The organism is Rhizobium sp. UBA1881 (assembly GCF_002338015.1).
Lineage (GTDB): Bacteria > Pseudomonadota > Alphaproteobacteria > Rhizobiales > Rhizobiaceae > Rhizobium.
On record NZ_DDHH01000191.1, the window covers coordinates 1 to 57,671 of the forward strand.

The 57,671-nt window shown below is 61.5% G+C and carries 49 protein-coding genes and 1 pseudogene (1 of these 50 running past the window's edge); 14 read left to right on the forward strand and 36 right to left on the reverse strand.

Going from position 1 to position 57,671, the window contains the following annotated elements; genetic code table 11:
• Positions 1-2: 2 nt before the first annotated feature.
• From B3605_RS23380 to B3605_RS23395, 4 genes are read right to left on the reverse strand one after another with little or no spacing between them, the layout of a single operon-like run.
• The gene (locus B3605_RS23380) at positions 3-1,208 is read right to left on the reverse strand and encodes an ABC transporter substrate-binding protein (RefSeq protein WP_162705034.1); all 1,206 of its coding nucleotides are present in this window, start codon (positions 1,206-1,208) and stop codon (positions 3-5) included.
• A 59-nt stretch (positions 1,209-1,267) separates the two neighbouring features.
• Positions 1,268-2,125, reverse strand: coding sequence for a carbohydrate ABC transporter permease (locus tag B3605_RS23385; RefSeq protein ID WP_018896582.1), 858 nt, complete (start codon positions 2,123-2,125; stop codon positions 1,268-1,270).
• Positions 2,122-3,006 carry a carbohydrate ABC transporter permease gene (locus B3605_RS23390; RefSeq protein ID WP_018896583.1) on the reverse strand — a complete coding sequence of 295 codons (885 nt, stop codon included), beginning with the start codon at positions 3,004-3,006 and terminating at the stop codon, positions 2,122-2,124. Before B3605_RS23390 ends, B3605_RS23385 begins: the two co-directional genes overlap by 4 nt.
• A gap of 13 nt (positions 3,007-3,019) precedes the next feature.
• On the reverse strand, positions 3,020-4,177 hold the full coding sequence (locus B3605_RS23395; RefSeq protein WP_112943509.1) for a Gfo/Idh/MocA family protein: 1,158 nt from the start codon (positions 4,175-4,177) through the stop codon (positions 3,020-3,022).
• A 328-nt stretch (positions 4,178-4,505) separates the two neighbouring features.
• Here B3605_RS23395 and B3605_RS23400 point away from each other — a divergent pair, with 328 nt between their 5' ends.
• Entirely contained in the window at positions 4,506-4,988 is a 483-nt protein-coding gene (locus tag B3605_RS23400) for an Lrp/AsnC family transcriptional regulator (protein ID WP_026282647.1), read from the forward strand.
• 75 nt (positions 4,989-5,063) lie between these two features.
• Here B3605_RS23400 and B3605_RS23405 read toward each other — a convergent pair whose 3' ends face one another.
• From B3605_RS23405 to B3605_RS23430, 6 genes are all read right to left on the reverse strand, one after another.
• On the reverse strand, positions 5,064-6,662 hold the full coding sequence (locus B3605_RS23405) for an MFS transporter (protein WP_112943508.1): 1,599 nt from the start codon (positions 6,660-6,662) through the stop codon (positions 5,064-5,066).
• The gene (locus tag B3605_RS23410) at positions 6,659-7,096 is read right to left on the reverse strand and encodes a DoxX family protein (protein WP_296436401.1); all 438 of its coding nucleotides are present in this window, start codon (positions 7,094-7,096) and stop codon (positions 6,659-6,661) included. The genes B3605_RS23405 and B3605_RS23410 overlap by 4 nt, the downstream gene beginning before the upstream one ends.
• A gap of 220 nt (positions 7,097-7,316) precedes the next feature.
• A complete protein-coding gene (locus B3605_RS23415) occupies positions 7,317-9,194 on the reverse strand; it encodes an amidohydrolase (protein WP_296436403.1) in 1,878 nt (625 codons plus the stop codon).
• 99 nt (positions 9,195-9,293) lie between these two features.
• Positions 9,294-9,581 (reverse strand): XapX domain-containing protein, encoded by a 288-nt coding sequence (locus B3605_RS23420; protein WP_112435380.1) that lies wholly within the window; start codon positions 9,579-9,581, stop codon positions 9,294-9,296.
• A gap of 79 nt (positions 9,582-9,660) precedes the next feature.
• On the reverse strand, positions 9,661-10,350 hold the full coding sequence (locus B3605_RS23425; protein ID WP_111560831.1) for a hydrolase: 690 nt from the start codon (positions 10,348-10,350) through the stop codon (positions 9,661-9,663).
• A 142-nt stretch (positions 10,351-10,492) separates the two neighbouring features.
• Positions 10,493-11,425 carry a VOC family protein gene (locus B3605_RS23430; RefSeq protein ID WP_112943505.1) on the reverse strand — a complete coding sequence of 311 codons (933 nt, stop codon included), beginning with the start codon at positions 11,423-11,425 and terminating at the stop codon, positions 10,493-10,495.
• Between the two features lie 119 nt (positions 11,426-11,544).
• Here B3605_RS23430 and B3605_RS23435 point away from each other — a divergent pair, with 119 nt between their 5' ends.
• Both B3605_RS23435 and tehA read left to right on the forward strand, forming a co-directional pair.
• Entirely contained in the window at positions 11,545-12,444 is a 900-nt protein-coding gene (locus B3605_RS23435) for a LysR family transcriptional regulator (RefSeq protein WP_112818828.1), read from the forward strand.
• 189 nt (positions 12,445-12,633) lie between these two features.
• The gene (gene tehA / locus B3605_RS23440) at positions 12,634-13,638 is read left to right on the forward strand and encodes a dicarboxylate transporter/tellurite-resistance protein TehA (RefSeq protein ID WP_112973046.1); all 1,005 of its coding nucleotides are present in this window, start codon (positions 12,634-12,636) and stop codon (positions 13,636-13,638) included.
• On the opposite strand, the gene B3605_RS23445 is transcribed toward tehA, so the two are convergent.
• From B3605_RS23445 to B3605_RS23475, 7 genes are all read right to left on the reverse strand, one after another.
• Positions 13,635-14,711, reverse strand: coding sequence for an ABC transporter ATP-binding protein (locus B3605_RS23445; RefSeq protein WP_162725021.1), 1,077 nt, complete (start codon positions 14,709-14,711; stop codon positions 13,635-13,637). The two genes, tehA and B3605_RS23445, sit on opposite strands and share 4 nt — an antisense overlap.
• Positions 14,712-14,724: 13 nt before the next feature.
• The gene (locus B3605_RS23450; protein WP_296436409.1) at positions 14,725-16,644 is read right to left on the reverse strand and encodes a glycoside hydrolase family 127 protein; all 1,920 of its coding nucleotides are present in this window, start codon (positions 16,642-16,644) and stop codon (positions 14,725-14,727) included.
• A 20-nt stretch (positions 16,645-16,664) separates the two neighbouring features.
• A complete protein-coding gene (locus B3605_RS23455; RefSeq protein WP_112943501.1) occupies positions 16,665-17,528 on the reverse strand; it encodes a carbohydrate ABC transporter permease in 864 nt (287 codons plus the stop codon).
• On the reverse strand, positions 17,525-18,439 hold the full coding sequence (locus tag B3605_RS23460) for a carbohydrate ABC transporter permease (protein WP_112943500.1): 915 nt from the start codon (positions 18,437-18,439) through the stop codon (positions 17,525-17,527). Before B3605_RS23460 ends, B3605_RS23455 begins: the two co-directional genes overlap by 4 nt.
• 87 nt (positions 18,440-18,526) lie before the next feature.
• Complete coding sequence (locus tag B3605_RS23465) at positions 18,527-19,765, reverse strand: ABC transporter substrate-binding protein (protein ID WP_296436413.1); 1,239 nt, start codon at positions 19,763-19,765, stop codon at positions 18,527-18,529.
• Positions 19,766-19,806: 41 nt separating this feature from the next.
• Positions 19,807-20,817: a LacI family DNA-binding transcriptional regulator gene (locus tag B3605_RS23470; protein WP_112973045.1), complete on the reverse strand. Its 1,011-nt coding sequence runs from the start codon at positions 20,815-20,817 to the stop codon at positions 19,807-19,809.
• A 145-nt stretch (positions 20,818-20,962) separates the two neighbouring features.
• Positions 20,963-21,964 (reverse strand): LacI family DNA-binding transcriptional regulator, encoded by a 1,002-nt coding sequence (locus tag B3605_RS23475; protein WP_289727843.1) that lies wholly within the window; start codon positions 21,962-21,964, stop codon positions 20,963-20,965.
• Positions 21,965-22,109: 145 nt separating this feature from the next.
• Here B3605_RS23475 and B3605_RS23480 point away from each other — a divergent pair, with 145 nt between their 5' ends.
• The 5 genes from B3605_RS23480 to B3605_RS23500 all read left to right on the forward strand — a co-directional run bounded on the left by B3605_RS23480 (position 22,110) and on the right by B3605_RS23500 (position 27,810).
• Positions 22,110-22,424, forward strand: a complete 315-nt coding sequence (locus B3605_RS23480) for a MocE family 2Fe-2S type ferredoxin (RefSeq protein ID WP_112943619.1) — start codon at positions 22,110-22,112, stop codon at positions 22,422-22,424.
• Between the two features lie 31 nt (positions 22,425-22,455).
• A complete protein-coding gene (locus B3605_RS23485) occupies positions 22,456-23,682 on the forward strand; it encodes an NAD(P)/FAD-dependent oxidoreductase (RefSeq protein ID WP_296436417.1) in 1,227 nt (408 codons plus the stop codon).
• A 67-nt stretch (positions 23,683-23,749) separates the two neighbouring features.
• Positions 23,750-24,778 carry a sterol desaturase family protein gene (locus B3605_RS23490; RefSeq protein WP_112973043.1) on the forward strand — a complete coding sequence of 343 codons (1,029 nt, stop codon included), beginning with the start codon at positions 23,750-23,752 and terminating at the stop codon, positions 24,776-24,778.
• A complete protein-coding gene (locus tag B3605_RS23495; RefSeq protein ID WP_112973042.1) occupies positions 24,775-25,557 on the forward strand; it encodes a 3-methyl-2-oxobutanoate hydroxymethyltransferase in 783 nt (260 codons plus the stop codon). The genes B3605_RS23490 and B3605_RS23495 overlap by 4 nt, the downstream gene beginning before the upstream one ends.
• Before the next feature lie 171 nt (positions 25,558-25,728).
• Entirely contained in the window at positions 25,729-27,810 is a 2,082-nt protein-coding gene (locus B3605_RS23500; protein WP_112943494.1) for a carboxy terminal-processing peptidase, read from the forward strand.
• An 88-nt stretch (positions 27,811-27,898) separates the two neighbouring features.
• Here B3605_RS23500 and B3605_RS23505 read toward each other — a convergent pair whose 3' ends face one another.
• The 4 genes from B3605_RS23505 to B3605_RS23520 all read right to left on the reverse strand — a co-directional run bounded on the left by B3605_RS23505 (position 27,899) and on the right by B3605_RS23520 (position 31,635).
• On the reverse strand, positions 27,899-28,567 hold the full coding sequence (locus tag B3605_RS23505; protein WP_296436446.1) for an HAD-IA family hydrolase: 669 nt from the start codon (positions 28,565-28,567) through the stop codon (positions 27,899-27,901).
• Positions 28,568-28,642: 75 nt separating this feature from the next.
• Positions 28,643-29,431, reverse strand: a complete 789-nt coding sequence (locus tag B3605_RS23510) for an inositol monophosphatase family protein (RefSeq protein WP_162725015.1) — start codon at positions 29,429-29,431, stop codon at positions 28,643-28,645.
• Between the two features lie 29 nt (positions 29,432-29,460).
• Complete coding sequence (locus B3605_RS23515; RefSeq protein ID WP_296436421.1) at positions 29,461-30,357, reverse strand: ROK family protein; 897 nt, start codon at positions 30,355-30,357, stop codon at positions 29,461-29,463.
• Between the two features lie 51 nt (positions 30,358-30,408).
• A complete protein-coding gene (locus tag B3605_RS23520; RefSeq protein WP_112943491.1) occupies positions 30,409-31,635 on the reverse strand; it encodes an ROK family transcriptional regulator in 1,227 nt (408 codons plus the stop codon).
• A 380-nt stretch (positions 31,636-32,015) separates the two neighbouring features.
• Between B3605_RS23520 and B3605_RS23525 the strand changes: the two genes are divergently transcribed.
• The 4 genes from B3605_RS23525 to B3605_RS23540 all read left to right on the forward strand — a co-directional run bounded on the left by B3605_RS23525 (position 32,016) and on the right by B3605_RS23540 (position 35,892).
• Positions 32,016-33,038: a sugar ABC transporter substrate-binding protein gene (locus B3605_RS23525; RefSeq protein ID WP_296436422.1), complete on the forward strand. Its 1,023-nt coding sequence runs from the start codon at positions 32,016-32,018 to the stop codon at positions 33,036-33,038.
• 138 nt (positions 33,039-33,176) lie between these two features.
• Entirely contained in the window at positions 33,177-34,253 is a 1,077-nt protein-coding gene (locus tag B3605_RS23530) for an ABC transporter permease (protein ID WP_112943489.1), read from the forward strand.
• Positions 34,250-35,029 (forward strand): ATP-binding cassette domain-containing protein, encoded by a 780-nt coding sequence (locus B3605_RS23535; protein WP_296436424.1) that lies wholly within the window; start codon positions 34,250-34,252, stop codon positions 35,027-35,029. The genes B3605_RS23530 and B3605_RS23535 overlap by 4 nt, the downstream gene beginning before the upstream one ends.
• A 23-nt stretch (positions 35,030-35,052) precedes the next feature.
• Positions 35,053-35,892 (forward strand): sugar phosphate isomerase/epimerase family protein, encoded by an 840-nt coding sequence (locus B3605_RS23540; protein WP_162725017.1) that lies wholly within the window; start codon positions 35,053-35,055, stop codon positions 35,890-35,892.
• 64 nt (positions 35,893-35,956) lie between these two features.
• Here B3605_RS23540 and B3605_RS25855 read toward each other — a convergent pair whose 3' ends face one another.
• The 10 genes and pseudogenes from B3605_RS25855 to B3605_RS23585 all read right to left on the reverse strand — a co-directional run bounded on the left by B3605_RS25855 (position 35,957) and on the right by B3605_RS23585 (position 51,646).
• A complete protein-coding gene (locus tag B3605_RS25855) occupies positions 35,957-37,963 on the reverse strand; it encodes a hybrid sensor histidine kinase/response regulator (RefSeq protein WP_414707019.1) in 2,007 nt (668 codons plus the stop codon).
• Positions 37,943-39,955, reverse strand: a pseudogene (locus B3605_RS25860) (PAS domain S-box protein); the annotation flags it as partial. The gene B3605_RS25855 and the pseudogene B3605_RS25860, both read right to left, overlap by 21 nt.
• A gap of 123 nt (positions 39,956-40,078) precedes the next feature.
• Complete coding sequence (gene scpA / locus B3605_RS23550) at positions 40,079-42,232, reverse strand: methylmalonyl-CoA mutase (RefSeq protein WP_112943485.1); 2,154 nt, start codon at positions 42,230-42,232, stop codon at positions 40,079-40,081.
• 110 nt (positions 42,233-42,342) lie between these two features.
• The gene (gene nadC / locus B3605_RS23555; protein WP_112943484.1) at positions 42,343-43,194 is read right to left on the reverse strand and encodes a carboxylating nicotinate-nucleotide diphosphorylase; all 852 of its coding nucleotides are present in this window, start codon (positions 43,192-43,194) and stop codon (positions 42,343-42,345) included.
• Between the two features lies 1 nt (position 43,195).
• A complete protein-coding gene (locus tag B3605_RS23560; protein WP_296436429.1) occupies positions 43,196-44,734 on the reverse strand; it encodes an L-aspartate oxidase in 1,539 nt (512 codons plus the stop codon).
• On the reverse strand, positions 44,731-45,702 hold the full coding sequence (nadA, locus tag B3605_RS23565; RefSeq protein WP_296436431.1) for a quinolinate synthase NadA: 972 nt from the start codon (positions 45,700-45,702) through the stop codon (positions 44,731-44,733). The genes B3605_RS23560 and nadA overlap by 4 nt, the downstream gene beginning before the upstream one ends.
• A 67-nt stretch (positions 45,703-45,769) precedes the next feature.
• Entirely contained in the window at positions 45,770-46,669 is a 900-nt protein-coding gene (locus B3605_RS23570; protein WP_296436433.1) for an NUDIX hydrolase, read from the reverse strand.
• Positions 46,670-46,713: 44 nt separating this feature from the next.
• Positions 46,714-47,739, reverse strand: coding sequence for a type I glyceraldehyde-3-phosphate dehydrogenase (locus B3605_RS23575; RefSeq protein WP_296436436.1), 1,026 nt, complete (start codon positions 47,737-47,739; stop codon positions 46,714-46,716).
• A gap of 202 nt (positions 47,740-47,941) precedes the next feature.
• Positions 47,942-49,447, reverse strand: coding sequence for a L,D-transpeptidase family protein (locus B3605_RS23580; RefSeq protein WP_296436438.1), 1,506 nt, complete (start codon positions 49,445-49,447; stop codon positions 47,942-47,944).
• 252 nt (positions 49,448-49,699) lie between these two features.
• The gene (locus B3605_RS23585) at positions 49,700-51,646 is read right to left on the reverse strand and encodes a methyl-accepting chemotaxis protein (protein ID WP_112943480.1); all 1,947 of its coding nucleotides are present in this window, start codon (positions 51,644-51,646) and stop codon (positions 49,700-49,702) included.
• Between the two features lie 11 nt (positions 51,647-51,657).
• On the opposite strand from B3605_RS23585, the gene B3605_RS23590 reads away from it, so the two are divergent.
• Together B3605_RS23590 and B3605_RS23595 are read left to right on the forward strand one after the other, a co-directional pair.
• Entirely contained in the window at positions 51,658-51,987 is a 330-nt protein-coding gene (locus tag B3605_RS23590) for a hypothetical protein (protein ID WP_162725018.1), read from the forward strand.
• 196 nt (positions 51,988-52,183) lie between these two features.
• On the forward strand, positions 52,184-53,038 hold the full coding sequence (locus B3605_RS23595) for a D-amino-acid transaminase (RefSeq protein WP_162725019.1): 855 nt from the start codon (positions 52,184-52,186) through the stop codon (positions 53,036-53,038).
• 33 nt (positions 53,039-53,071) lie between these two features.
• On the opposite strand, the gene B3605_RS23600 is transcribed toward B3605_RS23595, so the two are convergent.
• The 5 genes in view from B3605_RS23600 to B3605_RS23620 are tightly spaced (at most 24 nt apart) and all read right to left on the reverse strand, a layout consistent with a single transcriptional unit that may run on beyond the window.
• Entirely contained in the window at positions 53,072-53,677 is a 606-nt protein-coding gene (locus B3605_RS23600; protein WP_113168299.1) for an alkylhydroperoxidase domain protein, read from the reverse strand.
• A 9-nt stretch (positions 53,678-53,686) separates the two neighbouring features.
• Positions 53,687-54,319, reverse strand: a complete 633-nt coding sequence (locus B3605_RS23605; protein WP_289727833.1) for a CMD domain protein — start codon at positions 54,317-54,319, stop codon at positions 53,687-53,689.
• Positions 54,320-54,343: 24 nt separating this feature from the next.
• Positions 54,344-55,405 carry a putative FMN-dependent luciferase-like monooxygenase gene (locus B3605_RS23610; protein ID WP_296436440.1) on the reverse strand — a complete coding sequence of 354 codons (1,062 nt, stop codon included), beginning with the start codon at positions 55,403-55,405 and terminating at the stop codon, positions 54,344-54,346.
• Positions 55,405-57,093, reverse strand: a complete 1,689-nt coding sequence (locus B3605_RS23615) for a dipeptide ABC transporter ATP-binding protein (RefSeq protein WP_296436442.1) — start codon at positions 57,091-57,093, stop codon at positions 55,405-55,407. The genes B3605_RS23610 and B3605_RS23615 overlap by 1 nt, the downstream gene beginning before the upstream one ends.
• On the reverse strand, positions 57,090-57,671 hold the 3' portion of the coding sequence (locus B3605_RS23620) for an ABC transporter permease (RefSeq protein WP_112943474.1). The gene runs 303 nt beyond the window's last position; 582 of the gene's 885 nt are visible here — the last part of the coding sequence; the start codon falls outside the window, past its right edge; it ends in the stop codon at positions 57,090-57,092. The genes B3605_RS23615 and B3605_RS23620 overlap by 4 nt, the downstream gene beginning before the upstream one ends.

Consider the following 57,671-nt stretch of genomic DNA (forward strand, 5'->3'; position numbering starts at 1 on the left):
GCTTACTTGAACGCTTCGATCTCGCCAGCGGCCTTCTTGATGGCGTCAGCCGGTTCGGCCTTGCCTGTCACGACGGACTGGACCATTTCGATCATGGAGTTCTGGAAACCCTTGTAATCGGTGAAGAGCGGCTCGGGACCACCATAGGCGATACCGTCGATGAACGGCTTCCAGGAAGCATCGGCCTTGATGAATTCATCGACCTTTGCCGACGGACGCAGAGGTGTAAGGCCAGCGCCGCCCTGGAGTTCGTATTCGCCCTGCGGCTCGGGAGAGGTGATGTACTTGGCGAACTCGATCGCCTTGTCCTCGACACCAGAACCCTTGAAGATCGCCAGGCTGTCGGTGATGAGCAGCGTGCCTGGGCCCTTGGCGTCCGGACCGAGCGGCAGCGTCGTCACACCCCAGTTGATCTTCGTGTCCTTGAGGCGGGCGGCAGCGCCGGAACCCGCCTGGATCATGCCGACCTTGCCGTCGAGGAAGATCGCACGAACTTCGTTCTGCTCGTAAGCGGTCGGGCCTTCTTCGGAGTAAGGCGTGATGTCCTTGTAGGCCTGGAGAGCGGCCAGAACACCGGGGCTATCCAGCGTGATCTTGCCATCGGCGTCGATGACGGTCGCGTTGTTGGTGTAAACCCAGTGCATGAACTGGTGCATAGTGTTGTCGAAGGTCTTGGCGGACAGGCCGTAGCCCGGGATGCCCGTCTTTTCCTTGATGGTCTTTGCAGCAGCGATTTCTTCAGCCCAGGTTGTCGGTGGCTTCTCGGGGTCGAGGCCGGCCTGCTTGAACAGATCCTTGTTCCAGTAGAGCGCCTTGGTGGAGAATGCGATCGGCACGCCCCACTGGTTGCCCTCGAAGGTTACCGTGTCGACGATATGCGGGTAGTAACCCTTCTTCTCGTCGTCGGTCATTGGAACCGGAACGATCAGGTCGTTCTGGGCGAATTCCTTGAGCGTGCGCGAGCCGACGTAAGCCATCGCGACTGGCGTGCCGGCGGCGGCGAGCGTGGTTGCCTTGTCCTGGCACTGTGCCCAGCCAACGACTTCAGGCGCAACCTTCCAGCCGGGATTCTTGCCTTCCCATTCCTTGATGTACTTCTCGTGGATCGGGTCGATCTTGTCGCCGCAATAGATCCAGCTGATTTCCTTGTCGGCAGCTTCGGCCGTCATGGCGCCAAGCGCCGTCGAGCCGAGCAAGGCCAGTGCCATAAGGCTAGTTTTGAAAGCGATGCTCACGTCAATACTCCCGTTAGTTAGCTGTTCACTTGTTATTGTTTTACCGCACCGGCAGTCAGACCGCCGACGAGATATCGTTGCAGGAAGAAGATGATGACCATCGCGGGCAGAATGCCGACGAAGGAGGCTGCCATCAGCTCGTTCCAGATAACCTCCTGCTTACCGAAGTAAGCAAAGAGCCCCACCGGCAACGGCATGTATTCGGTCTTCGAGTTGAAGGTCAGCGCGAAGATGAATTGCTGCGCGTAGGCGCCGATGAAAGTGGTGATGGCGACGACGATGATCCCCGGCATGGCAATCGGCAGGATCACGCGGCGCAACGTATAGAAGTGACTGGCTCCATCCATATAGGCGGCCTCGTTCAGCTCCTGCGGGATGCGGATCATGTAGGTCCGCAGCAGCCAGATCGCCGAAGGAATGAGGAACGCCACGCCAGGCACGATCATCGCGAAATAGGTGTTGAGCACGCCGAGCGTGCGCATCAGTCGGAAAAGCGGAATGAGCAGCACGGCGCCAGAGAACATGTTGACCGTCAGGAACGCGCCAAGCAGCAGGCCCATGCCGCGAAATTCGAACTTCGCGAAGGCGTAGGAGGCCGGGATGACGAGCGCCAGCACGATCACGGTGACGATAATCGAGATGAAGAATGAGTTGAAGATATAGCGCCCGAAGCCCGGAACGCTGATCCACATGGTGCGATAGGCCTCGAACGAGCCGTTCTCCGGCCAAAAGCGGTACGGCGACGAGAATAGCTGGCTGAGCGGCTTCAGCGACACCAGGAAGCCTTCGACGAAGGGCGCCAGCACGAAGGTGAGGAACACCAAGACACCAAGGTAGATCAGCAGGATTTCCCACCAGCTGTAGCGATCGATCATGGCCGCGTTCTTCATGCGCGCTTCTCCGGGTTGAGCCGACGGGTGACACGGAAATAGGCAAAGCAGAATGCCGAGAGGAAGATGCAGATCAGCACCGCGCGGGCCGCACCCTCACCATATTTCTTCGAGCCGATGGCCGTCTGGTAGGTATCGATGATCATCGTCGTGGTCTGTCCGCTGGGGCCGCCCTGCGTCAGGATCCAGATGATATCGAAGGAGTTGAACGTGGCAATGAGCGATAGCATCGACATTGTGATGATCGACGGCACCATCAGCGGCAAGGTGATGCGGCGGAAGCGATAGAAACGCCCCGCGCCATCCGTCCAGGCCGCCTCGTAGAGATCCTTCGGTATCGACTGGATGGCTGCCAGGAAATAGATGGTGACCATCGGCACGCCGATCCACACGTCGGTGATGATCGTTGCCCAGAATGCCGTGTTGCCATAGGCGAGAAAGGCCACCGGGCCGTCCACGAAGCCGATGCGCTGCAGCATGCCCGAGATCATCCCGAACTGGCCGTTATACATCCAGCCCCACATGAAGATGCCGATCGCCATCGGCACCACCCATGGCGGCATGGTCAGCAGACGAAACAGTGAGCGACCGGGCACCGCGCTGTTCAGCAGCGATGCGCCGAAGGTGCCGATGATCATCTTCAGCGAGACCGAGAAGAAGGTCCAGATGAAGGTGCGGACGATCACGTCTGCGAAGGTCGCGTTGAAGATCTTCTCATAGTTCGCCCAGCCCACCCAATTGGTCACTTTTCTGAGCGACGCATCGGTGAAGGACAGAATGAACGTATCGACGAGCGGGTAAGCGACGATGACCGCAACATAGAGGACTGCCGGAAGGAGAAGGATCCAGGCGAAGATGAGGTTGCTTCTTTGAACGTTCATCCTGCCGCCCTCCTCAAGCCGCTCTGGCGTGGAGCGCCTCGTCGAACTTGTCCCATACCGGACGCAGGTCGACAACCGTCTTCTTGATGCGGGCCTCGTCCATGGAGAGTGCCAGAATACCGGCTTCAAGGGCATTCAGGGTCGAGACGGGCAGCACCGTACCGGTGCGAACGCTGTCGAGAATGTCGGCCGCCATCTGTTCGTCGGCACCATAGTGCTGCGAGAGTTCGGTGGCCGCGTATTTGTTCTCAACGACCTTCTTGCCGGTCAGCTGCTCATGCACATCGAGATAGCCGCGCACGAAGTCGCCCTCGGCCATCCCGCGCGAGCCCATGATCGCAAAGCGGCGGAACTGGTCAGGAACGTTGAGGTTGGTATGGAAGTTCATGCCCACGCCATTGGCATATTCGACGATGGCGACCTGGTAGTCGATGATATCGGCATCGCTGTCGAACACCTTGTCGGTGCCCTTCCAGCCACTCGGCTTGCGATGGAACAGCTCGAGGTCATTGATTCCTTCGCGAGCGGGATCGTTTGCCGGCGTAAAGCTCTTGCGGCCGCCGAAGCTCGCGACCCGCTCGGGCCGCGCGCCGGCGATGCCATTATAAAGGTCGAGATCGTGGCAGCACTTCTCCAGCATGAAACTGCCCGAATAACGCTCGTAGCGGCGCCAGTCGCGCATGAAGAATGCGCCGTGATAGGGTTCGATATGCTCGGACGCCTCGATCGAGACGATCTGACCGAGATTGCCGGCAGCCTGGACCGCCTGCAGGTCGCGATAAAGCGGCGAGTAACGCAGCACGAGGCCGACCATCAGCCGCTCGTGACCGAACTTGGCCATCAGACGCGCAAGCTCGATGCTTTCGGCGATCGTAGTGACGATCGGCTTTTCGCAGAACACCTTCAGACCGGCTTCCAGGCCGATGCGGATATGCTCGAGATGGAAGAGATTGGGCGAGCCGATCATCAGGAGATCGAGCTTTTCGTTGGCGATCAGCTCCTGCGGCGTCGCATAGGATTTGCCGACGGAAACGCCCTTTTCGACGAGACCCGGCAGGCCCGCGGGCTCGGGATCGACATAGCCGACGATCTCGAAGCTTTCATCAATCGACTTGAAGACGTAGCCCAGATAGCCGAGCCGGAAACCTAGCCCGATAATTCCCACTTTCATGCTGCTCTCGTTCCCATTTACGTAATTTATTTTCGTCAAGTTGAGACAAAAATTCGATCTCGTCAACACGAAACACGGAAAAAGTTGGAACTGTGAAATTAATTTTCATAACGCTTGTTTGACAGGCATTTTGATTTTCATCCTGGGCACAGCGAGCGCCGAACGCCCAATCTGCGGCCTGAGCCGTCCCCACCCTTGGCTTCAAAGGGCAATCAGCCGGAAGTTCCGCCTGTCTTTGAAGCACGTGCACTGTGAGCATTGACAGATATCGTGCCGTCTCTCACAAGTTCGAGTAAACCATTCCAACATCGATTGCGAGGCGTGTCAAATGAACGATTCTACCGCTAAAATCGATGCGTTTGACATGAAGATTCTCAGCGCAATGCAGAATGACGCGACCTTGTCGCAGCGCGACCTGGCTGAAAAGATCGGCCTATCACAAAACGCCTGCTGGCGTCGGCTACAACGGTTGCATTCCCTTGGCCTTATCAGGGGATCGCATAGCGACATCGACCTCAAGGCGCTGGGTTTCGATCTAACAGTCTTCGTCATGATCCGCACGCGCCATCATTCGAAGGAATGGAGCGAGGGTTTTCGGGCACACGTCGAACGGTTACCCGAGGTGATCGACTTCTATCGCATCGGCGGCGACTGGGATTACTTGATCAAGGTCGTAACAAAAGGCATGTCCGGCTACGACGCCTTCTACCAGAAGCTCATCACGAATTTCGATCTCGCTACGGTGACAGGCTTCTTCTCGATGGAGGCCATCATCAATAACCGCCCGGTCGATCTGACGCGACTGCGCTGACGAAAGAAGCGAGGAAGACCCCGGCTGTTATGACAAATGAAGGGGACCTCCCAGCCCCCTTCTATGTCCAGACTTTCAGGCCTTGCCTGGGCGGTTGATCGTCAGGAAGTGCCGGACGACGGGCTTCTCCGGGCCCGAGTGGTAGGCAAGCACCTTCCCTTGCAGATCGGCATCGGCGTTCGATACCCTCTTGTGCTGCCGAAGATGCTCTGCCCAGCTTTCCACCATGAACCACTCGACGATCTTCTGCGGATCCGCAGAGTCTTCCGTCACGCCCCAGCCATAGGCGCCATCGCGGCGGCGTTCGTTCGACATGTCGTTCAGCGCACGAAGGAAGGCCGAACGGTTGTGCTTTTCGACGTTGTACTCGATCAGGATGAGGACCGGTCCACGATCGTGGGCGACAGGCTCGGCGACAAGCGGTTCCGGCCAGTGGCTCGACGGAACCAGATCGGTATCGCCGGCAGGCAGTTTCACACGGTGCATGATGAGACCGGCAACAAGAAGGCCGACAGCACCGATAATGAGCGTAGCCTGAATTCCGACGGCCGTACCGACTGCACCCCAGCCAAGGCTGCCAGCCGTCATCGCGCCATTGAAGACGGTGAGGTAGACAGCAAGACCGCGACCGCGCACCCAGTTCGGAAGGACAGCCTGAGCCGCACCATTGAGCGTCGTCAGAGCGGTGATCCATGCGCCGCCGAGGAAGAGCAGAGCGACGATGGCAACAGCCTTCGGCGGAGCAAGCGACAGGATAGCCATGACGACAGCGGTGATGATGGCCGCACCGAGCAGGAGACCATCGGCGCTGAAGCGTTCACGCAGCTTCGGCATGACGAGCGCTCCGGCAATCGCACCAGCGCCAACCGCACCGAGCAGGATACCGTAGAAGCTTGCATCACCGCCGAGAAGCTGGCGGGCGACGAGCGGCAGCAGGGCCCAGACGGCACTGGCGAAGGCGAAGAAGATCGCGGCGCGCAGAAGCACGACATGCAGCGGGCGGCTGGCACGGGTGTAGCGAAGGCCCGCCCGGAAGGCGCCGAGGAAATTCTCCTGCAGGGCATCATTGGCGTTCTTGGCACGCGGCCACCAGACAAGTGCTGCGATGACGATGATATAGCTCGCAACGTCGGCACCATAGGTGAGACCCGCGCCGAACGCCGCAAGCAGAAGACCGCCGGCCGCCGGGCCGATCGAACGGGCTATATTGATGCCGAGCGAATTCAGCGCCACCGCGCTCTTGACGTCCTCGCGCTTGACGAGCTCAGGCACGATCGCCTGCCAGGTCGGCCCCATGAGTGCTGCGCCGATGCCGCCGAGGAAGGTGAGACCGATCAGAGCGCTGACCGAGAGCATGCCCGTCTGGGCGAGAACCATGAGGCTGATGCTGACGGAGGCGAGCAGCAGCTGCACTGCAATCAGGAACTTGCGGCGATCGAGAATATCGGTCAGTACGCCGGCCGGAATGGCGAGAAGAAAGATCGGCAGCGTGCCCGCCGCCTGAACCATGGCGACTGCGGCCGGCGAGGCCGAGAGATCGGTCATCAGCCAGGAGCTCGCGACATCGCGCATGAAGCTGCCGGTATTGCCGAGAACGGTGGCCGCCCAGAGGACGGCGAAGACGGGTTGAGCGAGTGGAGCGAAGCTGCCCCCGGAGGATTTTGCGGTGCTCATTTTTCAGCTCCCTTGGTGATGTCGAAAATGGTGACGAGGATGAAGGCGCCCGCGAGGCCGAGATGTTCGAAGAAGGCGTTGGTCGCCATCATCCGCTCCATGCCGGCGGGCAGTTCCCAGAAACGAAGCGCGATGAAGGTCGCGAGAACAGTGAAGCCGGCGAGCGCGAGAGCGCCCAGCCAGCGCAGCTTGCCCGACACCACCATGGCCGAGGCGGTCAGCTCGAATGCAATGACGACGACGGAGAAGACGGGTGCCGGGGAGAGGCCGAAATGCTCCATCTCGGCGATCGCACCGCCGAAATCGAAAATCTTGGTGAGCGGGCCCTGGATATAGGCGGCGCAAAGCGCAATCAACGCGGCCGTTCGCACGGCAGGCGCCGATACGATGTCGGCTAGAAGCCTGCGCTGTGTTGAAGGTGAGTGGCTGGTCATCGTTGCTCCTGCGATCTTGGCCGGTCGGTTCGAGCGGCGCTGTGTTCGTCTAATGGAGCCATATTGACGGGAACCATTGCTGCCAACAATTGCATCAATAGTTTCGATTTAATTGCGTTATCTGCAATTATTCAGCGGAGCCTTCCACTCCTGCAAAACAAGCCTGGGCAGCGGTCTCCCGCTGCCCAGGCCGATACGTCGTTCGATTATCGCGTCAGCCTCAAACTGCCCAGCAGGAGCAACCGAGTGCGCCGAAGAAGCCCTTGAGATCGGCAATCGGTAGCTTCGAGGTCCAGGCACCGGCGTGGTCGTGGCCGTGGACGCCGCAATCGCTGGCGCAACCGCAGGTCGAAATGGCCGTGCGGCGCAGCGAGCGGGCACCGGCGCCATCGGGCTCGCCCCAGGCGGCGTAGCCGCCGAACTTGCGCACCGGAGACCAGTCCGGCATGGCGGGCGGGATGTTGCTTTCGTCGTATATGGCGAAGTCACCCGAGCCGTAGACAATCTTGCCGCCGACCATCGTGAGATCGGAGGTGAGGAACGAGATCTCGTCCTCGGCGCAGGCGAAGAAGTCTTTGCTGGGGACCACGAGATCGGCGAACTGGCCCTTCTCGATGCGGCCCTTCTTGCCTTCTTCGTTGGAGAACCAGGTGACCTTCTCCGTCCACATGCGCAATGCGGTCTCGCGGTCGAGGCAATTGGCGCGCGGATAAAGCTGCATGCCACCGACCGTCTTGCCCGTGACCATCCAGGAGAGCGACACCCATGGATTATAGGAGGCGACGCGGGTGGCGTCGGTGCCGGCCGAGACATTGACGCCCTTGTCGAGCATGCGCTTGATCGGCGGCGTGGCTTCGGCAACGCCGTGGCCGTAGCGCTCGACGAAGTATTCGCCCTGATAAGCCATGCGATGCTGTGTGGCGATGCCGCCGCCGAGCGCCGCGATCCGGTCGATCGAACGCTCCGAGATGGTCTCGGCGTGGTCGAAGAACCAGTTGAGGCCCTCGAGCGGAATATCCTTGTTGACCTTCTCGAAGACATCGAGCGAACGCGAGATGGTTTCGTCATAGGTAGCATGCATGCGCCAGGGCCACCGGTTTTCGGCCAGAACCCGCACGACTTCCTCGAGTTCGCCTTCCATCTCCGGCGCCATTTCCGGGCGCGGCTGGCGGAAGTCCTCGAAGTCGGCGGCGGAGAAGACCAGCATCTCGCCGGCGCCGTTGTGGCGGAAGTAGTCGTTGCCCTGCTTGTACTTGACCGAAGACGTCCAGTTGAGAAAATCCTCTTTCTCGGCCTTCGGCTTCTGCGTGAAAAGGTTATAGGCTAGTCGAACGGTGAGTTGGTTTTCGTCGGAGAGCTTCTGGATGACCTCGTAGTCATCGGGATAGTTCTGGTTGCCGCCGCCTGCATCGATTACACCGGTAACGCCGAGACGATTGAGCTCGCGCATGAAGTGGCGGGTGGAATTGACCTGGTAATCGAAGGGCAGCTTCGGGCCCTTGGCGAGCGTCGAGTAGAGAATGCCGGCGTTCGGCTTGGCAAGCAACATGCCCGTCGGGTTGCCGTTGGCGTCGCGGGTGATCTCGCCGCCGGGCGGGTTGGGCGTATCGCGGGTGTAACCGACGGCGCGGAGCGCTGCACCGTTCAAAAGCGCGCGGTCATAGAGATGAAGCAGGAAGACGGGGGTATCCGGTGCAACCGCATTGATCTCCTCGATCGTCGGCAGGCGCTTTTCGGCGAACTGGTGTTCGGTGAAGCCGCCGACGACGCGAACCCATTGCGGGGCCGGCGTGATCGCCACCTGGCGCTTCAGCATGTCCATCGCATCCGCGAGCGAACGGACGCCGTCCCAGCGCAGTTCCATGTTGTAGTTCAGGCCGCCGCGCACGACGTGGGTATGGTTGTCGATCAGGCCGGGCAGGACGCGCTTGCCCTTGAGGTCGACGATCTTGGTATCCGGGCCGGCGAGCGCCATGATCTCGGCATCGGTGCCGACTTCGAGAAAGGCGCCGTCCTTGATGGCGACGGCGCTGGCGGTTGGATTGGTGCGATCGAGCGTGGTGATCAAACCGTGGTGAAGGATGAGGTCGGCGAACATGGGAAATGCTCCTGGCTTCATTATTAAGATTGATTTCAACGCTTTGCGCCGGATTGACCGGGCGTCGGCCCCACCGCAAGCGAATCTCCTCTTGCGGTGTCAGCTATCAGACTTGTGCTGATCCTGGCGAGACACGACGACGTCATTGCGGCTCTCGCCCTTCGGCATATGGCCGAACATGTGCGGCTTGATCTGGTTGATCCAGGAGACGGCCGCCGGCTCCCTGGCGATCAGTGTCTTGGCGAAGGGGATGAGCTGCTCGCCGACCAGAATGCCGAGCAGGCCGACAAGAGCCACGATCGGTGGCGCGGGAGAGCGAACATTGAGCAGGCTGTAGACGATACCGACCAGAAGACCTGCGCCGATGGAAAGAAGGTAGAGTTTCATGGGGCCATCCTCGACTCTAGATGAAAGCCGCTTCCGCATCTGGAACATTCGATCCTGCGGAAGCGGCGGTCACGGGTGATTACTTGGCTGGGTTCGGGCCGATGCGCTTGCCGTGGCTGACGCGCTCGGCACCGCCGTGGACATGCGTGACCGCATAGTCGATGCCCATGCCGTAGGCGCCGGAATGTTCCTTCACCAGCGAGGTGACGGCGTTGTAGGTTTCCTTGCGGGCCCAGTCGCGCTGCCATTCGAGCATGACCTGCTGCCAGGTCACGGGGATGACGCCGGCCTGTACCATGCGGTCCATCGCATACTTGTGGGCGTCGACCGAGGTGCCGCCGGATGCATCGGCGACCATATAGATTTCGTAGTCGGGGACATCATGGAGGGCGGAGAGCGCGAAGGTGGTGTTGCACACTTCCGTCCAGAGGCCGGAGACGACGATCTTCTTGCGGCCGCCGGCGGCGTTCTTGGCAAGGGCATCACGAACGTTCTGGTCGTCCCACGAGTTCATCGACGTGCGTTCCAGAATGTCGTTCTCAGGGAACACGCCGAGCAGTTCCGGGAAGGTGTTGCCGGAGAAGCTTTCCGTCTCGACCGTCGTAATCGTGGTCGGGATGTTGAAGATCTTGGCAGCCTTGGCGAGACCGACGACATTGTTCTTCAGCGTCTGGCGGTCAATCGACTGGACACCGAAAGCCATCTGCGGCTGCTGGTCGATGAAGATGAGCTGGCTGTTTGCAGGGGTCAGGACTTCGAGCTTGGACATTTGATTTCTCCGTTTAGATTTTGATTGCCAATTTGGCGGTTAAGGATTGGGATGCCTCCGGCGGTCGGCTGCCTGCCTCAGGCAGCCGTTCGAAGGCGGAAATTGTTGGCGTTAGGGGTGCACGGCAGTTTGCCGTGCGGGGTTATGCTGCGAGCGGAACGAGGTTCTCTTCGATCTGGCCGCGATAGGCTTCATACCGGGTCGGCAGCTTCAAGGCTTCGCCGAGGTGAGCGGTATCTTCGTCGCGATCGAAACCGGGTTCGTTGGTTGCGATTTCGAACAGGATTCCACCCGGCGTTCTGAAGTAGATCGCCCAGAAGTAATCGCGGTCGATAACCGGCGTCACCTGGTAGCCCGTGTCCATCAGTGCCTTGCGCACTTCGAGCTGCTTTTCGCGGTTCTCGACGGCAAAGGCGATGTGGTGGACAGAACCGGCGCCCTGGCGGGCAAACGGCGTTTTCGGCAGCGACGCGATGTCGATGGTGTCGGCACCATTGCCACCGGGAATGATGAACCGCGTTACATCACCTTCGACCTCGGCACGCTCATAGCCCATGAACTGCAGCAGTTCCGATGTGGCGGCGGTGTCGTGCAGGTCGAAGCGCGCACCGGAGAAGCCGCGGATCGCATTGTCTTCCGAGATGCCTTCGGCGAGCCATGGGGCGCGGACGTCTTCGGCGGTTTCGATCAGCGCCAGTCCGTCGCCATCAGGGCCGGCGAAGCGCAGGCGGTTGGCGCCGAAGACAGTGTCGGTCTTCAGACCGACCACACCCTGGGCCGTCAGGCGGTCTTTCCAGAAAGCCAGCGATCCCTTCGGGATGGAGAACTGCGTCTCGCTGACTTCACCGACGCCGGGGCGGCCGGTCATCATGTGCGGGAAAGGAAAGTAGGTCATGACCGTGCCGGGCGTGCCGTTTTCATCGCCGTAGTAGAGGTGGTAGACGCTCGGGTCGTCGAAGTTGACGGTCTTCTTCACGCGGCGCAGGCCAAGTGCGTTGGTGAAGAACCGGTTGTTTTGCTGGGCATCCGACGCCATCGAAGTGACGTGGTGCAGTCCCTTGATTTCCTTGATCATGGCCGTTGCCTTTCTCTGTGGGCGTTGCCGTTTCGATGACCAGAGATGTAACCGGGTTGATTGCATTGCGGAATTGCAATATTCCTCTCGAATGAATTGCGATTTTTGAAATAATTGAGATGAACGACTATAAAGCCCTGAAAACCTTCCTGCTCGCCGCCGAAAAGCGCAACTTCGCCCAGGTCGCCCGCGAGCTCGACATGACACCCGCGGCCGTCACCCGTGCGATCGCGGCACTCGAGGACGATCTCGGCGTTCAGCTTTTCGTGCGCACGACGCGCCAGGTGTCGCTGACCACTGATGGCGCCGTCTTCGCGGCGCAGATCCAGCCGGCTGTCGAAGCGCTTGAGAACGCGCGCAAGGACGTCAAGAACGCGCACAAGTCCGACCAGGGGCGGCTGCGGATCAGCGCGCCGACCTGGCTTGGCAAGACGATCCTCACGCCGATTCTGTCGGGCTTCCGGGAGCGCTATCCGAAGATGAGCTTCGAGGTTTCGCTGTCGGACGGCTTGGTCAACATCATCGACGACGACTACGACCTCGCGATCCGCATTTCATCCGCGCCTTCGGACAAATTCACCATCTGGCGCAAGATCCGGGCGGTGCCGAGGATCCTGGTTGCGGCGCCGGGCAGCCGCTTCACGGAGATGCAGCATCCCAACGAACTGACGCCCGACGATTGCCTCGCCTACAGCGGCGAGAGCCGGCGTGAGAACTGGGCCCTTTCGGACGGCGGATCGAGCATCTCGATCGCGGCTGGACGCGCGTTCAGCGCCAACAATGGCGAAGTGCTCGCGGATATGGCGGCCGATGGGGTCGGCGTCGCCATGCTGCCGGGCTTTCACATCGCCGAGCATATCCGCACCGGCCGGCTGGTTCACGTGCTGCCGGGCTGGGCGCCGCAGGAGCTTTGGCTGACGCTCTACTACCCGCCCTACCAGACGCTTCCGCCGCGTATCGCGACGTTCTCGAAGTTTTTCGAGGAGCAGCTTCCGGCGCATATGGTCATGCTCGACTAGCAGGCTTGCGCGCATGGACGCCGTCGCGGGCGGTCGCGCATGAGGAATTCTGACGAATTCGCCGCGCCGTTTGTTGCAATACCGATGCAACAGGCTCTTTATGCGTTGGCCAAAGCCGGAACAGCGGCGAGGGCATCATCTTACGCAAGATCGCATTCGCAGCCATTCGTTTCCAGCGTCGGAGCCCCCATGACCGCAACGCAATCGCAACTCGACGAGTCGTCCGCAGCCGGTCGAAAGCGACTGCCTGTCGTTCCTGCATCGGCCTTCGGCATCGTGCTCGGCATAGCGGGCCTTTCCAACGCCTGGCGGGCAGCGGCCGGTCATTTCGCGCTTCCTACCACTGTCGGAGATGGCATTGCGCTTCTCGCGCTTGTTGTCTGGTTCGTGCTCGTTTGTCTCTATGGATTGAAGTGGATCCTCTTCGCGGAGGAAGCGCGCAAGGAGATCGTGCATCCCGTGCAGTGCTGCTTCATCGGCCTCATCGGCGTCGCCACCATGCTTTGCGCAGCGATGGTCGCGCCGTTTTCCGGCGCGCTGGCGCTGGCATTCTATTGGATCGGCCTGCTCTGGACACTCGTCTTCGCGATATGGCGGACGGGTGCCTTGTGGCAGGGCGGACGCGATCCGACCACGACGACGCCGGTCTTGTATCTCCCGACGGTTGCCGGATGCTATGTCGCGGCAATCGTCGGCGCGGCACTCGGCTATTCCGATCTGGCGCAACTGGCTTTCGGTGCGGGTTTCTTCTCGTGGCTGGCGATGGAATCCGTCATCCTGAACCGGCTCTTGAATGCAGCGGAACTGGCCGAGCCCCTGCGTCCGACGATCGGCATCCAGCTCGCACCGCCAGCAGTCGGCGCTGCCGCCTATCTGAGCGTGACGAACGGAGCGCCGGATCTGCTGGCCCATGCCATGGTGGGCTACGCCATGCTGCAGCTGCTTCTGGCGCTTCGCCTTCTTCCATGGGTCATGAAGCAACCATTCGCGGCGTCCTATTGGGCCTTTTCCTTCGGTCTGACCGCGCTCGCCACCGATCTGATCCGCATGGTCGACCGCGGCGAACAGGGCATCCTGTCGACACTCGCCATGCCCTTGCTCTGGCTGGTGACCGCAGCAATCGCCCTGTTGGCGGCGGGAACGATCGTGCTCCTTTTTCGAGGGAAGCTGTTCCCGCTCGCCCGAGCTCTTTAAGCGCGCAACCGCCCTCCCTCGGCATCGAAGAACAGACGCTGGCTGGACGACAGATCGAGTGCAATCACCGCGCCCGGCTCAATATCCAGCCCGGCCCTCTGCTCGACGACGAGGTTCTGCCCGTCTTCGAGCGCACAATAGATGTATCGCGTGCCGCCGAGATATTCGAAGAACTCGACGCGCGCGGCGATCGACCGATCGCCGACCTCGCCGATCACGATATGCTCCGGCCGTATGCCGATCATGAACTCCGTCCCACGCTGAAGGCTCGCCGGCCGCCCCTTATCCTCGAAGCTTTTCGCTGCGATGTTGAAACGTCCGCTCCCCTGGGCGACCGCCTTCAGGAAATTCATCCGTGGCGAGCCGATGAAGCCGGCGACGAACATGTTGGACGGGTTTTCGTAGATCTCCCGTGGCGATCCCGATTGCTCGACCCTCCCGTTTCGAAGCACGACGATCTGGTCGGCCAGCGTCATCGCCTCGGTCTGGTCGTGCGTCACATAGATCATGGTGTTGCCGAGCTCGCGATGGAGCCTGGCGATCTCGATACGCATCGAGACGCGCAGCTCCGCGTCGAGGTTCGACAGCGGCTCGTCAAACAGGAAGACATCGGGCTCGCGCACGATCGCGCGGCCGATGGCCACGCGCTGCCGCTGGCCGCCGGAGAGCTGGCCCGGACGGCGATCGAGAAGATGGTCGATCTTCAGGATGCCGGCCGCTTCGTCGACGCGGCGCTTGATTTCCGCCGCGTCTGTCTTCGCCATCTTCAAGCCGAATGCCAGGTTTTCGCGCACCGACATATGCGGATAAAGCGCGTAGGACTGGAAGACCATGGCGATGCCGCGATCGGACGGGTCGAGATCGGTGACATCCCGCCCCTTGATGCTGATCTGGCCATCGGTCACCTCCTCGAGACCGGCGATCATCCTGAGCAGGGTCGATTTTCCGCAGCCGGAGGGGCCGACGAAAACGACGAAATCCCCCTCCTTGATGTCGAGATCGATGCCGTGCACGACAGGCAGGCTGCCGTAGGATTTTCGCACGTCCTTGAGCGAGACGCTCGCTGTTTCCATCGGGACCATCGGCCTACTTCCCGGTCTGGAGCCAGACCAGCATGGCGCCCGGCTCGCGGTTGTCCCAGAGATGATAGGGCACGAGCGTGACGGTTGCCGGCACCTGCTCGGCTGGGCGGGTGCGATAGAGCGAACCGTTCCAGCCGCTGGCATCTTCCCTGGAGACGTCGAGCTCGACCGCAACCGCGCCATTGAGCCCTTCGATCGTCTTCGTGCGGTGACCGGCGAGTTTCTGCGGGACGACGAAGGCGTTGAGATCGTGGCCGTTGTCGGTTTCCTCGACGCAGTAGATCAGCGGGCCGCGAGCGAGCGCGACACGGCCGACGTCCTGGCGGACCTTCGGCGAGGCGTATTGCGGGCGAAGCTCCAGCGGAAGATCGAGCGCGATGACATCACCCTTCTTCCAGGCGCGGTTGAGCCGCGCATAGCCGTCGATGACCGACGAGGCCAGATTGACCGTCTCGCCATTCACCTTCAGCGAGGCGCCCTCGGCCCATTCGGGAATGCGCAGCGCGAGGCCGAATTCGGCCGTGCCGTCGACATCCACGTCGATGCGGATATCGCCATTCCACGGATAATCCGTGTGCTGCGTCAGCTTGACGTTGCCGCCCTTGAGCTTCGCCTTGACGCTGCTTTCACCATAGAGGTGAACGGCGATCTCGTTGTCGGCGACGGCGTACATGTAGGAGCCGACGGAGGCAACGAGGCGGGCGATGTTGGGCGGGCAGCAGGGGCAACGATGCCAGACCCAGCGATGATGCTTGCCGGTGCTCTCGAGCGGGTTGTCGTAGAAGAAGGTCTTGCCGTCGAGCGCAAGGCCGGTGAGCGCGCCGTTATAGAGCGCCTGCTCCATGACGTCGGCATAGCGGCGGTTCGGGCCTCGGCCAAGCATGCGGCTTGCCCAGAAGACGAGGCCGACGGAGGCGCATGTTTCGGCATAGGCGGTGTCGTTGGGCAGGTCGTAATAGTCGGTGAAGCCCTCGTTGCTCGCCGCCGGGCCGATGCCGCCGGTGACGTACATCTGCTTGACCGTCAGGTCGTCCCACAGCGTCTCCAGCGCATTGGTCAGCGTGTCGTCATGGTATTCGGTGGCGATGTCGGCCATGCCGGAATACTGGTACATGGCGCGCACGGCATGGCCGACGACCTTCTCCTGCTCGCGCACGGGTTCATGCGCCTGGCTGTATTCATAGGTCTTGTGCACATAGTCCTTCGGATCGCGGCCGCCGCGGATGGCCTCAGTGGTGAAGAAGTGAGGCTCTTTGCCGCGCTCGTCGATGAAGAACTTGGAAAGGTCGAGATACTTCTGCTCGCCGGTGACACGCGCCATCTTCACCAGCGCGAGCTCCACCTCCTGGTGGCCGCAATAGCCTGGGATCTGGCCTTCGCCGTGGCCGAAGACCGTGATCATGTGGTCGGCATAGCGGCACATGATGTCGAGCAGCTTGCGCTTGCCGGTTGCCTGGTAATAGGCAACGGCAGCTTCCATGAGATGGCCGGCGCAATAGAGTTCGTGGTGATCGCGCAGGTTGGTCCAGCGCTTGCCGGGCTGCACGCGCTGGAACCAGGCGTTCACATAGCCATCTTCCTGCTGCAGCTTTTCATACATGTCGATGATGGCGTCGGCGCGCGCCTCAAGCTCGGCATTCGGCTTGCGGTAGAGCGAATAGGCGATGGTCTCGATCGACTTGCCGAGATCGGAATCCCAGAACATCTGCGTCGAGCCGGTCCACTTCTCGTCGATCGGAATGACGACGCCGGGGCTTGGCTGGTTGACGTCGATCGCCTGGATCATGCCGGCCTTTTCGCAGCGATCTAGCAGGATCGCCGCCGTGGAATCGCACACCGCATCCTGCCACTTGCCCCAGAAGCCGTTGAGCTGGACATCGGGAACGGCGACCGGGCGGAACTGGCTCTTGTTTTCGGTAGTCATTTCTCAAATTCTCCTTTGGATTACTTGACGGCGCCGGCCATCAGGCCGCGCATGTAGAAGCGTTGCAGAAGCAGGAAGACGAGTAGGCAGGGGATGACCATGACGACGACGCCGGCTTGCACCGCGCCCCAATCGATGGCGCCCATTCTGGATGAGCGCACGGCGGTCATCAGCACCGGCAGCGTGAATTTCTCGTTGCTGGACAGAAGCACGAGTGCGGCGAAAAACTCGTTCCAGGCATTGAGGAAGGCGAAGATCGCGACGGTGACGACACCCGGCAGCACCAGCGGAAACAGCACGCGGGCAAGCAGGCCGAGATCGCGCGCGCCATCGATGCGGGCGGCTTCCTCGATCTCCTTGGGCACCGCGTCGAACGCATTGCGCATCATGAACACGGAGAAGGGCAGCTGCAACGTGACGTAGACGAGCGTCAGTCCGAGCAGCGAATTGTTGAGCCCCAGCCGCGAGAGGATGATGAAGAGCGGCGTCAGGATCGACTGGAACGGGATCATCAAGGTCGCGATGATCAGGATGAACAGCACGTTCTTGAACGGAAACCGGTAGCGCGAGAAGCCGTAGCCGGCGAGCAGGCTGATCGCCACCGTGAGCACCACCGTCGCGACGGACACGATCAGCGAGTTGAACATGTGGTGCCAGATGCCGGCACCGAATGTGTCGAGCGTCCTGTAGGCGTCGACGCTGAATTGACTGATGCCGGTGAGCGGCCATGGCGGTAGCGCGGTTTCGCTGCGCGGGCGGAACGAGGACATGAGCATGATCGCAAACGGCGCCAGGAAGAACACGACGATCGCGGCACCGGCGACGTGATAGCTCGTGGCCCGCCTTGCATTGCGGCGGGCGCGAAGGGCTGTGCGGCCGGTCATGGACGATCCTCCCCAACTTTCAGCAGCCACAGCTGCACGATGCTGAGCGCCACCAGGATGACGAGCAGCGCGATGGAAAGAGCCGCGCCATAGCCGAGATTGAACGACACGAAGGACTGGTTGAAGATGTAGTAGACGATCGAGATCATGCGGTTTTGCGGTCCACCTGATGTCATGATGTAGAACTGGTCGAAGGCGAGGATCGAACCGGTGACCGACAGGATGAGCGCGAGCGCCATCGTCCTGCGCATCAAGGGCAGCGTCAGGTGGCGAAAGCGCTGCCAGGCGCCGGCGCCATCGATGCGCGCGGCCTCCGTCAGCTCCGACGGAATGCCCTGCAGCCCGGTCAGAAGAATGATCATCGTGAAGCCGGCGACCTTCCACACGACCATGACGATGATCGTCAGGAAGGCGCTGTCGAAGGTCGCAAGCAGGTTGCGTCGCCCCTGGGTAAGGCCGAGCATTTCGAAGACGGGCGAGAACAGGCCGCTATCGACATTGGCGAGCCAGACCCACAGAAGCGATGCCGATGCAAGGCCGATGACGACGGGGAGGAAGATGATGGTGCGATAGCCCGACACAAAGCGGCGCGGCTTGTCGACGAAGAAGGCAAGCGGAAACGCCAGCGCGAAAATCGCGATCGTGACCACCAGCGTGTATTGTGCGGTGAAGCCAAGCGATGTCCAAAAACGCGGGTCGTTGAACATTCGCGTGTAATTGCCGATGCCGATCCAGCGCGGCGATCCCATGAGCGGCCAGCGGTGCAGGCTCATCCACACGGTGAAGAGGAGCGGCAGCACGAAGAACACGGTCACCAGGGCGATTGCGGGCGCGATATAGGCAAGGCCCCGCCAGCCCCCTCTCCGCCGCCGCCTGCGCTTCGGAGAGACGGAGATGATTTCAGTCGTCATCTTTGATCTCGTTCAGTTTGTGAAATGGCGAGCGATTGCGATGTGTCGGGTCGGGACCGCCTGATGATCCCGACCCTTAAGCTCAGATCATTGCGCGCTGTCGATGATCGACTGCATGTCGGCCTGGCCGTTGGCGAAGGCGCCGTCGACGTCATCGCCGAACATCGCGGCATTGATGAACTGCGACCACGGGCTGTTCGGACTGTTGATCAGATCGTTGAACTGCAGCGTGTAGGGCGTCTTGGCGACCTTGATCGCATCGGCGGCCACGAGCAGGCGCGGATCCTGTCCCTTCAGGACCTGCTCGGCGATATCGGTGCGCGTCGGCAGGCTGCCATTCTTGGCCATGATCGTCTGTCCCTCCTCGGAATAGACGAACTCCAGGAACTTCTGGATCTGGCTGACATGCGGCGTGCCCTTGGTAACGACGATGTTGTCGCCGCCGGCAAAGGAGAACGGCTTGCCGTCGACGCCGGGGATCATCGTCACGCCGAAGTCGAGCTCCGGATGCTGCGTGATCATCGTGCCGATGGCAAACGCACCAAGGCTCTGCTGGCCGATCTTGCCACCGAGGAACTTCAGGAAGTCCACGCCGTTATCGGTCGCGGCACTGGCAGGTACGGCGCCCGACTTGACGATCGCACGATAGTCGTCGACGGCCTTTCGCATCTGGGGAGTATCCAGTGCCGCGGTCTTTCCATCCTCAGACAGGATATCCGCGCCCGCACCCCAAACGAGGGGCGCGAAGGTGAAGATCATGCAGCCGCCACAGCCACCGCCCGAGAAATAGAAACCGTAGTCATCGCCACCGAGCTTGCGGATTTTCTCGGCATTGGCGGTGATCTCTTCCCATGACGTCGGCGCCTTCTCGGGGTCGAGCCCGGCCTTCTTGTAGAGGCCCTTGTTCCATGCGAAGACGGAGGTCTCGACCAAGAGCGGCAAGCCGTAGACCTTGCCTTCATAGGTACCCTGTTTGACGTGAGCGGGGGCCAGCGCGTTGAAATAGTTGAGCGACTTGGCGAAATCGGTCAAGTCTTCGAGCTGGCCGGCGGACGCAAAGGACGGAGTGTAGATCAGGTCAAGCGAGATCGCGTCGGGCGCCTGACCGCCGGCAACCGCCGTCGCATATTTCTGGACCATCTGGTCCGACGGGATTTCGGTGAGTTCGACCTTGTCGGGATTGGCCGCGTTATAGGCGTCGATGACCGCCTTGAAGGCGCCGCCGCCGCTGCCCGAACGCACCCACATGCTGACGGTTTCGGCCGATGCCGCCGAGCAAAGGCATATTGACAGCAAAGCCGTCGCTGCAAGCATTCTCTTATGCATGATTTCCTCCAAATCATGGGGCAAACGCGCCCCGCCTCCCGTTAGATTTCCCGGTCTCCACCACAGGACTGGCGAACAACCAGCTTGCATGGAAGCTTGCGCAGTCCGGCCTCCACAGCCCGTCCTTCGGCAAGATCCAAGATCGTCAGACCGGCCGTTCGACCGAGCTCCTTCAAATTCATGTCGACCGTCGTCAGCGCCGGCCGCGTCTGGTCGGCGAAGATCTCCCAGTTGTCGAAACCGATGATCGACACATCCTCGGGCACACGGACGCCTCGTTCGCGCAAGGCATCCACCACGCCTCTCGCGATCTGGTCGTTGCCGCAGAAGATGCCGTCCGGCGTTTCGTTGTCGCCACCCCAAAGAATGGCGACGGCCTCATGCCCCCAGGCCTCCGTCCACGTTCCGTGCATGACGAGCGCATCCGGAGCGACGGCCTGGCGAAAGGCATCGGCTCGCTCCACGGCCGAGACGAAACTGTCGGGACCGGTCACATGGACGATGCTTTTGCGGCCGACCTCGCGAAGCCTCTCGACGGCGAGCCGCGCGCCGTCGGAATCATCCGCCGTCAGGATCACGCTTCCCGGCACGCCCTCGGTGAAGGCATAAACGACGGGCACCGGCAGGCCAGCGAGATCGACCGGGAGAGACCTGTCGACCCGCTTGCCCGTCGCGATGATGCCATCCACCTGCTTGTCCAGCATGGCGTCGACATGAACCTTGGCGAGTACTGGATCATCCTCGATCGCGCAGAGAAAGACCGAGACACCATGATCGACCAGCGCCTCCGAAATCCCCGACATCAGCGGCAGGGTAAAGCGACCATAGGTATCGTTGGTGAGCAGCCCCACGGTGAAGCTTCTGTTGAATAGCAGGCTGCGGGCCAGTGCATTCGGCCGGAAGCCGACGTCGGCCGCGATCGACTTGATCTTCTCGCGTGTCTCCAGCGCCATCCGGCCGGTATCGTTCAGCGCCTTCGATACAGTCGAAACGCTGACGCCCGCAGCCTTGGCGACGTCATGAATTGTGACACGGTTGCTCCGAGCGACCACGCAATCTCCTCCTTCTCTCGGAAGTGAGAAAAGCGTTTCCCAAATGCAAAGTCAACGTGAGAAAACGTTTTCTCATCATTTTCCTGATTTCGGCGCTCAGGCAGCGCTTGACACTTGGGGAACCACCGGCGATCTCGCGATACGATTACTCGAAGCGGACATTCTCGCGCAGGAAAATCCGCGGCCGCTGCGGCGGCGTTATGTCGTCTTCGGCAAAACGGCCGGCGTTGTGGAGCTGGATTTCGATTGCGCGCCGCGCCTCCAGAAAAGGTTCACGGTCGATGATCGCATCGACGACACCGTCATCCATCAACTCCACCCGCTCCGGCGTCACCGTATGGGTGATCACACAGACGGACTGGTCCTTACCGATCGCCTTCAGTTCTTCGGCGAGCACAGGGTTGCCCACCGACATGTTGTAGACGCCTCGCAGCGCGGCGTGGCGGCGAAGGAGCGTGCGGAAATCCTTGCGGATGTTCTCCTGTTCGTAGCTCTGAAACGTCTCGACCACCCGGCAGTTCGGATAGTCCCGGCCCAAGATGTCGCGGAAGCCCATTTCGCGCTGGTCGTGCTCCAGCAGTTGGTAAAGGCCGACGATGACGACCACGTCGCCGCCGGTATCACCGAGAAAACGCCCCATAAGCGCGCCCGCCGTGCGCCCCTCCTGAACGGCGTTCGAGCCGACATAGCCGATCCGGCCGGTGCCCGGCAGGTCGGAGGCGACGGTCACGATGGGGAGCTTGCGCGACAGCTGATCCACCATCGCGGTCACATCAGGGTCATCGAACAGGATGACGACGAGGCCGTCACATTCGGCTGCGGCCTTCGCCAGCGTCTTGATTGCGGCTTCAGCCTTGATCTGCTCGAAATACCAGAAGGTGATGCGGATGTTGTAGCGCTTGTATTGCTGCGCCGAACGGATGAAGCCTTCGCGCAGCTTCACGTAATAGGAATTCACATTGTTCTGCAGCACCACGCCGATGCGGAGGATGCGCGTCGGCATCATCGTGAGCGCGCGGTCGACGCCGAGCGCCCTCGCCGTCTCGATGACCAGCTGCTCGGTCTTCGGCTTGACGCCGCCGCGGCCATTCAGCACACGGTCGACAGTGATGCGGCTGACGCCGGCCGCCGCCGCTACGTCATCCATGCTCGGCTTTCTCGCCACGAACATCCTCCCTTGCTCCTCATTCGTGAGCTTAGTGAATGATGCATTTGCGTCAATATCGGCGTTGCGCCGTGGTGGGCGCGGACCGATATTTAGTGATGTCTGGAGGAGTGAAGGGAGGCACATCATGAGCTGGGTATCAGCCTGTCGTCTTGACGACATCGAGCAGGAAGGCGTCATACGCTTCGACCATGGCGGTCGCACTTACGCGGTTTATCGTTCTCCCGAGGACGAGGTGTTCTGCACCGACGGCCTTTGCTCGCACGAGGCCATCCACCTCGCCGACGGGCTAGTAATGGACTACGAGATCGAATGTCCCAAGCATTCGGGGGCCTTCGACTATCGCACCGGCACGCCGCGCCGGCCGCCGGCCTGCAAAAGCCTCAACACCTACCAGGCGAAGATCGAAGCGGGCGAAGTCCTGCTCGCCATCCCCGCCTGACACCCAGCGAACCGGTAGTATGGAGACAGCCATGTCCTCTATCGTTATCATCGGCGGTGGCGAATGCGGCGGACGTGCCGCGCTGCAGCTGCGCGAGCGCAATTTCGACGGCGCGATCATGCTAGTGGGCGCGGAAGCACTCCACCCTTACGAGCGGCCGCCGCTGTCGAAGAACGGGATCCTCAAGGGCGCCGATCCGAAGTTCATCATGGATGCCGATGGCTACAAGGAACGCGGTATCGACGTTCGCCTGGGCGCCGACGCGATCGGGATCGATCGTTCGAACAAGACCGTCGAACTCTCGGACGGAACGACGCTCGCCTATGACAAGCTGCTGCTTGCGACCGGCGCGCGGCCACGTCCGCTCCCCGGCATCGCCGAACGCTCCGAGCGCGTACTGACGCTTCGCACCCATGCCGATGCGCTGGCGATCAAGCGGCATCTGCATGAGGGCAGCCGGCTCGCCATCGTCGGCGGCGGCTTCATCGGCCTCGAGCTCGCGGCCATCGCTCGTGGCCTTGGCGCCACCGTCACCCTGATCGAGGGCCTGCCACGCATCCTCTCGCGCGGCGCGCCCGAGGATATCGCCCACGCGGTCGCCTCGCGCCACGAGGCGGCGGGCGTGGAAATCCTGTGCGCGAGCCGGATCGAGACCTTCGAGATCGGTGCCGACGGCGTCTCGATTGGCCTGGCCGGCGGGCGAACGATCGGCGCCGACATCGCGGTGATCGGCATCGGCTCGATCCCGAATGTCGAGCTCGCGGAAAAAGCGGGGCTGGCGATCGAAAACGGCATCATGGTGGATGGTCACCTCAGGACCTCCGACCCCGACATTTTCGCCGCCGGTGACTGCTGCTCCTTCCCCATTCCCGTTTATGGCGGAAGGCGCGTTCGGCTCGAATCCTGGCGGAGCGCCCAGGAGCAGGCGATGCTCGCGGCGGCCAATCTCATGGGTGCGGACGAGCGGATCACCGCCGTGCCGTGGTTCTGGTCGGATCAATACGAGCTGACGCTTCAGGTGACCGGCCTTGCAGAAGGGGCCGTCACCTCGGTTCGGCGAGAGGTTGGCGGGGGCGCCTTCATCATCTTCCAGATCGGTGCCGACGGGCGATTGCTTTCGGCGAGCGGAATCGGTCCAGGCAATGGCATCGCCCGCGACATCCGGTTGGCGGAAATGCTGATCGCCTCGGGCAAGACCGTCGATCCGGCGGCGCTCGCGCAGGCCGACGTCAAGCTGAAGTCGCTGCTGGCAGCCTGATCGCAGCGCGACCGATGCCGGCAGATAAAGCATTCGAAACATCAATGACGCATGCGGGAGGCAAGTCATGGACGATTCAAAATTCGGCAAGAGAGACAAGAGAGGCCATTGGACGCCTGATGGCGTGCTGACGCCGGCGCCGGTCTTCGTGCTGCCGCCAAACCCACTGAAATTCCTGAAGTGGCTGCCGAACTACTTCTTTCCGTGGAACGCCTTCTTCATGGTCACCGCGGCGATCTTCTGGTTTTTCCTGACGCCGGGGACAGAGACGACGAAGACCTTCTCCGTCGGCTGGATCGCGCTCATCTTCGCGCGCAACCTCGCGGCATTCTTCCTGTTCTACGGCGTGATCGAGCTGCGGCTCTACAAGCTTCGCCGCCAGGAAAACCGCTTCAAGTACAATCCGAATTTCCCGGCCGACAAGAAGAACACCGTCTTTCTATTCGGCTCGCAGGCCTATGACAGCATCATTCGCGGCGTCGGCACCGGTGTCACGATCTGGACCGCGATCGAGGTCGTGACGCTCTGGGCATTCGCCAACAACTACGTGCCGATGGCGACGTTCCAGGACAATCCGGTTTGGCTTGCCTGCATCGTGCTCTTCGTGCCAGTGTTCCACGAAGCCTACTTCTTCGCGATCCACCGCGCGCTGCACATTCCAGCACTCTACAAATTCGTGCATTCGGTGCACCACAACTCGGTCAATCCGTCTCCCTGGTCATCGCTTGCCATGCACCCGGTCGAGCACCTGCTCTTCTTCGGTGAAGCACTGATCCATCTGGTGATCTTCTCGCATCCACTGGTCGCCATCTACAATCTGCATTCGCTGGCGCTCGGCGCGGTGGTCGGCCATGTCGGCTTCGACAAGATCGAGGCGGGCGAGGAAGGCGGGCTCGATACCCACGCCTATGCCCACTACCTCCACCACAAGTATTTCGAGGTGAACTATGCCGACGGCCTGATCCCGTTCGACAAGTGGTTCGGCACCTGGCACGACGGCACCACGGATGGCGACGAAGCGATGAACGCGCGCTGGCAGAAGAAGCTGCAACGCGAGAACGCTCGCAAGGAAGCGCAGGAAGGCAACAAGGCATGACCCGTGCATTGACCGTAGCCGATCTGCGCGCGCTCAAGGGCAAGCGTCAATTCCTAACCATGCATGTCGATAGCCCGGCGGAGGCAGCGGCAGCCGCCGAGGCCGGCATCGAGATGTTCACCTGCGAGGTGGACGAGCAGCTTCCCCGGATACGCAAGGCAGCCCCCACCGCCTTCATCCAGGCAGCCCATGTGCAGGGCGCCATTCATGACGAATCGAGCGCCATCCGCGAAGGCTTTCGCGCGCTCGATCTAGGCGCCAGCTGCCTCTACTTCGCCGGCTCGCTGCGCCTGCTGGAAGCGATGGCCAAGGAGGGCATTCCCGTCAGCGGCCATGTCGGTCTCGTGCCGCGCTGGGCCACGTGGACGAATTTCCGCTCGATCGGCAAGACGCCTGAGGAGGCGGCATCGATCTATCGTCGCGTGAAGGACTATGAGCAGGCCGGCGCCTGGGCGGTCGAGATGGAGGTTGTCCCCGTGGCGATAGCCGAGTGGATCACGCGCTCGACGCCGCTGATCACGATTGGAATGGGCTGCGGCGCGGTCTGCGACGCCCAATATCTGTTCTCCTGCGACGTGCTAGGTACAGGCATCAGCCGCGTGCCGCGCCATGCCAAGCAATATGCCGATCTGGCGGCGGAAGAGGCGCGCCTGCAGGATCTGCGCGTGAACGCTTTCCGGACATTCGCCGAGGATGTTCGTGACCGAAAATATCCCGAGACCCGCCATGAGGTTCATGTGGATAAAGAGGTCCTGGTAGCCGCCAAGACGCTCGTTTGAGGCGGCCGGCCGGCGTGAACACCGTCTGCCTTCACAACCGATCTCACCAAAAGTTGTAGATGATATCGGCGTCAGCGTTTATCCGTCCAATCAACCCGGTTGCTAAAAAACCATAATTGCTCCACCTAGAATGTAGACAAACGCGAGCAGTCGGAATTGGATCACAGCTTGATGCGCATTAAATACGGTTTCCTCGGCATTTTCCTGGCGATTGCGCCCACGGCCCATGCACTGGACATGGGACCGGTGCCGGTTCTGGCGCCGCAAAAGCAGCAGGAGCAGGCAGCGCAGCTGAGCGCGCAGTTTCTGACGCGCTACAGCTATCGGCCGGTCGCGCTCGACGATAGCCTCTCCGTCAAGATCATGGATCGCTTCATCAAGTCGCTCGATCCGGATCGGATGATTTTCCTGCAGTCGGACATTAACACCTTCATGGCCGATAGCACCAAGATCGACGACGCCATCAAGAAAGAAGACCTCAAGCTTCCCTTTTCGATCTTCAATGTCTACGAGCAGCGCATTGTCGATCGCATGACCTATGCCCGCGATCTCCTGAAAAAGGGCTTCGATTTCACCGCGCAGGAAGACTACGCGCTGGTGCGCGACGACAAACCCTGGCCGCAATCCGAGGCCGAGAGCAACGATCTCTGGCGCAAGCGGGTGAAGGCCGATTGGCTCCGGCTGAAGCTCGGAGGCCAGACCGAAGCCACTATTCGCGACACGCTCGACAAGCGTTACAAGAACGCGCTCGAGCGCGCCTATAAGTACAAGAGCGACGACGTCTTCCAGTCCTTCATGGACGCTTATTCGACGTCGATCGATCCGCATACCGATTACTTCGGCGCCACCGCATCGGCCGATTTCGATATCTCGATGAAGCTCTCGCTGGTTGGCATCGGCGCGGTGCTGCAGGAGCGCGACGATTACACGACGATCCGCGAACTCGTTCCGGGTGGCCCGGCGCAGCTTTCCGGCAAGCTCGCGGTCGGCGACCGTATCACCGGTGTCGGCCAGGGCGCCGACGGCCCGATCAAGGAAGTGATGGGCACGCGCCTCGATGAAGTCGTGCAGTTGATCCGCGGCGAGAAGGATTCGATCGTCCGCCTGGATATCCTGCCCGCCGATGCCGGCGCCGATGGCGGTCATCGCGTCATCAGTCTCGTGCGCGACAAGATCAGCCTCGAAAAGCAGGCGGCCAAGAAGACCGTTCTCCCGGTCAAGGATGGCGACGTCACCCGCAAGATCGGCGTGATCACGCTGCCGGCCTTCTACGAAGACTTCGAAGCCCGCCGCAAGGGCGACAAGGACTACAGAAGCGCCAGCCGCGACGTCGCCAAGCTGCTGACCGAGCTCAAGCAGGACAATGTCGACGGCGTGCTGATCGACCTGCGCAACAATGGCGGCGGTTCGCTTGCCGAAGCGATCGACCTCACCGGCCTGTTCGTCGGCAAGGGCCCGGTGGTTCAGCAGCGCGGCGCCGATGGCAAGGTCGAGGTTCAAAGCGACGATCTGCCGACACCGGCATGGACCGGCCCCGTCGGCGTTCTGATCAATCGCGGCTCAGCCTCCGCTTCCGAGATCTTCGCGGCCGCCATCCAGGACTATGGCCGTGGCGTGATCATCGGCGAGCCGAGCTTCGGCAAGGGCACCGTGCAGACCGTGGTCAACCTCGACCAGGTGGCGCGCAACGACAAACCGAAATTCGGCGAGCTGAAGCTGACGATCGCCCAGTTCTTCCGCGTCAACGGCGGCACGACGCAGCTGCGCGGCGTGACCCCCGACATCGCCCTGCCCGGCCTCTCCGACCCGAAGACCTTCGGCGAAACCAGCTACGACAACGCGCTCCCCTGGACGCAGATCAAGCCCGCCCGCTACAAGCAGGCTGGCAACCTCAAGGTCGAGCTGCCTAAGCTGCAGGCCCTTCACGACAAGCGCGTGGAAAGCGACCCGGACTTCCAGCGTCTTATCGAAGACGTTGCCGAATTGAAGGCGCAGCGCGACAAGGGCGTGATCTCGCTCAACGAAGCCGACCGCCGCAAGGAGCTGACAGCGCGCGAAAATCGGCTGAAGTCTCGCGCCCAGTTGGACGATGGCGTCGACACCACCAACGACGACGGCCTGCAATCCAACGAGCGTAGCCTCACGGCCGACATCGCGCTGGAAAATGCCCGCAAGAAGGCGAAAGACGTTCTCTTAAACGAAGCCACCGCGATCCTTTCCGACGCGGCCGGCTTGCAAGCGGGCGCTCGATAGGGCTGCCATGACAGACGTCGGCGCGTCGCGATACAGTGCGCCGAAGATGAAACGTTAGCACCGGTCTCGTTTGAGGCCGGCGTTTCGATTAGTTCGTCTTGAACCAGACGCTTATCTTGCCGTCATCTCGGGAATATCTCAGCCCGAGGTAATCTCGAACGGCAATGTGACCCAAAGGGTGGAGCGTGCTGTGGGTTGCCGTGACCAGCACGACGGGGCAGCCCGCCGCTTCTGCAGCGCGGGTGCCTGCGGGCGCATCCTCGAATGCCAGACACGCACCGGGTTCGAACCCCAGCCGCTTCGCCCCCAGGAGATAGCAATCCGGATGCGGCTTGCCGCGCGCAACATCCTCGCCGCTGACGATCACCTCAGGCATCGGGATACCCGCGGCAGCAAGCCGTTTCCTTGCCAGCTCAATCGGCGCCGAGGTGACGATCGCCCACTGCTTCGGTGGCAGGCTGTTAAGTAACGGTATCGCGCCGGCGACTGGCACTATGCCCTCGACATCCTCCATCTCCTGGGCCTCGATGCGCCGTGCCTCGTCGACGGGGTCGACGCCTGTGAGGTTGAGACGTTTGAGAACGTCCACGGCCCTGATCCCGTGGATCGTGCGGATCAGCGGCCCGGGTTCGATCCCGTGATCGATCGCCCATCGGCCCCAGATCCTCTCGACCACGGCGGTTGAATCAAGCAGCGTGCCGTCCATGTCGAACAGCAGTGCTGAAAAGCCTCTATTGAAAATAATGTCGTCTGGCACAAGCCCCCCTTTCAAACGACAGGCCGACCGGCGCCGCTCCCCTGCGACGCCGGTCAGCACTCAAACGCGGCGTCCTCAGCCGTAGATTTCAACGAGCGCCTGATAGATCGTCTCGTTGCCAGCAATGACCCGGTTACCCTTGCGCAGACCGTCATCTGCCAGAAAGTCATTGGTTTTCAGGCCGGCAGCGCGGATGACGGCGATTGCGCCGAGGCAATCCCAGGAATTGATGTGGGGCTCGATGTAGCCAAGCAGGCGACCGCTAGCGATGTAGCAGAGCGTCAGCGCGCCCGATCCGTCGCGATAGAACATGCCGCCATTCTTCAAGAAGCGCTCGAACATCGGCAGGAATTCGTCCGGCGTCACGCGCGGCGAATAGCCGACACCGACGATGCCGTCGCGAATGGTGGTGCCGGGATGCTTGCCGACCGGCGCGCCGTTAAGCGTTGCGGGGAAGTCGATGCCGCCGGCGAAAAGTTCGTTGCGCTCTGGCGCATAGACCATGCCGAACTTCAAAATGTTATCCTGGACGAAGGCGATCGAAACGCACCAGCTCGACATGCCTGAAATGAAAGGCTGAGTGCCGTCTATTGGATCGACAACCCATATGCCCTGGCCTTCCGCGAATTTCGAGAGGCCGGTCTCTTCGCCGAGAAAGGCGTCTTCGGGGAAGTGTTTCTCGAGCTGGCCCCGGATCAGCAGTTCGGTGTTGAGATCGGCTTCGCTTGCCATATCCTGCAGGCCCTTGGCCTTGATGGTGAGGCTGTCGCGGTTCTTGAAATAGCCATCGGCGAGATCGCCGGCCTGGCGGATGAGGTTGAGCGCGAACGAAAAGCGCGCGTTGATATCCGATTGAGCAGTCATGGATCTTTGTCCTTTAAGGGGCGGCGAAATCAGTCTTTCCAAAGCCATGCGGCGCCGCGAACCCCGCTGGAATCGCCATGCACGGCCTTGCGGATCGGCGTGTTGAATACGGTGGAGAAGGTTCGTTTCGCAAGCGCCGGCGGCAGGTCGATGTAGAGTTCCTCGACATTCGACATCCCGCCGCCCATCACCAGAATATCCGGGTCGAGTGTGTTGACGACGGTCGCCAGGCCTCTTGCGACGCGATCGACATAGCGATCCCACAAAAGCCCGCAAAGACGATCGCCATTGCGCTTCTTTTCGATGATCTCACGCGCTTTCAGCTCTTCATTCGTGTGCCGGGTGTATTCGGCCTCAAAAGCGCGCCCGGCGACCCAGGTCTCCATGCAGCCATGACGACCGCAATAGCAGGGACGGCCGGGGATTTCGGTGGTATCGGGGAACGGCAGGGGGTTATGACCCCATTCCCCGCCGCTGTTGTTGGGTCCGTGATGCGCCTTGCCGCCGACAGCGATGCCCGCGCCGGCGCCGGAGCCAAGGATAACGGCGAACACGACATTGTGCCCGACGCCGGCGCCATCCACCGCTTCTGAAGCGGCGAAACAATCGGCGTCATTTTCCACCCGGATATCGCGCTGGATGGCGTCGTGCAGGTCTTTTTCGACCGGCCGGCCGAGCAACCAGGTGGAGCTTGCGCCCTTACCCAGCCGGCTGACCGGTTCGAGCGAACCGGGAATGCCGATGCCGAGCGAGCCCTTCTGCCCTGTCTTGGCTTCCAGCGCATCGATCATCGACTTGATCATCGCGATGCAGCCGAAATAGTCGTGGCGCGGCGTATCCTCCCGCAGCCGCAGCAGCTCCTCACCCTGATGCGTCATGGCGACACCTTCAATCTTGGTGCCACCCCAGTCTATTCCTATAAGCACGATTTTCCTCCCGGGCTCCTTGGGAAAAGCCCTATTGCGTAGTGATATCGATTACGATGCGGCCGAGCTGAAGAGCACGTCGCGGTCTCGCGCGTAGTCCGCCAGAAGCGGCAGGCTGGCTGCCCCGAGCACGCGGGCGTCACTGCCGATCTTCCCTTCGACAACTTCCACCGGTGCGACGCCCTGCATTTCGAGACGCTCGAGTTTCTCCCTGGTCTTCTCGACGACGACGGATCGGACATGCGGCGGGAAGCCGCCGTCGATGACGACGTGATGGAAATCGATGACCGAGATGAACGATCCGATCGCCAGCGCGAGGCTATCCGTCGTCTGCTCGATCCAGCGGTCGAGCACCTCTCCGATATGCGCCCAATTGTCCGATTTGTGCCAGATGACGCTCGGATCCCCGCCCTCGGCGACGATCATCCGCTCCAAGAGGTAGATCGACGCGCACTGGATGAGACGCTTGGGCTGGCCGCCTGGCGTCATCGAGGGAACAGGCGCCGAGCCGATCGAGCCTGCATAGCCGCGCCGTCCCGGATACAGCGATCCATCGAGCACCACACCGCCGCCGATGAGCGTGGCAAAGAAGATATAGAGGAAATCAGGATATTTGCGGCCCTCGCCGAAGGCGAGCTCGGCGGCGCAGGCGGCGGTGGCATCGTTATAGGAATGAACAGGGAGAGCGAACATCTGCTCCAGTTCGGCTTTCAGATCGAACTGCTTCCAGGATTCGACCACCTCGTGCGGCGCGCCGACCTCTTCCTCCCAACTCCACATTTCCGACGGCGCGGCAATGCCGATCCCGCGCATGCGGGAAAATTGCAGCCGCGTCATGTTGTCGATGATCTCGTTGACGCCCTGTTTCAGGAAGGCGAGCAGCAGGCTCGGCGTCGGGTAGCGGTATGTCGTGCTGATGAAGCGACGCACCGCGCCCGACAGGTCCATCAGCACCAGCTCGGCCGTGCGGCGCCCGAGCTTCAGGCCGATCGAGAAGGCACCTTCGGGATTGAGCGACATGGGCACGGACGGCTGACCGACCTTGCCGCGTTGCGGCGTGCCCTTGATCAGCAGGCCCTCACCCTCGAGCTGTTTCATGATCACGGAACTTGCCTGCGTGGAAAGCCCCGTCAGCCGCGAGATCTCGACTTTCGACAGCGAGCCATGCGCACGCACCAGCGACAGCACCAGCCGCTCGTTATAGAGCTTTATCCCGGTCTGATTGGTGCCGCGGCTTGGATCGCCCAGGCTTGGCTGATCTTGATCGGCCCGTTCCATTTCAAGCAAGCTCGTCCCCTCCACCAAGACACGCCCTCATTCTGGCGCAGCCACAGCAAAGCGCCGATCGCGCGGCTGGGCAAGTGCTCATCGATGTCTGCACTATCGAAAAGAAACATACAATCGTCAATAGATAAATCATACCAGATGATTATTTATCGACGCAATTTCAGCGAAATTGCACTGCTTTCATGTCATAAAGTACAGTCAATTCGGCACATTCGTTGCCGCGTTCGTCATATTAATAAATCATACCGGCTTATCTATTGACAGATGTTTCCTTTGGTGTTTGCTTATGAACGTCGGCGGTGAGGAGCCAATGACACCAGACATTCATGGGTTGAGAGAGCCAACGGCCTTTTGGGCATAGGGAGGAACACATGCGAAATCTTATTGCTGGCGCGGTCTCGGGAATTGCGATTACCCTAGCCTTGAGCGCTCCGGCGCATGCGGAAGACATTACTGCGTGCCTGGTCACCAAGACGGAGGTCAATCCGTTCTTCGTAAAGATGAAGGAAGGCGCGTCCGCCAAGGCGAAGGAACTAGGCATCAAGTTGCTCACCTTCGCGGGCAAGCAGGACGGCGACGCCGATACGCAGATTGCCGCGATCGAATCCTGCATCGGCAGCGGCGCCAAGGGAATTCTGTTGACGCCGAACGATTCCAGCGCCTTGGTGCCCGTCATCGCCGAGGCCCGCAAGGCCGGCTTGCTGACGATCGCGCTCGACACGCCGCTCGATCCTGCCAATGCCGCCGACGCAACCTTTGCGACCGACAACTTCAAGGCCGGCGAACTCGTTGGCAAGTGGGCCGCCGATACCCTTGGTGACAAGAGCAAAGATGCGAAGATCGCGCTTCTCAACCTCAATGCCCAGCAGATCACCGTCGACTACATGCGCAACCAGGGCTTCCTCACCGGCTTCGGTGTCGACGTGAAGAACCCGCAGCGTATCGGCGACGAAGACGACAAGCGCATCATCGGCAATGCTGTCACAAACGCCAACGAAGATGGTGGGCGCACCGGTATGGAAAGCCTGCTGCAGGTCGATCCCGAGATCAACCTCGTCTACACGATCAACGAACCGACTGCTGCCGGCGCATTCGAGGCGATCAAGGCTGCCGGTCGCAAGGATAAGGTCACCGTGGTGTCGATCGATGGCGGATGCCCCGGCGTCCAGAACGTCAAGGCCGGCGTGATCGGCGCCACCTCGATGCAGTTCCCACTGATGATGGCGTCGATGGGCATCGAGGCGATCAAGGCCTTTGCCGACAGCGGCAAGAAGCCGGAGCCGACCCCCGGTCTCGATTTCTTCAATACCGGCGTCGAGCTGGTGACCGACCATCCGGTCGAAGGCCTGAAGTCGATGACTTCGGACGAAGCCTTGAAGAAGTGCTGGGGCTGATCCTGCCGCGCTAAGCCAACCCCTGACACGGTCCTCCCAAGGACGAAGCAGGGATGCGCGTGACGGCGCGCATCCCGATGCCACCGCCGTGCCCGCGCGCAAGCGCCTTACGGCGCTCCCAGGAATAAGGGATTCTCAATGACCAACACCGAAGGACAAGTGCCGCATGCCGACGGCATTGAAGCCAAGAGCGCCGGTGATGCCTACGCCAGGTTCGACGTGGACGATATCGGCATCATCGGCAAAGTGCAGCGTTTCCTGCACGCCTACCCGACCATCATCCCTCTGATCGTGCTGATTCTGTCGCTGATCGGCTTCGGCCTGTTTGCCGGAAGCAAATTCTTCTCGCCCTACAACATGTCGCTGATCGTCCAGCAGGTATCGATCATCGGTGTATTGGCGGTGGCCCAGAGCCTCGTCATCCTGACGGCCGGTATCGACCTTTCGGTTGCCGCAACCCTTGTCCTGAGCTCGGTGATCGCGGGCAATCTCGCCGTAAAGCTCGGCTGGCCGACACCTGCAGCACTCCTTGTCGCGTTTGCCGTCGGCACCGGGATCGGGCTCTTCAACGGCTTTCTCGTCACCAAGATCAAGCTGCCGCCCTTCATCGCGACGCTCGGCACCTGGAACGTCTTTTACGCGCTGAACCTTTATTTCTCGGGTGCGCAATCGATCCGCGGCAGCGAGATCGATGCCGCAGCGCCGACGCTGAAATTCTTCGGCGAGAACTTCTCCGTCTTCGGCACCGAGGTCAGCTACGGCTCCATTCTCTTCGTTATCGTCTTCCTCGTGCTCTGGTATGCCCTGACGCGAACCGCCTGGGGCCGTCATATCTATGCTGTCGGCGATGACCGGGAAGCCGCAGAACTCGCGGGTATTCGGACCGACCGGGTCCTGATCTCGGTCTATGCGGTGGCCGGCCTGATCTGCGCGCTCGCCGGCTGGTCCGCGATCGGCCGTGTCGGGGCCGTCTCCCCCACCAGCTTCTTCGAAGGTAATCTCCAGTCCATCACGGCTGTCGTCATCGGAGGCATCTCGCTGTTCGGTGGAAGAGGTTCCATCCTCGGGCCGCTGATCGGCGCACTGATCGTCGGCGTATTCCAATCAGGCCTGCGCATCGCCGGCGTCGATGTGCTCTGGCAGCTCTTTGCCATCGGCTGGCTCATTCTCATTGCGGTCGCGATCGACCAGTGGATCAGAAAGGTATCTGCATGATCGAGATGTCAAAACCCGTTCTGCAGGCCAAGGGCCTTGTCAAGAAATACGGTCGCGTCGTGGCCATCGATCATGCCGATTTCGATCTGATGCCGGGAGAGATCCTGGGGGTCATCGGTGACAACGGCGCCGGCAAGTCGAGCCTGATCAAGGCTCTGTCGGGCGCGGTGCGGCCCGATGCCGGCGAGATATTGCTTGATGGCGCGCCCATCACCTTCGGTTCGCCGATTGAGGCGAGGAAGGCCGGGATCGAGACTGTCTACCAGACGCTGGCGCTTTCTCCGGCGCTGTCGATCAGCGACAATCTCTTTCTCGGCCGCGAGATCTACAGCAACAACATCCTCGGCCGGCTCCTGCGTCAGCTGGACCGGCCAGCCATGGACCGCATTGCTCGCGAAAAACTCTCGGACCTCGGCCTGCTCACCATCCAGAGTATCCAGCAAGCGGTGGAAACGCTGTCGGGTGGCCAGCGCCAGGGTGTGGCCGTTGCCCGCGCTGCCGCCTTCGGCAGCAAGGTGATCATCATGGACGAGCCGACGGCGGCGCTCGGCGTGAAGGAGTCGCGCAAGGTGCTCGACCTCATTCTCAAGGTTCGCGCGCGCGGCGTACCGATCGTCCTGATCAGCCACAACATGCCGCATGTGTTCGAGGTGGCCGATCGCATCCACATCCACCGCCTGGGCCGCCGCGCAGCGATCATCAAGCCGTCGGATTATTCGATGTCGGACGCGGTCGCGATCATGACCGGTGCGATGGCGCCACCACTGGCGGCCTGAGGCAGGCGCGTAAGGAACCCATGATGAAATTAGCATTCAACACCTTCCCCTTCAGCAGCTTTCCAACCTTTCTTCCGACCTACTCGCTGCCCAATACGATCCGCACCCTTGCCGGCATCGGCTATGATGCGGTGGAGATCGGCTGCTGCGCACCCCACGCCTGGCCGGCGCATCTGTCCAAGACGCGCCGGGCGGAGATCCGGGCATTGGCCGACGGCGAGGGCATCGCGATCAGCAGCCTTCTGCCCGCCATCGGCGGCGGCTTTGGCTGCAATCCCTGCTCAATCCTGCATGCCGAGCGGCTGTCCACGATCGGCCACTACACCGATATCGTCGATCTCGCGCACGATCTCGGCGCCGGGATGGTGCTCTTCATCGGCGGCTGGCGGGCCGAAGAGATGTCGCGCGAACAGGCCTGGGCGCATAGCCTGGATTGCCTGCGCAAGGTGGCCGCCCATGCCGCCGAACGCGGCATCACCATCGCTATTGAGCCGACGACGGCGGATACCAATCTCATCGACACGACCGCCGATGCACGGCGGATGATGGTCGAGGCGGAATGCGCCAATGTCGGCCTGATGTTCGACACTTGCCATATCGCCTATGAGGGCCGTCCGCTGTCGTCCTATGTGACCGACATGGGCCCCAATCTGGTTCACCTGCATGCTGCCGATACCGACCGCAAGGCGATCGGCAAGGGCAATATGGATTGGGATGACCTTCTTGGCGCGCTGGTGTCCGCGGATTACCAGGGCTACTTCACCGTGGAGACAGGCTTCGGCTCCCGCGACGTCGATCCCATCGACGTCGCTAAAACGAGCCGCTCGTTCGTTCGAGACCGGCTTGCTGCCATCGGTGCTTGAGACTATGCCGATACCGCGGTTCACGTGCTCCGCGGCATCGAAGCCTTGAAGTTTGTCGCGGCGTTCACTCCGTTCGCCCGACAGCGTCCAACGCATTCTTCAGCTCATTCAGCCCATGTGGCTTGAGCAGCAGGACCGTCCTGGAACTGTCGTCCATCTCGGGCTTCTTCTCCGAACCCGTCGCAAAGACGATGCCGATCTCAGGCCAGCGCTTACGCACCTCGCGACAGAAATCGTCTCCGGACATGCCTGGAAGACCGAGATCAGTCACCAGCACATCGATCGGCTCGCTTCCAAAGAGCGGAAGTGCCTCCTCGGCGGATTCGGCCTCAAGCACCTCGTGACCGAGTTCAGCCAGCATGTCGGCGGTCGCCATCCGAATCAGCGCGTTGTCCTCGACCAGGATGACCCGGAGTGTCTTTGATACCGCCGGCGATATGGGCGCGGCTATGGCTGCGATGGACGTGTCTTTTCTGCGCTCGACGTTCTTCTGCGTTTCGTCGATGACATGCCGGATCTTGCGGGCGAGCGCCTCGCGCGTGTAAGGCTTCGACAAAAGCTGCACGCCGGGATCGAGCCGGCCACCGTGAACGATCGAGTTTTCTGTGTAGCCCGAGGTGAAGAGCACGGCGAGGCTAGGTAACCGCTCCTTCGCCTTCTTCGCCATCTCGCTGCTTTTCAGCGGTCCTGGCATGACGACATCGGTGAAGAGCATGTCGATGTGGATACCGCTTTCGATGACCGAAAGAGCGGCCGCCGCATCGCCTGCCTTCAGAACCCGGTAGCCGAGTTCCTGCAGCATTTCGACCACGGTGGTGCGCACGCCCTCATCATCCTCGGCGACGAGAATGGTCTCAGGTCCGCCTTCGACAGGAGCATGCGGATCGATGACCTGCAGGTCTTCCTGTTGTAGCGAACGCGGCAGATACATCTTCACCGTCGTTCCGTGTCCGACCTCGCTGTAAATCTTCACATGTCCGCCCGACTGGCGAACGAAACCATAGACCATGGAGAGGCCGAGACCTGTGCCCTTCCCCTCCGGCTTCGTCGAGTAGAACGGCTCGAACACCTTATCCAAGAGGTCGGGAGAGATACCCGCGCCGGTGTCGGTCACCGAGATCGACACGTACTGGCCGGGCACGACATCCTGGTGCTGCCTTGCATAGGCGTCGTCGACATAGGCGTTGCCGGCCTCGATCGTCAGATTGCCGAAGCCCTCCATCGCGTCGCGGGCATTGATCGCGAGATTAAGCAGCGCGTTTTCGATCTGCATCGGGTCGACCAGCGTGTTCCACAAGCCGCCCGAGACAACCGTCTCCACCTCGACGCCTTCGCCGATCGTGCGCCGGATCATCTCGTCCATGCCGCGGATCAACCGGCCGGCATTGACGACGCGGGGATCGAGCGCCTGTCTGCGGCCGAAGGCGAGGAGCTGGGCCGCAAGCTTGGCGCCGCGTTCCACGCCGGCCAGCGCGTTGGTGATCTTGCGCTGCGCCTTGTCGTTGCCGATAACGTCGCGCGACAGCAGTTGGAGATTGCCCGCCACCACTTGCAACAAATTGTTGAAGTCATGCGCGACGCCGCCGGTCAAATTGCCGATGGCCTCCATCTTCTGGGCCTGCTGTAGGGCAAGCTCGGTGTTGCGGAGCGCGATAGCCGCCTCGCGCTCTTCCGTCACGTCGCGGCCGACCGCATGGATTGACGCGTCATAGGGAACCGCGGTCCAGGAAATGGTGCGGTAGCTTTTATCTTTAGCCTGGTAACGATTTTCGAAGGAGAAGGTCGTCGCGCCCTCGCTGAGCTTGCCGATTTCGGTAAGTGTAGTGGCGATATCCTCGGGATGGATGAAATCGAGGAACGACCGGTTGATGAGCTCGCTTTCCTCCCAGTCGAAGACCGTCTTCCATGCCGGATTGACAGCCGTTATCTTGGCCTCGAAGTCGGCGACCAGCATGATATCTGTCGACAGCCGCCACATCCGGTCGCGATCGGCGGTGCGCTCGGCAACGCGCTGCTCGAGCGTTTCGTTCAGGGCCTCAAGCTTCGCGCGCGTCTCGCGCTGGTCCTCGATATCGGTATTGGTGCCGATCCAGCGGAAAACGCGGCCATCCTCGTCGCGCGACGGCACCGCGCGTGCGATGTGCCATCGATAGGAACCATCGGCGCGCCTCAGCCTGAGGTCGGTTTCATAGGCCTCACCCGACGACAAGGCGGACCGCCAGCGGTCAGACATGGCGGTGAAATCGTCGGGGTGGACGATCTTGGTCCAGGCGCCACCGTCGAGTTCGCCCGGTGCCGCACCGGCATATTCATAGACGCGCTCGTTGAACCAATCGAGCTGGCCATCGGGCCGCGCGGTCCAGACGTGATTGGGTATCGCCTGGGCGAGCGCGCGGAAGCGGGCCTCGCTTTCTCTCAGTTCGCGCTGCGCCTTGCGCCGGTCGGTCACGTCCTGGACGACGCCGACGAAGCGCAGTGGCTTGCCGCTGGCGTCGCGCTCGAACTCTCCCTTGCGGGCGATGACGCGCTTCTGGCCATTGTCGGCGCGGCGGATGCGGTACTCGACGTTCAAGGGCGAGGCGCCCTCCGCCCGCGTCCTGCCATTGGAGCTGATCTCGCGGTCTTCCTCGACAATCAGGCCTTCCAGCGTTTCGATGCGGACATCGCCGGCATCTTCATATCCGTAGATCTTGCAGAATTCCGGCGTGGCGTTGAGGATATTGGTTTCGAGATCGAGCGAAAAAACGCCGACGCCACCGGCCTCCTGCGCCCGGCGCAGCCGCGCTTCGGCTTCGCTAAGCGCCTGCGCCGTCAGATGCTCCTCCGTGCGGTCACGCAGAACTTTCACCAAACCGACGGGCGTTCCGTCCTCGTCGCGGATGGGGCGGATTTCTCCGTTGGCCCAAAAACGTTCGCCGGATTTGCGAAGATGCCACCGGTCGTGATGGGCGTTGCCTTGCCTCAGTGCCGCCGCCATCGCCTCGCTCGCCTTGTCGGCCGCGCGATCCTCGGGCGTGAAGAGCAGTTGCCAATGCTTGCCGGCGACCTCGTCTTCGGTCCATCCGAAGATGCGGCGTGCGCCCTCGTTCCAGCGCAGGATGATCCCATCCAGATCGAGAGCGAGAATGGCGTAGTCGATGGCCCCGTCCATGATCTGACGGCTCTGCCGCTCGGCTGCCCGAAGCCCCTCCTCCGCCGCGACGCGGTCGGTGACATCGGACCCTTGCACGAAAACGCCGACGATGCTGCCATCCGGTTCCGTTACCGGTTGATAGACGAGGTCGACATATTTGCGTTCGACCGGATCATCGGAGGAGACCTGCAGATCGACCGGCAGCGCCCGCCCCTCATAGGCGACGCCCGACGTATAGACCTGATCGAGTAGTTCGTAATAGCCCTGTCCGTGCAGCTCCGGCAGCGCATCGCGCACCGACATGCCGATAACATTACGCCCGCCGACAAGCTGGTTATAGGCCGCGTTAGTCAGCTCGAAGACATGGTGGGGGCCGTGCATCATCGCGACGAAGCCGGGCGCTTGCTCGAACATGCGCCGCAGCCGCTCCTGCTCGCCGTTGCGCCAGCGCTCGGCCGCCACCTTGGCGGTCGTCTCGACCACGATCGCGATCACCCCGCACGGACGGCCGTCCTCATCCATGACAGGCGAATAGTCGAGGTTCATGAAGACCTGTTCGGGCTTGCCTGTCCGGAAGAGCGTCAGCTCCTGATCCTGATAGGCGAGCGTCTTGCCGGCCAATCCCACCTTCATGACATTGTCGTTGAAGTCGGCGACCTCGGGCCAGCCCTCGCGCACCTTCGAGCCCAGAAGTTGCGGATGCCGGCCACCAGCAAAGACCGAATAGGCATCATTATAGATCATGACGCCGTCTTCGCCCCAGAGCGTTACGATCGGCACCGGCGACTGCAGAATGGTCGAGGTCGTGACCTTCACGGCGTTCGGCCAAAGCGAAGGTGGACCGAGAGAGGTCTTCACCCAGTTGAAGCCGCGGATAAGCCGGGCGAGCTCGCCGTCATGGGCGAGAAAATCAAATTCATCAGGTTTCATGGACGTCGACCGGTTGCTCCCGCCAGTTATGTAGCGGAAACATCGACTTGGGGAAGTGGGGCGGAGCGCAAGCCAGCGCTTTATATTAGCGGCCGAACTGGGGAGACCGGTTAGACGACCAACTCACTGGTTGCGGCGCTTGCCTTCAAGGAGGTCGAGCACGGAATTGGCGGCGTCCATGACGTTGGTTCCGGGGCCGAACACCGCCGCCACGCCATGCTCGGTCAGAAAGGCATAGTCCTGTCGGGGGATGACCCCGCCGACCACGACGATGATGTGCTCGGCGCCCTTCGTCTTCAGCGTATCGATCAGCTGCGGCGCCAGCGTCTTGTGGCCGGCGGCCAGCGACGACATGCCAATCACATGCACCTTGCTTGCAATCGCGAGATTCGCGGCTTCCTCCGGCGTTTGGAACAGCGGCCCCGCCAGGACATCGAAGCCGATATCCCCAAACGCTGAGGCGATGACTTTGGCGCCGCGATCGTGTCCATCCTGTCCGAGCTTCGCGACCATGATTTTCGGCGCTCCACCCAGTGCTTCGGAAATCGCTGTCATCCGCGTCCGCAACTGCTGCAGCTCCGGCTCATCGCTATAGGCATTGCCATAGACGTTTTTCACGACCTCGGGCTCCGCCGTGTGATCGCCGAAAACGCTGCGCATCGCATCCGAGATCTCACCGACGCTGGCGCGCGCCCGCGCCGCTTCCACCGCAGCCTCCAGCAGGTTTCCCTTCCCGCTCTCAGCGACCTCGCGCAGCCGCTTCAGCGTTTCCGCCACCTTGGCTGGGTCGCGGCGACGCCGCGTCTCTTCCAGACGCTTGATCTGCGAGGCCCGCACGGCGCTGTTGTCGATATCGAGAATGTCGATCGGTTCTTCGTTTTCCAGCCGGTACTTGTTGACGCCGACGATGATCTCGTCGCCCTTGTCGACCGCCGCCTGCCGCCGCGTTGCGGCTTCCTCGATCAGCCGCTTCGGCAGCCCGTCGTTCACAGCCTTCGTCATGCCGCCGAGCGCTTCGACCTCGTCGATCAGCGCCCAGGCCTTTTCGGCAAGCTCGTTCGTCAAGCTTTCGACATAGTAGGATCCGGCCAACGGATCAACCACCTTGGTCACGCCCGTCTCGTGCTGGAGGATCAGCTGGGTGTTGCGGGCGATGCGCGACGAGAATTCGGTGGGCAGCGCGATCGCCTCGTCGAAGGAATTGGTGTGCAGCGATTGCGTGCCGCCGAGCACCGCCGACATCGCCTCGAAGGCGGTGCGAATGATGTTATTATAGGGGTCCTGCTCCTGCAGCGACACGCCCGATGTTTGGCAGTGCGTGCGCAGCATCAGCGACGACGCCTTCTTCGGCGTGAACTCTTCCATGATCCGAGTCCAAAGCAGACGCGCGGCGCGCAGCTTGGCGGCCTCCATGAAGAAGTTCATGCCGATCGCGAAGAAGAAGGACAGGCGGCCGGCGAACTCGTCGACATCGAGCCCCTTTTTGATTGCTGCCCGCACATATTCGCGCCCGTCGGCCAGCGTGAAGGCAAGCTCCTGCACCAGCGTCGCGCCTGCTTCCTGCATGTGATAGCCGGAAATCGAGATGGAGTTGAAGCGCGGCATCTCCCTGGAGGTGTACTCGATGATATCGGCGACGATCCGCATCGAGGGCTCGGGCGGGTAGATGTAGGTGTTGCGGACCATGAACTCCTTGAGGATGTCGTTCTGGATGGTGCCGGAAAGGGCTGCCCGCGACACGCCCTGCTCCTCGCCTGAAACGATGAAATTCGCAAGGATCGGGATGACCGCGCCGTTCATCGTCATCGACACCGAGACCTTCTCCAGCGGAATGCCGTCGAAGAGGATCTTCATGTCCTCGACGCTGTCGATCGCGACACCCGCCTTCCCGACATCGCCCTCGACGCGCGGATGGTCGCTATCGTAGCCGCGATGGGTGGCGAGATCGAAGGCAACGGAGACGCCCTGCTGGCCTGATGCCAGCGCCTTGCGATAAAACGCGTTGGATGCCTCGGCGGTCGAGAAGCCGGCATATTGCCGGATCGTCCAGGGCCGGCCCGCATACATGGTGGCGCGCGGACCGCGGGTGAAGGGTGCGAAGCCAGGAAGCGAGTCCGGCTGCAAGACAGCGTCCAGATCGGCCTCTGTGTAGAGCGGCTTGACGTCTATTCCCTCGGGCGTCTTCCACACGAGCGTATCCGGCGAGGCGCGAAGCTCCTTTTCGGCAAGTGCCTGCCAATCCTCGAATGTCCTCTCCCCAAGCGTCTTCTTCGTCATCTCAAGCCTCCGCATTCTTCTTTTGCGGCAGGCTAGCATTTTATCCGCGCAGGATGCGAGCGCGATCACGCGATAATGGGTGGTTGCTTGCGACCTCAAGCGCGCGAGGTTCAATCGCGGTAGTCGAGACCGATATCGAGGATCGGCGCGCTATGCGTGATCCAGCCGACCGAGATCAGATCGACCCCCGATGCAGCGATATCGCGTGCGGTTTGAGGCGTGATGCGTCCGGAGGCCTCCGTGATCGCACGCCCGGCCACGATGCCGACTGCTTCCCGCAGCTGATGCGGGTTCATATTGTCGAGCAGAACCGCATCCACCCCCTCGTCCATGACCTCCCGGAGCTGCTCCAGCGTGTCCACTTCTATCTCGATTTTCAGCATATGCCCTGCTGCAGCCTTGGCGCGGCGCAAGGCCTCGCGAACACTGCCAGCGATGACGATGTGGTTGTCCTTTATCAGCATCGCGTCATTTAACGCGAAGCGGTGGTTCATACCGCCGCCGGCGCGAACCGCGTATTTTTCGAGCGCCCTCAGTCCCGGCGTCGTCTTGCGGGTGCAAGCGACGGCCGCACCGCTTCCGACGACCGCTTCGACGATCGATCCCGTCACCGTTGCGATCCCTGAAAGATGGCTGAGGAAGTTGAGCGCTGTGCGCTCACCGGTCAATATCCCTCTGGACGGTCCGCTGATGGTGGCGATCACGTCACCGGGCCCGACCGGGGCTCCCTCGCGGATATGTCGGGAGACTGATATCGCGGGATCGACCAGCTCGAATGCAAGGGTGGCCGCATCCAATCCGGCGACAACGCCGGGCTGACGCGCTGCCATGACGACGGTCGACATATGATCTTCAGGAATGACCGCAGCAGAGGTGACGTCACCGGCCATCCCCAGATCTTCGGCAAGCGCTGTTCTGACGGCAGGTTCGATGACGAGACGTGGAAGGGATGTAACGTGCATTTCATGCACTCCTTGCAAAGTTTGATGCGCTTGCGGCACGGGCGATCTCCAATGCATGCTCAAGCGTTATCCGGCTACGCTGCGCACCCGGGTGCTTCAGCGGATAGTCGGTTCGCGCATGCGCCCCGCGCGATTCCGTGCGCAGGCTGGCGGAAACGGCGACCAACAAAGCCACGATTGCGGGATCACCCCCGAAGTCGTTGCCTTCAGCCATCGGCAACAGCTCCCCGATCGCCTGCTGGATGCCGGCCGCGTTGCGCAGAACACCAAGGTTTCGGGAGACGATCGGGCGCACGGCCCTCGTTTCGGGCGCGCTTGGCATGGGCGGGTTTTTTCCGAGAGGAACCGCCGCCAGCTTCGATCTCATGTCATTGGCCGCGCGCATGCCCATGACAGCGGCTTCCAGCAGCGAATTGCTGGCGAGCCTGTTGGCGCCATGCAATCCGGTCGAGGCGGCTTCACCCGCGACCCACAGACCAGGCACTGTGCTTCGCCCGGCCCGATCCGTCGCAACGCCGCCCATGTGGTAATGCGCGGCCGGGCGAACGGGGATCGGCTGCTCTACGGGATCGATCCCAACCGAGCGGCAAGCGGCATGGATCGTCGGAAAGCGCAAGGGGAAGCGCGCGCCGATCGCGCGGCGCGCATCGAGAAAGACACGGCCGCCGCGGGCGATCTCGGCACTGATTGCACGCGCGACAACATCGCGCGGCGCAAGTTCGGCACCGGGTACATACCTCATGAAACGCTCGCCGCGCTCGTTGATCAGTTCGGCCCCCTCGCCCCTCACCGCCTCGCTGATCAGGGCCAGCGGGCGCTGCTTGCCGTCGAGTGCCGTCGGATGGAACTGGACGAATTCCATATCGGCGAGCACTGCGCCCGCGCGGGCCGCGAGTGCAATCCCTTGGCCGAAGTTGCCGGCCGGATTGGTCGTCGCCTCGTAGAGGCCGCCAATGCCGCCGGTGGCGAGAAGAATGCGCGGCGACGGCAAGACCATCCCCCCACGAGAATTGGCGCAGAGCAGCCCGGAGAGAACGCCTTCAGTCGTCAGTATCCGCCGCGCCTCCACCCCTTCGATGACAGTGATTGCCGGATCGGCATGGACCGCCCTTGTGAGGGCAGCGATGATCGCGGCGCCCGATCCATCGCCGCCGGCATGCACGATGCGGCGGCGCGAATGGGCAGCCTCGAGGCCGAGCGCCAGGCTCCCAGTGCCATCTTGATCGAAGGAGACGCCGAGGCGCTGTAGGGCGGCAATCACGGCCGGCGCCTCTGCTATGATTTCGGCGGCCGCAGTTGCATCGCAAAGGCCATCGCCGGCACCGAGGGTATCGGCCAGATGCAGGTCCACACTGTCGTCCGCACCGATGCATGCCGCAATGCCGCCTTGCGCCCATCCGCTCGAGCTCTCGGCGCCGAGATGTGCGCGGGTGACGAGCACGCAGGGTTCGGGAGAAAGCGTCAACGCCGCGATCAGCCCGGCAAGCCCGCTTCCGACAATAACCGGGCGATCCGCTAGGTTCTTGAGGATCTCGGTCATATCGCCAGCATCCTTTCGACAGCACGACGAGCCGCGACCGCGACATCGGCGTCGACGACGACTTCGTGCTGGTTTTCCTCGAGCGCGGTTCGAATGTTGCGCAAGGTGATGCGCTTCATGTGCGGGCAGAGATTGCAGGGGCGAATGAACTCGACATCGGGATGATGCACCGCGACGTTGTCGCTCATCGAGCACTCGGTCAGAAGCACGACGCGGGCGGGCTTCTTCTCTCCGACATAGTCGGACATGGCCGCCGTCGAGCCTGCAAAGTCAGCTTCCGCCACGACATCAGGCGGGCATTCGGGATGGGCGAGCACGGTGACGCCGGGATGGTTCTCCCGAAGCTGGCGAACATCCTCGGCAGAGAACAGTTCATGCACTTCGCAGTGCCCGTGCCAGGCGATGATTTCAACGTTCGTTTCCTTGGCGACGTTGCGTGCCAAGTATTCGTCGGGGATCATCAGAACCCGGGGAACACCGAGCGCTTCCACGATCTGCTTGGCATTGCCCGATGTGCAGCAGATATCCGAGGCTGCCTTCACCGCCGCAGATGTGTTGACGTAGGTGATCACGGGAACACCGGGGTAAGCCTTGCGCAGCAGGGCGACGTCCTCGGGCGTGATGGAATCTGCCAGCGAACAGCCCGCCCCGGCGTCAGGGATCAGCACTGTCTTCTTCGGGTTCAGCAGCTTGGCCGTCTCGGCCATGAAATGCACACCCGCGAGCAGGATAACCTCGGCATCGACATCGATTGCCTTGCGTGCAAGTGCCAGACTGTCGCCGACGATATCCGCGACGCCGTGGAAGATTTCCGGCGTTTGATAGTTATGCGCGAGGATGACCGCGTTGCGTTTGCGCTTCAACTCCAGGATTGCCTCGACATCCTCTTCGAAGCTCATCCACTCCGCCTTAGGAATGACCCGGCTGACACGATTGTAAAGCGACGCGGCAGACACTGCGGTATTCATATCATCCTCCGTTATACTCATTTTGAGTATATTCGAGACAAATAGATATTCTCACAATGAGCATATGTCAATTGCGGACGAGAGGCAGCTTTGTCCCTGACAGAGCGCGTTCTTCGACAACCGTCTGCCGGAAGCGGAAGAGCTTGGCGGGGCGGCCGCCGGTTTCGCTGGCGATGCCGCCTGTTTCCTCGACAAGCTCCTGCTGCTCGATAAGGCGGCGGAAATTCTGCTTGTGGAGGCAAAGGCCCGCCAACGCCTCGACCGTTCGCTGCAACAGCAGCAAGGTGAAAGCGCTTGGCATTAGCTCGAAGACGACCGGGCGGTATTTTATCTTCGCACGCAGCCGCGCTATGCCGGTCGCCAGGATCCTGCGATGGTCGGCAAACATCGGCCGGCCGAAACTATCGCTCACATCACCTGCTTCCGCCACCAGCCCGGCTTCGTAAAGCAGCTCGTATCGCTGCAACGTCAGATCCTCGTTCCAGCCACCGTGATCGAGGCCGAAGGTGAAGTCGGCGCGCTGATGACGCTCAGCGCGACGCCTTGGATCGGCATCGGCCCAAACCCTGAGCTTCTCGATGATCGCATCCAGAACGTTGGGCCGTCCCTGGCGGTGATCCTCCCACGGTAGATATTCGTACCATCCGTGCCATGCCGGACGGCCCGCGCCGGGCGCATCCTGTTCGAGTACCAGCCCGAGATAGCTGATCGAGATCGTCCGTCCGCCGCGGATGTCGTTGTTACGATCCCGGTCGGCGAATGTGTAGAGCTGTTCAAGATAGCCGATCGGGTGGCCGGTCTGCTCCTGGATCCATTCGCGCAAGCCGCTCTGCAGCGTGCGATGTCCAAGCTCGAAAGGGCCGGACGGCAAGGCTTCGCCGGAACGCACCGTCATCACACGTGGCTCGTTGCTGGTGACGGCTGCCACAACAGCCATGAGTTCCGCGTGGGCAAGCCCGATCGTCAAGCAATTCTCCCTGAATTTAGCAACATAATTGCACGCTGGCCGCTTTACCGCCTGCCTGCAACCTTTTGCCCCAAGAGGCCTGCAACGTCGAGCATCCGGTTCGCAAAGCCGAATTCGTTGTCATACCAGCCGAACACGCGAAGCAGCCCACCCGGCGCGATCGATGTCTCCGGACCAGAGATGATCAATGATTCCTGGCGCGCCCGCATGTCCACCGAAACCACCGGCTTCTCCGTCCACCCAAGAACACGCGACGCGGCGACGGCCTTTTGCATCTGCGCACGCGCATCGGCAAGCGACGGGGTGTCTGTCAAGGAGACCGTGAGATCGATCGCCGAAACGCTCGCCGTCGGCACCCTAATGGCGCGCGCCTCGATCGCTCCAGCGAGCGACGGCAAGACCTTGCCGAGAAGCTTGTGCGCGCTGGTGGTTGTCGGAACCATTGAGAGCGCGGCGGCGCGGCTTCTCGCGAAATCGTCACGCGGCTGGTCGACCGTGGGCTGGCTGCCCGTGTAGCAATGGACAGTGGTCATCTGGCCGCCCACCACGCCCCAGGCATCGTCGATAACCTTCAGCAAGGGAGCGAGCGCATTGGTCGTGCAGGAGGCGTTGGAGACGATAAGGTGATCCCCGAGCATTTCCTCGTTGGCCCCCAGAACCACGGTCACGTCGGCGGCCTCGGCGGGCCCTGAGATCAAGACGCGTTTCGCACCGGCTTCCAGCGCACGGGAAATGAACTCGCGTGTATAGGGTTGGCCCGTGCACTCGAGAAAGACGTCGACACCGGACAGATCAAGCTCGCGGACATCGCGAACATTGTGGAAGGCAATCAGCCTGTCGCCCACCTGCAGCGCCTGTTCGCGGGCCACGACCTCTTCCGGCCAGGGGCCGAAAACACTGTCGTACTGGAAGAGGTAGGCGCAGCTTTCCGGCGCGACGACATCGTTGATCAGGACGAGCTCGAAGTCCCCACCTTTGCTCAGCAGGATACGCAACACCGTTCGGCCGATGCGACCGAAACCATTGATGGCTATTTTCGTCTTCTGCTTTGTCATCGGCGCGAGGCTCACATTGCTTCTCCTTGCTCGGTACGCCGGTCACGTCGATTTCGCAACATGACCGTGTGTTCCGCATGACGATCTGTTGCAGGCGCGCGCCGCATAGGCAACCACCACGATGTCGCAGGAGCATTCAAGCAATACGATAGCGCTAGCCCGGCCGGGCGGACGGGTTTCACGAGCAGAGATCAGAAGCGAACCGCTAAGAGGGCACTTAAAGCGCGGCGCGACTTGCCGACGTGGCCCTTATCGCACTCAGCGTCTGCGCATCGCGACCGTAGATATCATCGTAATAATGGATGATGCCGTCAGCGGTCGGCCACGCGGTGAAATAGGAGACATAGACCGGAATTTCCTCAGGAACCGGAACGTCCTTCTTGTCACCAGCCGCAATCTCCTGATTAACCGAATCCACCGACGTTTTCAGCACGGCCGCCGCCATGGCGCGCGGGTTTTCCAGACGGACGCAGCCGTGGCTGAACATCCGGTCCTGCGAGGCAAACTTCCCACGTGCCGGCGTGTCATGCATGTAGATGGCATGCGGATTTGGAAATAGGATTTTCAACTGGCCAAGAGCATTATCGGCACCTGGCGGCTGCACGACGGCGATATTCTCCAGCGGCTGTGTCCAGTCGACCTTCGCCGAGGGCATCGGCTTGCCGTTGACGGCGACCTTGTAGCCCTCGCGGTCGAGATAGGACGGATCCTTCTTCAAGTGCGGAAGCATCTCGTTCTTAATGATCGACTGTGGGACACCCCAATCCGGATTGAACTCGACCGTCTTGATCGTCGCATCGAAGAAATTCGTCTGATGGTCCTGCTGCCCGATAACCGCTTTCATCGAGAGCGTGACATCACCGTTTTCGGTGTAGTAGGCCATGTAGGCGGGTTGATTGATGAATACATAGCGGTCCGGAAACTCCTGCGGCATCCAGCGCAGTTCTTCCATCGCCACGGTCACCTTGTTGATGTTGACCGTCGTATCGCCACCTTGGCCGGAGCTTCGCAGCCAGTGCAGTTCCGCCGCAAGCTGCGCGAATTTCGGACTGCTGGGCATGAAACGATCGACGGCCGACATCAGGTCGGGGGCGGCTGCCAATCGGGCAAGCGTCGCCTGCAAATCGACTGGCTTGCGCTTGAAATCGTAATAGTTCGAAAGCTTGTTCGGATCGATGCGGCCCCGGAAATTGTCCTGGAGGAACATCAGCATCTTGTTCGACAGGGAGAGCTCGAATGTTGCCAGAGCCTTCGATTGATCGGCAGAATTTTGCCGACCCTGACCCAGCGCTTCCGCAATGGCGTAGTCGGCTGCGGTCAGCCCCCAGTCGTCCGCTTGCTTTAGGAGCGCCAGCGCCTCGCGGGCTCTAGCGTTCGGACCCTTTGCGTCTACCCAGATCAGCTTGGCTTTTGGCTGGCTATAATAGGCTTCTAGCGATGCGGCTATGTCGCTGTTCATCTGCAGAGACAGACCGCCCATCTCCCGCATGATCTTCGCGGGGTTGCCCGCGCCGCCGTCGAACAGCGTTGAAAGGACGGAATCATCGCCTGCCCGCGTGATGTGAACCAAGCGGCGGTCCGGTACGGCATAGCCTTGCGCCACGGAAGCCTGCGTTGCCGGAGCCACCGACTGCGGCTCGGCGTGCGCACCGATCCCGCTCGCCACAAGCGCCAGCATGCTCACCAGAGTTAGCTTCAGGCGTGAAGCCGACATGTCTGCCATTGAATATCCCCAACACTTAACGCGCAAAACCATGCGAGATGGCACATGTCTTCGCGATCCTTTACCACGGACTAGAAGCGGCAACATTCAGGCAGAACCTTGGCGGATGCAGATCACGAGAGGTTGAAAACGATACTTCGGGCGAGCGCCGCTTTCTGCAAAAAGCGACGTGTAGCGAAAATGTCGCACAAACTGAAGTCGCGGAGGCGGCACCCGAGCGTCGGACAACGCCCGGGTGCCGGCTCACGATAATCAGAAGTCTTCCCAGGCCTTCTCCGCGACCGCCGACGCTCGGCCACCAAAGGCCGTCGCAATCTTTCGCCCGAGCGCCCGCGCGGGCGATGCAACGCCGAGGCTCGTGGGTGACGCCTCCCGCACCACGCCTGCAACGACCGCCGGGCGCTGAGCCTCTTCATCAAGATTGAAGCGCGCGAGCAACTGGTTGAGCGAAGCCGCGTCTCTGGCAAGGCTGTGGCTTGCCGCGGTCGACTGCTCCACCATCGCAGCGTTCTGCTGGGTGCCCTGGTCCATGGCATTCACGGCCGTATTGATTTCCTGCAGACCGATCGACTGCTCGCGCGCCGACTTCACGATCGCGTCCACATGGCGATTGATCTCCTGGACCTCGGCAACGATGACCTCCAGCGCCGTTCCCGTGTTTCCGACCAGCTCAACACCTGAACGGACATGGTCGCCGGACATGATGATCAGCGCCTTGATCTCCTTGGCCGCCTGAGCCGATCGTTGGGCGAGTTCGCGCACTTCCTGGGCAACGACCGCGAAACCCTTGCCGGCATCGCCGGCACGGGCGGCCTCGACGCCGGCGTTGAGCGCCAACAAGTTCGTCTGGAAGGCGATCTCGTCGATGACGCTGATGATGTTGGTGATCTCGCCCGAGGAGCGTTCGATTTCCTTCATCGCCACGACGGCGTCGCGGACGACCAGTCCGGACTTTTCGGCTCCGGTGCGCGCCTGCGCAACGAGATTGCCCGCATCTTCCGCCCGCTTGGTGGCGTCCTTCACAGTGGTGGTGATCTCTTCCAGCGCTGCAGCCGTCTCCTCGACGGAAGCGGCCTGCTGTTCGGTGCGTCTCGAAAGATCGTCGGCCGCAGAACGGATTTCATTGGCGCTGGCATCGATGCCCCGCGCGTTGCGACCGACTGCGCGCAGCGCCTCGCTGAGGTTCCCAGCGGATTCGTTGAAGTTCGTCCTCAACGCATCGAGATGGGCGACGAACGGCGTGTCGATGCGATAGGCGACGTCGCCCTGCGCCAACCGCCCGAGTGCGTCACCCAGCCGATCGACGGCGAACTTGGTGTCGGCTTCGTCCCTGGCTTTTTGCGCGTCACGCGCCGCCCGTTCCTGGTCCGAGAGACTGCGATTTGCCTCCGCCTCGTTTTCAAGACGGATTCGCTCGAGGGCGTTATCGCGGAACACGGAGACGGCTCTTGCCATCTGGCCGACCTCGTCACGCCGATCCTGGCCATCGACACCGCCTTCGGCATCGCCGCGGGCAAGCGATATCATTCGTTCGCGCAATTTCGCGATCGGCGCGGTGATGCCGCGCGAAGAGACGAAGAGGGCCATGCCTGTGCTCGCCGCGAACACGATGGTTAGGACAACGAGCGAGATCAGAATGGTCGATCGTGTCTGCTCGGTCAGCGCGCTGGCTCGGGTATTGATGTTTTTCTTCATCAATGTGGTTAGGTCCCGCATATCTGCCAGCAAAGGCTTGATGAGCAGATCGGCGCGAGCCAGGGCGCTCTTCGCCTCGGCATCGCGCCCTTCCGCGCCCAGTTTCACCGCATCGTCCATTTGAGCGGTGAGGTTCTTCGACCTTGCGATGAAATCGTCGATCGCGGCAGTATCCTCGGGGCGGCCACCCTTGGATTGCTCCAATCGGCTGATCAGGCTTGCGGTGTTCTCCTTGTAAAAATCGTTCGCGACTTTGGAGCCCGGATCCTGCACGTCGTAGGCCAGTGTCTGGTAGGCAGCATAGCCGACGGAAACCAAGCTTCTCGTGGAGGCAACAAGATCCACTTCCGCCTGATAGTCATCGGAAATGAACTCGGAGTAGGTGGAATCCACCGTTTTGAATCTGTCGGACATGAAGAGCGTGGCGCCGATGCCCACGACACAGATCGGAATAATCAGGGAAAGAACTTTGGTACGAATAAGCGCATTTTTCAGAAACGACATATGACCTCTACGTGACAGGGATCGATGATCGACTGTCGCGAGGTCGCAATACCTCACTCGCCAATACGGCGCCGAGCATCGGTGTCGCGTCAACGAATGAGACCGACAATCCAATGGTTCTAGCCGCCAATCAATTCATCGATCGGATAGGTGATATCGACATGGCAGAGATCGTGGCCATCATGGCGGCTCGGGCGGATTCTACCAGTTACGAAACTCGGCCCGAGGTAAAGGATTTTTCAGTAAGTATGATCGAAAAGCAGGTCGCCTTGCGGGACACCAGTCAGCACAGTCCCCACGGGCCGACTGGTCAAGCGGTTGCATTCCAAGGCTATTTGTAAATTGGATCGACGTCGCGCCACAATCAGTCTTTGCTGGAATCAGTTTTCATAAAAATTGAAGTATATGGCGGGGAGGGCCGCATTGACGCAGACACGGCAAGTGCGGCAGTGACGGCGCGCATGTTGCGTGACAAACTCGCCGCCGATGGAATCGACCAAGGTCCTTCCCACGCTGAAATCTGAACGAGGAACAATCTTGACCCGTACCGTATATCTGAACGGCAGCTGGCTCGCCGAGGCCGACGCAAAAGTCTCCGTGTTCGACCGCGGCTTCCTGTTCGCCGACGCGATCTACGAGGTCACCGGCGTTGTCGGCGGCAAGCTGCTTGAATATGCCGGTCACGCGGCCCGCCTTCGGCGATCCACGGCCGAACTCGGGATTACCTGCCCGCTGACGGAAGAGGAGTTGCTTGCCGTTCATCGCGAGATCGTCCGCAGGAACGACCTTCAGGAGGGCCTCATCTATCTGCAGATTTCGCGCGGCGCCGCCGATCGCGACTTTGCCTTCCCAACCGACGCTACGCCGACATTGGTCCTGTTCACCCAGGCCAAGGCCGTGCTCGACAATCCGAAGGTGAAGACCGGGATTTCGGTGGCGTTGGTTCCCGATCAGCGCTGGGTTCGGCGCGACATCAAGACGGTCCAACTGCTTTATCCGTCGATGGCGAAGATGCAGGCCGCATCCGTCGGCGCCGACGACGCCTGGCTGGTTGAAGACGGCTTCGTCACCGAAGCAAGTTCAGCAACCGCACACATCATCAGCAAGGACGGGACACTGATCACGCGCGGCCTATCGAACGCGATCCTGCATGGCATAACGCGCCTCAGCGTTCTCGACATCGCCCGCTGCGCCGGACTTGCCGTCGAGGAGCGCGCTTTCACGCCTGACGAAGCAAGGAATGCCGCCGAGGCCTTCATCACCTCGGCGACGAGTTTCGTTCTACCTGTCACCTCGATCGACGGGCAACCGATCGGCGATGGCAAGCCGGGGCCTGAAACGCTGAAGCTTCGCCAGCTTTATATCGAAAACAAACTGGCGAACGCGATCTGATCCTTCCCGTCGTCCATTTGCGGGCGAAAGCCGCTATTTCGCCGGGGTGGGCTCGCCAAGCGAGAGCATCAGGCGGTTCGCCCAGTTGAAGAAGGCGGCGCCGTGAATGACATCGGCGATCTCGAGATCGTCGAGACCCTCTTTGTGCAGCCGGTCGATCTGCTCCGCTCCGAATGCCGAGGGCGTCGCCGTCAAGGCGACCGATGCTTCGACCACGGCTTTCCAGCGACGGCTGGAAAGATCGGCATCGGTGCCTTCGTCGAGAAGCTTCTGAACCTCTTCGGTGCGCTTAGAGTGGTGCGAGGCAAAGCGGGAATGCACGGAGGCGCAGAAGATGCATCCATTGCTGCGTGATGCGGCCGTCGCCGACAGCTCACGCTCGGCGCGCGGCAAACCGGCCTCGGTGTTGTAGAAGATGTCCTTGTCCGTCTTGGTGCGGGCTTCGAGAATCTCCGGATCGCGTGCAAGCAGCATGAAATATGGGGACTTCGCCCGCGAGGCGTCGACGAGGCCGGTCCAGTGCCGTTCGGTGAGCTCTCCCTCTGAAAGCGGTTCGAGCCAGGGCGTCCAGCCGATTTCAGCTTGCGTGAAGGCAGTCGGACGATTTTCAATCTGAGGATGGATGACAATATCGGTCATGACGGCTCCTTATTCCGCGGCGGCGCGTGGAGCGCGCGCCTGCACTGCGGTGCCGAGCGCAGAAAGCGCGGCAACGACACGGATCTGGAAAGAGAGAAAGGCAACGAGCTGCGAGAGGGTGACGATGGCGGTTGTTGTCCAGCTGGCGTTAAGCAGCTTCTGCAACGCATCCGGGCTCGCTTCGCGCGGACGAAAAACAAGGAGATGCGCATGCTCCAGGGCCGCCGACAGTTTGGCGCCAAAAACGGCACGACCAAAATCCGATACGCTGTAGACCGGCCCAGGCCTGTCTTCGACCGACAACGGACCCGTCGGGTAGTGCCCATAGGGCCCCTCGGTTACAGCCTTGATAAGTTCCGTCCTCACCGCAGCCGCAAGGGACGCGCCGCCGCTCGCTTCGCTTAGACCGGCCACGTAGAACTCTGTGGCGCCAGCCGCTTGGTGAAGGCCGGCGACGAAAGCCGCAAGCACAAGCCGCTCGGCGCGCGTGACGTCCGTCTCGTTCACGGGCTCGAAGAGCGCGAGATAGCTCTTCTGGGCGTTGATGCGGGTTTCCGGGCGCTGGTTGCGGATGCGATCAAGAAACGAGCCTGGCTCGATGGCCGCCAGAAGGTCGATGATGTCGGGTGACTGCGTACTCATATGGGTTCCTTTCCTGGTGGCAGCCTAAGCCGTGGCCAAGCGTCGTTCCTGTGTTTTCGCGTTCGCCGGCCTTGAAGTGTTTGGGTTCCAGCCAAGCGCGGGCGCGACTTCGCCGGCGATCAGTTCCAGCGATCGCAGGATGTACTCGTGCGGCGGATCGACGGAATGGACCTGGAAGACGAGATCGGTAACGCGCTCAAGCGCCGTGTCGGCTTTCAAGGAGGCGACCACATCCTCAGGCGTGCCAACATGGACATCGAACGCCCGGATGAGATCTTCAGTCCTGGTGCTTGCCACCTTGTGGCCGCTGGCAATGAAACGCTCCGCGCTGCGGCGAAGCCCTATTTCTGCGAAGTGAAGTGCCTGCTGGCGATCGTCGGCCACGAACAGGCTTCTTGATCCGAGGATACGCGGCGCCCTGCCCTGCGGCAGGTTTTCGAGATAGGCGTCGATGATCGGATTTTGCAGCTCCCAGAGCCGCGTGTCGGGTGCATCCGCTGAGCGCGGCTGTGTGCGCGACAGCATCAGCCCATCACCATCGCGCCCTGCCCGCTCGCCGCCGCCGACCGAAAATGTTGCCTGCCAGACCCGGTCCAGAAGATGCGGCGCGGTGGGATAGAGCCGGCTGTCACCGGCAAGCGGCCGTCCCGCCCAAGCGTCGCGGACGGTTGCCAGGCTTTTGGCATAGACAGCTGCGCGACCACTGCTCTCCAAGCCGAAAGGCAGGAAGGACGTCGGCGTTCCACCCGTTCCGAAGCCGATTTCGAGACGATTGTTCGAGAGAATGTCGAGTACGGCGGTATCTTCGGCCACACGCACCGCGCTTTCCATCGGCAGCGTGATCACGCCGGTCCCGAGCCTGATCCGCGAAGTCCGAGCCGCGAGCTCCGCCAGGAAGATCAGCGGCGACGGGAGACCGCCTTCGTCACCATCAAAATGATGCTGCGCCACCCAGGCGCTGTCGAAGCCAAGTTTCTCGGCATGAACGATCTGCTCGGCAACCAGCCGGTAGCGCGTGGCCGCATCGACCTGATCGAGCACGCGACTGAAAAAGCCCAGGCGCTTCGGCGGGATTGCCTTCGTCATCATTTGCTTCCCGTATTCGTCAAGGTGGATGATCCCCGTGCAGGGGTGAATGTCTTGCCCGGAATTGCGGCGATGAGATCGCGCGTATAATCGCTTGCCGGGTTGCCGAAGACCTGATCGACCGGGCCGCTGTCGACCAGTTTTCCGCCGTTGAGCACCGAGACCGTGTCGGCGATCTGGCGAACGACGGCGAGGTCGTGTGAGACGAAGAGATAGGTCAGGCCGAGCTCGCGCTGAAGATCGCCGAGCAGAGCCAGAATCTGCGCCTGCACCGTCACGTCGAGAGCGGAGACGGCCTCATCAAGCACCAGGATTTTCGGCTTCAATATCAAGGCGCGGGCAATGGCGACGCGTTGCCTCTGCCCGCCTGAAAGCGCCTGTGGCCGCCTGTCCAGCACATCATCCGGAAGCCCGACCTTGGCGATGATCGCATCAACCCGCGCCATTCGCTCGCCTCGCGCCACCGGCTCGAAGTTCAAAAGCGGCTCCTCGACGATGCGCCGGATCGTCTGACGCGGATCGAGCGAGCCGAAGGGGTTCTGGTAAACGAGCTGTATCGTCTTGCGGAAGAGCCGCAACGTCTCGCCGCGCAACTCCGAAAGCGGCAGGCCATCGACGAGCACCCGACCCGACGTCGGCTTTTCGAAGGCCGAGATGATGCGGATGCTCGTCGTCTTGCCCGAGCCGGATTCGCCGACGAGGGCGTGCGTCGTGCCCCGCCGAACGGAAAACGATATGTCGTCGACCGCACAGAAGCGCCCGTCACCGCCGATGCCGAAATCCTTGACCAGGTTTTCGACGACAATGATGTCGTCGCTTCGTTGATCCAGCGGCGACGTTGTCACGATACGCGGGCGTTGGTTGAGTGATGGCGCGTCCAACAGGAGCTGGCGCGTATAGGCGCTCTTGGGGGCGGCAACCACATCCGCGGTGCGACCTTCCTCCTGGATACGACCGTTCTTAAGCACGATCAGCCGATCCGATCGGTCAACCGCCACGCCAAGATCATGTGTAACGAGAAGGATCGCGGTACCATATTCCCGGCGAAGCTCATCGATCAGATCGAGAATGTGTTTCTGCACCGTCACGTCGAGCGCGCTTGTCGGCTCGTCGGCGATGATGAGCGCAGGCTTCAACGCGATGGCGATGGCGATCAGCACGCGTTGCTTCATGCCACCGGAGAGCTCGTGTGGATATTGCTGCGCGCGCAGCCTCGGCTCGCTGAGACCGACCCGTTCCAGAAGCTCGACAGCCTGCGCATAGGCAACCGGACCCGATGCCTTGCCATGTATGGCGAGAATTTCGGCCACCTGCTTGCCGATCGTCTTGACGGGATTGAGCGAATTGCCAGGGTCCTGCGGCACAAGGCTGATGACCGCGCCGCGAACGCCGTCGAGCCGCCGTTGCGGCCAGCCGGCGATCTCCTCGCCGTTCAATCGGATGCTGCCAGCTTCAAGCCTGCCGTTGTCAGGCAGGAGGCCGATGATCGCCTGCGCCGTCGAGCTCTTGCCCGAGCCGGATCCACCGACCAGCGCGACGACCTCGCCGGGATTGACACGGAAATCTATTCCGTGAACGGCAGTCCGGCTTCCGCCGCGGCCTTCATAGCTAACCGTAAGTCCTGCAACATCGAGCACTGGCGATGGCTGGAATGGGTCCCTTGGCAGATCGTTCGGTCTTATCGTCATCTGTCTCCTCCTCCGATTGCCTGGCTGATGCGGTTGACGCAAAGCACCACGAGAACAACGACGACGCCCGGCGCTGCGGTCAGCCACCACGCGGTCGCGATGTAATTGCGACCCTCGGCGATCAGGAGCCCCCATTCCGGCGTCGGTGGCGGCGCGCCGTATCCGAGGAAGCCGAGCGTCGACAATTGCAGGATTGCCGATCCCACCTGTAGCGCTGCGAAGGCGATGACAGAGGTCAGCGAATTGGGCAGGATATGGCGCCAAAGGACGCTCAGAAACCTGCCGCCGCTGCCGAAGGCCGCTTCGACATACTCGCTGCGCCGGACCGTCACGACTTCGGAGCGCACGATGCGGGCGAAGCTCGCTACCGAGGTAATGCCGACAGCGATCGCGGCGTTGAGCGTACCGAAGCCGAGAAGGATGATGATGCTGAGGGAGAGCAGCAGGACAGGGATCGACAGCAGGACATCCACCAGCCGCATGATCACGGTTTCCGTGCGGCCTCCGAGCGAACCGGCAAGCACGCCAAGCGTGGTTCCGAGAGCAAGCCCGATCCCGACGGCCGCCAGGGCTCCGGA

What these genes read in the sequence shown, in the direction of transcription:
- B3605_RS23380 (WP_162705034.1), bottom strand. Translation starts at nt 1,208, where the DNA reads ATGGCACTGGCCTTGCTCGGCTCGACGGCGCTTGGCGCCATGACGGCC.
- B3605_RS23385 (WP_018896582.1), bottom strand. Translation starts at nt 2,125, where the DNA reads ATGAAGAACGCGGCCATGATCGATCGCTACAGCTGGTGGGAAATCCTG.
- B3605_RS23390 (WP_018896583.1), bottom strand. Translation starts at nt 3,006, where the DNA reads ATGAACGTTCAAAGAAGCAACCTCATCTTCGCCTGGATCCTTCTCCTT.
- B3605_RS23395 (WP_112943509.1), bottom strand. Translation starts at nt 4,177, where the DNA reads ATGAAAGTGGGAATTATCGGGCTAGGTTTCCGGCTCGGCTATCTGGGC.
- B3605_RS23400 (WP_026282647.1), top strand. Translation starts at nt 4,506, where the DNA reads ATGAACGATTCTACCGCTAAAATCGATGCGTTTGACATGAAGATTCTC.
- B3605_RS23405 (WP_112943508.1), bottom strand. Translation starts at nt 6,662, where the DNA reads ATGAGCACCGCAAAATCCTCCGGGGGCAGCTTCGCTCCACTCGCTCAA.
- B3605_RS23410 (WP_296436401.1), bottom strand. Translation starts at nt 7,096, where the DNA reads ATGACCAGCCACTCACCTTCAACACAGCGCAGGCTTCTAGCCGACATC.
- B3605_RS23415 (WP_296436403.1), bottom strand. Translation starts at nt 9,194, where the DNA reads ATGTTCGCCGACCTCATCCTTCACCACGGTTTGATCACCACGCTCGAT.
- B3605_RS23420 (WP_112435380.1), bottom strand. Translation starts at nt 9,581, where the DNA reads ATGAAACTCTACCTTCTTTCCATCGGCGCAGGTCTTCTGGTCGGTATC.
- B3605_RS23425 (WP_111560831.1), bottom strand. Translation starts at nt 10,350, where the DNA reads ATGTCCAAGCTCGAAGTCCTGACCCCTGCAAACAGCCAGCTCATCTTC.
- B3605_RS23430 (WP_112943505.1), bottom strand. Translation starts at nt 11,425, where the DNA reads ATGATCAAGGAAATCAAGGGACTGCACCACGTCACTTCGATGGCGTCG.
- B3605_RS23435 (WP_112818828.1), top strand. Translation starts at nt 11,545, where the DNA reads ATGAACGACTATAAAGCCCTGAAAACCTTCCTGCTCGCCGCCGAAAAG.
- tehA (WP_112973046.1), top strand. Translation starts at nt 12,634, where the DNA reads ATGACCGCAACGCAATCGCAACTCGACGAGTCGTCCGCAGCCGGTCGA.
- B3605_RS23445 (WP_162725021.1), bottom strand. Translation starts at nt 14,711, where the DNA reads ATGGAAACAGCGAGCGTCTCGCTCAAGGACGTGCGAAAATCCTACGGC.
- B3605_RS23450 (WP_296436409.1), bottom strand. Translation starts at nt 16,644, where the DNA reads ATGACTACCGAAAACAAGAGCCAGTTCCGCCCGGTCGCCGTTCCCGAT.
- B3605_RS23455 (WP_112943501.1), bottom strand. Translation starts at nt 17,528, where the DNA reads ATGACCGGCCGCACAGCCCTTCGCGCCCGCCGCAATGCAAGGCGGGCC.
- B3605_RS23460 (WP_112943500.1), bottom strand. Translation starts at nt 18,439, where the DNA reads ATGACGACTGAAATCATCTCCGTCTCTCCGAAGCGCAGGCGGCGGCGG.
- B3605_RS23465 (WP_296436413.1), bottom strand. Translation starts at nt 19,765, where the DNA reads ATGCATAAGAGAATGCTTGCAGCGACGGCTTTGCTGTCAATATGCCTT.
- B3605_RS23475 (WP_289727843.1), bottom strand. Translation starts at nt 21,964, where the DNA reads ATGGATGACGTAGCGGCGGCGGCCGGCGTCAGCCGCATCACTGTCGAC.
- B3605_RS23480 (WP_112943619.1), top strand. Translation starts at nt 22,110, where the DNA reads ATGAGCTGGGTATCAGCCTGTCGTCTTGACGACATCGAGCAGGAAGGC.
- B3605_RS23485 (WP_296436417.1), top strand. Translation starts at nt 22,456, where the DNA reads ATGTCCTCTATCGTTATCATCGGCGGTGGCGAATGCGGCGGACGTGCC.
- B3605_RS23490 (WP_112973043.1), top strand. Translation starts at nt 23,750, where the DNA reads ATGGACGATTCAAAATTCGGCAAGAGAGACAAGAGAGGCCATTGGACG.
- B3605_RS23495 (WP_112973042.1), top strand. Translation starts at nt 24,775, where the DNA reads ATGACCCGTGCATTGACCGTAGCCGATCTGCGCGCGCTCAAGGGCAAG.
- B3605_RS23500 (WP_112943494.1), top strand. Translation starts at nt 25,729, where the DNA reads ATGCGCATTAAATACGGTTTCCTCGGCATTTTCCTGGCGATTGCGCCC.
- B3605_RS23510 (WP_162725015.1), bottom strand. Translation starts at nt 29,431, where the DNA reads ATGACTGCTCAATCGGATATCAACGCGCGCTTTTCGTTCGCGCTCAAC.
- B3605_RS23520 (WP_112943491.1), bottom strand. Translation starts at nt 31,635, where the DNA reads ATGGAACGGGCCGATCAAGATCAGCCAAGCCTGGGCGATCCAAGCCGC.
- B3605_RS23525 (WP_296436422.1), top strand. Translation starts at nt 32,016, where the DNA reads ATGCGAAATCTTATTGCTGGCGCGGTCTCGGGAATTGCGATTACCCTA.
- B3605_RS23530 (WP_112943489.1), top strand. Translation starts at nt 33,177, where the DNA reads ATGACCAACACCGAAGGACAAGTGCCGCATGCCGACGGCATTGAAGCC.
- B3605_RS23535 (WP_296436424.1), top strand. Translation starts at nt 34,250, where the DNA reads ATGATCGAGATGTCAAAACCCGTTCTGCAGGCCAAGGGCCTTGTCAAG.
- B3605_RS23540 (WP_162725017.1), top strand. Translation starts at nt 35,053, where the DNA reads ATGAAATTAGCATTCAACACCTTCCCCTTCAGCAGCTTTCCAACCTTT.
- scpA (WP_112943485.1), bottom strand. Translation starts at nt 42,232, where the DNA reads ATGACGAAGAAGACGCTTGGGGAGAGGACATTCGAGGATTGGCAGGCA.
- nadC (WP_112943484.1), bottom strand. Translation starts at nt 43,194, where the DNA reads ATGCACGTTACATCCCTTCCACGTCTCGTCATCGAACCTGCCGTCAGA.
- B3605_RS23560 (WP_296436429.1), bottom strand. Translation starts at nt 44,734, where the DNA reads ATGACCGAGATCCTCAAGAACCTAGCGGATCGCCCGGTTATTGTCGGA.
- nadA (WP_296436431.1), bottom strand. Translation starts at nt 45,702, where the DNA reads ATGAATACCGCAGTGTCTGCCGCGTCGCTTTACAATCGTGTCAGCCGG.
- B3605_RS23580 (WP_296436438.1), bottom strand. Translation starts at nt 49,447, where the DNA reads ATGGCAGACATGTCGGCTTCACGCCTGAAGCTAACTCTGGTGAGCATG.
- B3605_RS23585 (WP_112943480.1), bottom strand. Translation starts at nt 51,646, where the DNA reads ATGTCGTTTCTGAAAAATGCGCTTATTCGTACCAAAGTTCTTTCCCTG.
- B3605_RS23600 (WP_113168299.1), bottom strand. Translation starts at nt 53,677, where the DNA reads ATGACCGATATTGTCATCCATCCTCAGATTGAAAATCGTCCGACTGCC.
- B3605_RS23605 (WP_289727833.1), bottom strand. Translation starts at nt 54,319, where the DNA reads ATGAGTACGCAGTCACCCGACATCATCGACCTTCTGGCGGCCATCGAG.
- B3605_RS23610 (WP_296436440.1), bottom strand. Translation starts at nt 55,405, where the DNA reads ATGACGAAGGCAATCCCGCCGAAGCGCCTGGGCTTTTTCAGTCGCGTG.
- B3605_RS23615 (WP_296436442.1), bottom strand. Translation starts at nt 57,093, where the DNA reads ATGACGATAAGACCGAACGATCTGCCAAGGGACCCATTCCAGCCATCG.